General features: G+C 67.1%; 52 protein-coding genes, 2 tRNA genes and 1 pseudogene (1 of these 55 cut by a window edge). 23 read left to right on the forward strand and 32 right to left on the reverse strand.

All coding sequences use genetic code 11. From position 1 onward, the window contains the following. Positions 1-1,246, reverse strand: a 1,246-nt coding sequence (locus ABD719_RS15775) for a penicillin acylase family protein (protein ID WP_344694331.1), incomplete at its 3' end; no start/stop codon positions are given. A 28-nt stretch (positions 1,247-1,274) separates the two neighbouring features. Between ABD719_RS15775 and ABD719_RS15780 the strand changes: the two genes are divergently transcribed. After that, on the forward strand, positions 1,275-2,552 hold the full coding sequence (locus tag ABD719_RS15780) for a metal-dependent hydrolase family protein (protein ID WP_425567189.1): 1,278 nt from the start codon (positions 1,275-1,277) through the stop codon (positions 2,550-2,552). A gap of 178 nt (positions 2,553-2,730) precedes the next feature. Here ABD719_RS15780 and ABD719_RS15785 read toward each other — a convergent pair whose 3' ends face one another. From ABD719_RS15785 to ABD719_RS15815, 6 genes and pseudogenes are all read right to left on the reverse strand, one after another. Further along, positions 2,731-3,591 carry an NAD(P)-dependent oxidoreductase gene (locus ABD719_RS15785; RefSeq protein WP_344694332.1) on the reverse strand — a complete coding sequence of 287 codons (861 nt, stop codon included), beginning with the start codon at positions 3,589-3,591 and terminating at the stop codon, positions 2,731-2,733. Continuing rightward, a pseudogene (locus ABD719_RS18730) lies at positions 3,588-4,411 on the reverse strand (SDR family NAD(P)-dependent oxidoreductase). Before ABD719_RS18730 ends, ABD719_RS15785 begins: the two are co-directional and overlap by 4 nt. Beyond that, positions 4,408-5,388: an aldo/keto reductase gene (locus tag ABD719_RS15800; RefSeq protein WP_344694334.1), complete on the reverse strand. Its 981-nt coding sequence runs from the start codon at positions 5,386-5,388 to the stop codon at positions 4,408-4,410. Before ABD719_RS15800 ends, ABD719_RS18730 begins: the two are co-directional and overlap by 4 nt. A gap of 279 nt (positions 5,389-5,667) precedes the next feature. Next, a complete protein-coding gene (locus ABD719_RS15805; protein WP_055930929.1) occupies positions 5,668-6,063 on the reverse strand; it encodes a VOC family protein in 396 nt (131 codons plus the stop codon). 46 nt (positions 6,064-6,109) lie between these two features. Continuing rightward, the gene (locus tag ABD719_RS15810; RefSeq protein WP_344694335.1) at positions 6,110-7,222 is read right to left on the reverse strand and encodes an alkene reductase; all 1,113 of its coding nucleotides are present in this window, start codon (positions 7,220-7,222) and stop codon (positions 6,110-6,112) included. A 108-nt stretch (positions 7,223-7,330) separates the two neighbouring features. Further along, entirely contained in the window at positions 7,331-8,050 is a 720-nt protein-coding gene (locus tag ABD719_RS15815) for a glutathione S-transferase family protein (RefSeq protein WP_344694336.1), read from the reverse strand. Between the two features lie 103 nt (positions 8,051-8,153). On the opposite strand from ABD719_RS15815, the gene ABD719_RS15820 reads away from it, so the two are divergent. Continuing rightward, complete coding sequence (locus tag ABD719_RS15820; protein WP_344694337.1) at positions 8,154-8,720, forward strand: TetR/AcrR family transcriptional regulator; 567 nt, start codon at positions 8,154-8,156, stop codon at positions 8,718-8,720. A gap of 64 nt (positions 8,721-8,784) precedes the next feature. On the opposite strand, the gene ABD719_RS15825 is transcribed toward ABD719_RS15820, so the two are convergent. The 6 genes from ABD719_RS15825 to ABD719_RS15850 form a co-directional block, all read right to left on the reverse strand. Continuing rightward, positions 8,785-10,788, reverse strand: coding sequence for a site-specific integrase (locus ABD719_RS15825; RefSeq protein WP_344694338.1), 2,004 nt, complete (start codon positions 10,786-10,788; stop codon positions 8,785-8,787). 104 nt (positions 10,789-10,892) lie between these two features. Continuing rightward, a tRNA-Pro gene (locus ABD719_RS15830) sits at positions 10,893-10,969 on the reverse strand. A 73-nt stretch (positions 10,970-11,042) separates the two neighbouring features. Continuing rightward, complete coding sequence (locus ABD719_RS15835) at positions 11,043-11,678, reverse strand: PEPxxWA-CTERM sorting domain-containing protein (RefSeq protein WP_344694339.1); 636 nt, start codon at positions 11,676-11,678, stop codon at positions 11,043-11,045. Positions 11,679-11,764: 86 nt separating this feature from the next. Continuing rightward, positions 11,765-11,840: transfer RNA gene (locus ABD719_RS15840), tRNA-Ile, on the reverse strand. A 109-nt stretch (positions 11,841-11,949) separates the two neighbouring features. Next, a complete protein-coding gene (locus ABD719_RS15845; RefSeq protein WP_192127689.1) occupies positions 11,950-12,216 on the reverse strand; it encodes a hypothetical protein in 267 nt (88 codons plus the stop codon). Between the two features lie 160 nt (positions 12,217-12,376). Beyond that, positions 12,377-13,804 (reverse strand): M28 family peptidase, encoded by a 1,428-nt coding sequence (locus ABD719_RS15850; RefSeq protein ID WP_344694340.1) that lies wholly within the window; start codon positions 13,802-13,804, stop codon positions 12,377-12,379. Between the two features lie 166 nt (positions 13,805-13,970). Between ABD719_RS15850 and ettA the strand changes: the two genes are divergently transcribed. Continuing rightward, positions 13,971-15,650, forward strand: a complete 1,680-nt coding sequence (ettA, locus tag ABD719_RS15855) for an energy-dependent translational throttle protein EttA (RefSeq protein ID WP_192127693.1) — start codon at positions 13,971-13,973, stop codon at positions 15,648-15,650. A 142-nt stretch (positions 15,651-15,792) separates the two neighbouring features. Next, complete coding sequence (locus ABD719_RS15860) at positions 15,793-16,974, forward strand: sensor histidine kinase (RefSeq protein WP_344694341.1); 1,182 nt, start codon at positions 15,793-15,795, stop codon at positions 16,972-16,974. A 22-nt stretch (positions 16,975-16,996) separates the two neighbouring features. Here ABD719_RS15860 and ABD719_RS15865 read toward each other — a convergent pair whose 3' ends face one another. The 3 genes from ABD719_RS15865 to ABD719_RS15875 are packed head-to-tail and all read right to left on the reverse strand — an operon-like array spanning position 16,997 to position 20,374. Next, positions 16,997-17,827, reverse strand: a complete 831-nt coding sequence (locus ABD719_RS15865) for an NYN domain-containing protein (protein WP_344694342.1) — start codon at positions 17,825-17,827, stop codon at positions 16,997-16,999. Between the two features lie 41 nt (positions 17,828-17,868). Continuing rightward, positions 17,869-18,351, reverse strand: a complete 483-nt coding sequence (gene greB, locus ABD719_RS15870; RefSeq protein WP_344694343.1) for a transcription elongation factor GreB — start codon at positions 18,349-18,351, stop codon at positions 17,869-17,871. A 13-nt stretch (positions 18,352-18,364) separates the two neighbouring features. Continuing rightward, entirely contained in the window at positions 18,365-20,374 is a 2,010-nt protein-coding gene (locus tag ABD719_RS15875) for a lytic transglycosylase domain-containing protein (RefSeq protein ID WP_344694344.1), read from the reverse strand. A gap of 87 nt (positions 20,375-20,461) precedes the next feature. On the opposite strand from ABD719_RS15875, the gene dapA reads away from it, so the two are divergent. The 8 genes from dapA (at position 20,462) to ABD719_RS15915 (ending at position 29,896) form a co-directional block, all read left to right on the forward strand. After that, positions 20,462-21,346, forward strand: coding sequence for a 4-hydroxy-tetrahydrodipicolinate synthase (gene dapA, locus ABD719_RS15880; protein WP_344694345.1), 885 nt, complete (start codon positions 20,462-20,464; stop codon positions 21,344-21,346). 236 nt (positions 21,347-21,582) lie between these two features. Then, complete coding sequence (gene smpB, locus ABD719_RS15885) at positions 21,583-22,065, forward strand: SsrA-binding protein SmpB (RefSeq protein WP_192127713.1); 483 nt, start codon at positions 21,583-21,585, stop codon at positions 22,063-22,065. Beyond that, a complete protein-coding gene (locus ABD719_RS15890) occupies positions 22,065-22,628 on the forward strand; it encodes a DUF2062 domain-containing protein (RefSeq protein WP_344694346.1) in 564 nt (187 codons plus the stop codon). Before smpB ends, ABD719_RS15890 begins: the two co-directional genes overlap by 1 nt. Before the next feature lie 109 nt (positions 22,629-22,737). Next, complete coding sequence (locus ABD719_RS15895) at positions 22,738-25,155, forward strand: hybrid sensor histidine kinase/response regulator (protein ID WP_425567191.1); 2,418 nt, start codon at positions 22,738-22,740, stop codon at positions 25,153-25,155. Between the two features lie 40 nt (positions 25,156-25,195). Next, positions 25,196-25,546 (forward strand): response regulator, encoded by a 351-nt coding sequence (locus ABD719_RS15900; RefSeq protein ID WP_192127719.1) that lies wholly within the window; start codon positions 25,196-25,198, stop codon positions 25,544-25,546. A gap of 78 nt (positions 25,547-25,624) precedes the next feature. Beyond that, on the forward strand, positions 25,625-27,343 hold the full coding sequence (gene ilvD, locus ABD719_RS15905) for a dihydroxy-acid dehydratase (protein ID WP_344694347.1): 1,719 nt from the start codon (positions 25,625-25,627) through the stop codon (positions 27,341-27,343). 40 nt (positions 27,344-27,383) lie between these two features. After that, positions 27,384-28,733: an NAD(P)H-hydrate epimerase gene (locus ABD719_RS15910; protein WP_344694348.1), complete on the forward strand. Its 1,350-nt coding sequence runs from the start codon at positions 27,384-27,386 to the stop codon at positions 28,731-28,733. Then, positions 28,730-29,896, forward strand: coding sequence for a class I SAM-dependent RNA methyltransferase (locus ABD719_RS15915; RefSeq protein WP_344694349.1), 1,167 nt, complete (start codon positions 28,730-28,732; stop codon positions 29,894-29,896). The genes ABD719_RS15910 and ABD719_RS15915 overlap by 4 nt, the downstream gene beginning before the upstream one ends. 4 nt (positions 29,897-29,900) lie before the next feature. Here ABD719_RS15915 and truA read toward each other — a convergent pair whose 3' ends face one another. Both truA and fmt read right to left on the reverse strand, forming a co-directional pair. Then, positions 29,901-30,644: a tRNA pseudouridine(38-40) synthase TruA gene (truA, locus tag ABD719_RS15920; protein ID WP_344694429.1), complete on the reverse strand. Its 744-nt coding sequence runs from the start codon at positions 30,642-30,644 to the stop codon at positions 29,901-29,903. Beyond that, positions 30,641-31,549: a methionyl-tRNA formyltransferase gene (fmt, locus tag ABD719_RS15925; protein WP_344694350.1), complete on the reverse strand. Its 909-nt coding sequence runs from the start codon at positions 31,547-31,549 to the stop codon at positions 30,641-30,643. The genes truA and fmt overlap by 4 nt, the downstream gene beginning before the upstream one ends. 56 nt (positions 31,550-31,605) lie before the next feature. Between fmt and recR the strand changes: the two genes are divergently transcribed. The 3 genes from recR (at position 31,606) to ABD719_RS15940 (ending at position 34,328) form a co-directional block, all read left to right on the forward strand. After that, positions 31,606-32,202: a recombination mediator RecR gene (recR, locus tag ABD719_RS15930; protein WP_344694430.1), complete on the forward strand. Its 597-nt coding sequence runs from the start codon at positions 31,606-31,608 to the stop codon at positions 32,200-32,202. Between the two features lie 38 nt (positions 32,203-32,240). Then, on the forward strand, positions 32,241-32,762 hold the full coding sequence (def, locus tag ABD719_RS15935) for a peptide deformylase (protein ID WP_344694351.1): 522 nt from the start codon (positions 32,241-32,243) through the stop codon (positions 32,760-32,762). A 108-nt stretch (positions 32,763-32,870) separates the two neighbouring features. Beyond that, positions 32,871-34,328, forward strand: a complete 1,458-nt coding sequence (locus ABD719_RS15940) for a DNA recombination protein RmuC (protein ID WP_344694352.1) — start codon at positions 32,871-32,873, stop codon at positions 34,326-34,328. Between the two features lie 30 nt (positions 34,329-34,358). On the opposite strand, the gene ABD719_RS15945 is transcribed toward ABD719_RS15940, so the two are convergent. From ABD719_RS15945 to ABD719_RS15975, 7 genes are read right to left on the reverse strand one after another with little or no spacing between them, the layout of a single operon-like run. Further along, positions 34,359-35,159, reverse strand: coding sequence for a TrmH family RNA methyltransferase (locus ABD719_RS15945; RefSeq protein ID WP_344694353.1), 801 nt, complete (start codon positions 35,157-35,159; stop codon positions 34,359-34,361). A gap of 20 nt (positions 35,160-35,179) precedes the next feature. Continuing rightward, positions 35,180-35,452: an HPr family phosphocarrier protein gene (locus ABD719_RS15950; RefSeq protein WP_344694354.1), complete on the reverse strand. Its 273-nt coding sequence runs from the start codon at positions 35,450-35,452 to the stop codon at positions 35,180-35,182. Further along, on the reverse strand, positions 35,449-35,856 hold the full coding sequence (locus tag ABD719_RS15955; RefSeq protein WP_192127738.1) for a PTS sugar transporter subunit IIA: 408 nt from the start codon (positions 35,854-35,856) through the stop codon (positions 35,449-35,451). Before ABD719_RS15955 ends, ABD719_RS15950 begins: the two co-directional genes overlap by 4 nt. A 15-nt stretch (positions 35,857-35,871) precedes the next feature. Then, positions 35,872-36,789 carry an RNase adapter RapZ gene (gene rapZ / locus ABD719_RS15960; RefSeq protein WP_344694355.1) on the reverse strand — a complete coding sequence of 306 codons (918 nt, stop codon included), beginning with the start codon at positions 36,787-36,789 and terminating at the stop codon, positions 35,872-35,874. After that, positions 36,786-37,205: an HPr kinase/phosphorylase gene (locus tag ABD719_RS15965; protein ID WP_344694356.1), complete on the reverse strand. Its 420-nt coding sequence runs from the start codon at positions 37,203-37,205 to the stop codon at positions 36,786-36,788. Before ABD719_RS15965 ends, rapZ begins: the two co-directional genes overlap by 4 nt. Then, positions 37,202-38,776, reverse strand: a complete 1,575-nt coding sequence (locus ABD719_RS15970; RefSeq protein WP_344694357.1) for a sensor histidine kinase — start codon at positions 38,774-38,776, stop codon at positions 37,202-37,204. Before ABD719_RS15970 ends, ABD719_RS15965 begins: the two co-directional genes overlap by 4 nt. Further along, positions 38,745-39,449, reverse strand: a complete 705-nt coding sequence (locus ABD719_RS15975) for a response regulator transcription factor (protein WP_192127746.1) — start codon at positions 39,447-39,449, stop codon at positions 38,745-38,747. The genes ABD719_RS15970 and ABD719_RS15975 overlap by 32 nt, the downstream gene beginning before the upstream one ends. 84 nt (positions 39,450-39,533) lie before the next feature. Here ABD719_RS15975 and ABD719_RS15980 point away from each other — a divergent pair, with 84 nt between their 5' ends. Then, positions 39,534-40,295 carry an alpha/beta fold hydrolase gene (locus tag ABD719_RS15980; RefSeq protein WP_344694358.1) on the forward strand — a complete coding sequence of 254 codons (762 nt, stop codon included), beginning with the start codon at positions 39,534-39,536 and terminating at the stop codon, positions 40,293-40,295. Between the two features lie 52 nt (positions 40,296-40,347). Beyond that, complete coding sequence (locus ABD719_RS15985) at positions 40,348-42,165, forward strand: M2 family metallopeptidase (RefSeq protein WP_344694359.1); 1,818 nt, start codon at positions 40,348-40,350, stop codon at positions 42,163-42,165. 117 nt (positions 42,166-42,282) lie between these two features. Here the strand turns inward: ABD719_RS15985 and ABD719_RS15990 are convergent, their stop codons facing one another. Next, the gene (locus ABD719_RS15990) at positions 42,283-44,643 is read right to left on the reverse strand and encodes a coiled-coil domain-containing protein (protein ID WP_344694360.1); all 2,361 of its coding nucleotides are present in this window, start codon (positions 44,641-44,643) and stop codon (positions 42,283-42,285) included. A 133-nt stretch (positions 44,644-44,776) separates the two neighbouring features. Between ABD719_RS15990 and ABD719_RS15995 the strand changes: the two genes are divergently transcribed. From ABD719_RS15995 to ABD719_RS16010, 4 genes are all read left to right on the forward strand, one after another. Beyond that, positions 44,777-45,073 (forward strand): Hpt domain-containing protein, encoded by a 297-nt coding sequence (locus tag ABD719_RS15995; protein WP_344694361.1) that lies wholly within the window; start codon positions 44,777-44,779, stop codon positions 45,071-45,073. A gap of 95 nt (positions 45,074-45,168) precedes the next feature. Then, complete coding sequence (locus ABD719_RS16000; protein WP_344694362.1) at positions 45,169-46,353, forward strand: hypothetical protein; 1,185 nt, start codon at positions 45,169-45,171, stop codon at positions 46,351-46,353. A gap of 157 nt (positions 46,354-46,510) precedes the next feature. Further along, complete coding sequence (locus tag ABD719_RS16005) at positions 46,511-47,485, forward strand: hypothetical protein (protein WP_344694363.1); 975 nt, start codon at positions 46,511-46,513, stop codon at positions 47,483-47,485. After that, on the forward strand, positions 47,485-48,840 hold the full coding sequence (locus tag ABD719_RS16010; RefSeq protein ID WP_344694364.1) for a sensor histidine kinase: 1,356 nt from the start codon (positions 47,485-47,487) through the stop codon (positions 48,838-48,840). The genes ABD719_RS16005 and ABD719_RS16010 overlap by 1 nt, the downstream gene beginning before the upstream one ends. Here the strand turns inward: ABD719_RS16010 and ABD719_RS16015 are convergent. Genes ABD719_RS16015 through gltX form a run of 3 tightly spaced genes read right to left on the reverse strand, consistent with a single transcriptional unit; the run spans position 48,805 to position 51,762 of the window. Then, positions 48,805-49,011 (reverse strand): hypothetical protein, encoded by a 207-nt coding sequence (locus tag ABD719_RS16015; protein WP_344694365.1) that lies wholly within the window; start codon positions 49,009-49,011, stop codon positions 48,805-48,807. The two genes, ABD719_RS16010 and ABD719_RS16015, sit on opposite strands and share 36 nt — an antisense overlap. A 6-nt stretch (positions 49,012-49,017) precedes the next feature. Beyond that, the gene (locus ABD719_RS16020; protein WP_344694366.1) at positions 49,018-50,301 is read right to left on the reverse strand and encodes a citrate synthase; all 1,284 of its coding nucleotides are present in this window, start codon (positions 50,299-50,301) and stop codon (positions 49,018-49,020) included. Positions 50,302-50,334: 33 nt separating this feature from the next. Beyond that, the gene (gene gltX, locus ABD719_RS16025; RefSeq protein WP_344694367.1) at positions 50,335-51,762 is read right to left on the reverse strand and encodes a glutamate--tRNA ligase; all 1,428 of its coding nucleotides are present in this window, start codon (positions 51,760-51,762) and stop codon (positions 50,335-50,337) included. 58 nt (positions 51,763-51,820) lie between these two features. Here gltX and ABD719_RS16030 point away from each other — a divergent pair, with 58 nt between their 5' ends. Then, entirely contained in the window at positions 51,821-53,956 is a 2,136-nt protein-coding gene (locus ABD719_RS16030; protein WP_344694368.1) for a ComEC/Rec2 family competence protein, read from the forward strand. A 5-nt stretch (positions 53,957-53,961) separates the two neighbouring features. Here ABD719_RS16030 and lexA read toward each other — a convergent pair whose 3' ends face one another. From lexA to moaC, 3 genes are read right to left on the reverse strand one after another with little or no spacing between them, the layout of a single operon-like run. After that, positions 53,962-54,633 (reverse strand): transcriptional repressor LexA, encoded by a 672-nt coding sequence (gene lexA / locus ABD719_RS16035; RefSeq protein ID WP_344694369.1) that lies wholly within the window; start codon positions 54,631-54,633, stop codon positions 53,962-53,964. A gap of 55 nt (positions 54,634-54,688) precedes the next feature. Then, complete coding sequence (locus tag ABD719_RS16040; RefSeq protein WP_344694370.1) at positions 54,689-55,882, reverse strand: molybdopterin molybdotransferase MoeA; 1,194 nt, start codon at positions 55,880-55,882, stop codon at positions 54,689-54,691. Continuing rightward, positions 55,872-56,351 (reverse strand): cyclic pyranopterin monophosphate synthase MoaC, encoded by a 480-nt coding sequence (gene moaC, locus ABD719_RS16045; protein ID WP_344694371.1) that lies wholly within the window; start codon positions 56,349-56,351, stop codon positions 55,872-55,874. The genes ABD719_RS16040 and moaC overlap by 11 nt, the downstream gene beginning before the upstream one ends. A gap of 93 nt (positions 56,352-56,444) precedes the next feature. Between moaC and ppk2 the strand changes: the two genes are divergently transcribed. Next, positions 56,445-56,794 carry the beginning of a polyphosphate kinase 2 gene (gene ppk2, locus ABD719_RS16050; RefSeq protein WP_344694372.1) on the forward strand. It continues 403 nt past the right edge of the window, so 350 of the gene's 753 nt are visible here — the first part of the coding sequence; the start codon lies at positions 56,445-56,447; its stop codon lies beyond the right edge, outside the window.

Genomic DNA, 56,794 nt, shown 5'->3' on the forward strand with positions numbered 1-56,794 from the left:
CTGTCGCGGGATCGCTGCCATCGACGGGGCGGGTATAATCGAACCGGTCGTCGCGGACCGGCATGAACTGCGGCATCAGGAACGCGATTTCGCCCTTGTCGTCGGCGAACAGCGTGTCGTTCGAGGAGTTCGCCTTGCGCTCGGCGACCGCGAGGTACGAGGCGAGGTCGGTGGCCTTGGTGCGCAGCCAGCTCTGCTCCAGCGCCGGGACGGGCCGCCACATCAGCGCGGTCGCGACCCAGCGGCCGTTCTTCGCCGCGACGACCGGACCGTGATGGGTGGCCCAAGTGGTGAATCGCCGTTCGCCCATGCCGCCATCGGGCCGGCGGAAGCGGAGCGTCACCGTGCGCATCGCGACCGGGCGTGTCTCACCACCGTAGCGGTAGCCCCAGCCGTCACCGCGCCGCATGATCGCCTCGGCGAACTGGTCGACATTGTCGACGGTGGAGGAGGTATGCATCCAGCCAGCGTGTGCGTTGAACCCCTGATAGACGAAGAACTGCCCCCAGGTGCTGGCGCCATAGGCGTTCAACCCCTCGTCGCTGGTCATCTGCGCTTCCGAGCGGAAGTAGAAGCTGGTGTGCGGGTTGATGAGGAGCAGCGCCCGGCCGTTCGCGGTCAGCTTCGGCGCGATGGCGATGCCGTTCGATCCCGACGGCTCGCGCGGGACCGCCCCCAGCTCTTCCGGCGTCGGTGGGGTCGGCCGGCCATAGAAGGTCTTGAGGTCGGCGAGCGAGATGCGCTCGATATCGCCGCCAATGCTGCCTTCGGTGAAGCTCAGTGCCATCCACGGCTCGAACCGGGTCAGCACCTTGGGACTCACCTGCGGGTGCGTCGCGAGATAGAAGTTCAGCCCGTCCGCCCAGGCATCCATCAGCGTGCGCAGCCATGGGGGACAAGCGGCATATTGCGCCTGGAGTTCGACCGGATCGACGAACAGCCGCTGGCGCAGGTCGGCCCAGATCGCCTCCTCACCATCCGCCTCGGCGGTGCGGCCGAGCGCGGTCAGGTAGTTGGCCTCGATGCGGGCGAAATCGTCCTCTGCCTGCGCGTAGGTCATACCGAACACCGCGTCGGCGTCGCTGCGGCCGCGGACATGCGGGATACCCCAATCGTCGCGCGTGATCGTCACCCGCGCCGCCTCGGCCTTCCACCGTGCCATGTCGGGATCGGGTGCGGCGGCGGTCGTCGCCAGGAGGGCTGCGACGATCAACGGATTGCGCGTGCGCTGGAGGAGCGTAACCATAGCGTAAGCCTAGAACGGGGAGTGAGGCATGGCCAAGTGCTGGTTGGCGATCGTGATGGCAATGATGCTCGCCGGCGCAAGCGCCCCCTCGGTCGAGCCCACGACAGGCACCGCGACGCTGCTACGACCCACGGCGGTGTTCGACGGCATCGACGGGAAGATGCACGTCGGTTGGCAGGTGCTGGTGCGCGGCGACCGGATCGTCGCGGTCGGCCCGAACCTAACCGTTCCTGCGGGGGCGCACATCATCGACCTCGCCGGTGACACGCTGATGCCGGGCATGATCGAGGGACACGGCCATCTCTTCCTCCATCCCTATGACGAGGCGAGCTGGGACGATCAGGTGCTGCATGAACCGCTGGCCCTGCGCACTGCGCGCGCGGTGGCGAACGCGCGGGCGACTCTGCGGGCAGGCTTCACCAGTGAGCGCGACCTGGGCACCGAAGGGGCGGGCTATGCCGATGTCGGTCTGAAGGCGGCGATCGACCAGGGGATCGTCGAAGGCCCGCGGCTGAGCGTCGCGACCCGCGCGATCGTCGCGCTCGGTGCCTACGGCCCCAAGGGGTTCGAGCCGGGTGTCGCCATCCCGCAAGGTGCGGAGGAGGTCTCGGGTGCGGAGCAGACGGTTGCGGCGGTCCGTCGGCAGATCGCGGCCGGCGCGGACTGGGTGAAGCTCTACGCCGATTATCGTTGGCGCGCTGGCGAGGATAGCCGCGCGACGCTGAGCCTCGACGAGATCAGGGCGGCGGTGGGGGCGGCGCACGACGCCGGACGTCCCGTCGCGGTCCACGCCTCAACCGTGGAGGGTATGCGCCGCGCGATCGAGGCGGGCGTCGATACGATCGAGCATGGCTATGGCGGGACGCCCGCGATCTTCGCGAGCATGGCGGCGAAGAAGATCGCCTTGTGCCCGACGCTCGCCGCTTCGGACGCGAGCGCACGCTATCGCGGCTGGACCGGCGCGGAGCCGACTCCCGCCGCGGTGAAGGCAAGCCGTGACAGCCTCCGCCTTGCGCTCGCCGCCGGCGTGCCGATCTGCATGGGTGGCGACGCAGGCGTATTCGCGCACGGCACGAACGCGCGCGAGATGCAACTGATGGCGGCAGCGGGAATGACGCCGGCGCAGGTGCTGCTCGCCGCCACCTCGGGCAACGCGCGCTGGATGCGGGTGGGCGACCGTCTTGGCGCGGTGAAGCCGGGCCTGCTCGCGGATCTGGTCGCGGTTGCGGGTGATCCCACGGTGAACATCTCCGCCGTGCGTGCCGTGCGGCTGGTGATGAAGGGCGGTGCCGTTGTCGGCATGTAGCAATGGGCCAATGGAAGTTACCTCAAGGCGCTGCCGCAGCGGAAGGGACGGACGCCTGTCTGGCCGACGTTAGGAAGCCGGGGAGGGGGCCTGAACGACCACAACCGGGCCTTTCCGTTACTCAGCTTTCCTTGAGATGCCGCCCGCGAGGTAGTCCCCGTATTGCGTCCGCGGGTGTCTAAAGCTTCGCACTCTTCCTAACGGCAAGCGCAATACCAGCCCAATCAATGTCCGGGCCTTCCGTCGCGATGACACTGCGAAGGTGGTCGCGAACGATCCCCAGCAGCGGCATCGGTGCCCCAAGCGAAGTGGCAGCGGTATCGGCCAGCGTCATGTCCTTCAGGCCCAATGGCGCCGCAAACCCGGCGGGCCGGAAGCGGTCCTCCAGCAGAATCTCGCCATAGATGTGGTAGACCGGCGCGCCGAACAGGGTTCCCGTCAGCACCTCCAGCAGGGTCTGACGATCGACGCCGCCCTTTTCGGCCAGCGTCATCGCCTCGGCCATCGCCTCCACGGCGGCCATGATCATGAAGTTGCCGCTGAGCTTCACCAAGTTGGCCGCGGACGGCTTGTCGCCGATCCGGAAAGTCCGCTGACCGATATCGGCGAACACCGGTTCGCAGCGATCCAATGCAGCTTCCACGCCTGCCGCGACCACGAACAGCTTGCCCGCCGCCGCCGCCGGTGGACGGCCGAAGACGGGTGCAGAAACGTAACCGCCGGTGCCGCTATCCGCCGCGAGCCGGTCGGCAAGCGCGATGCTGATCGTGCTGTGCCCGACGTGCAGTGCAGGAGCGCCGACGATGCCGCCCTCGCCGAATACCACGCCTTCCACCGCCCGGTCGTCGGCAAGCATGGTCATGACGAGATCACCCTTGGCCGCATCAAGTGGCCGTGCCGCGCGAGCTGCGCCCGCTGCGACAAGTGCGTCGGTCTTGTCTGCCGAACGGTTCCAGACCGTCACCTCATGACCTGCCTTCAACAGATTGGCCGCGATGGCGCTGCCCATCTGTCCCAGCCCGATGAACCCGATCCTCATGCGTCATCCTCCATGAAGCGGGCGAATTCGGCCGCGTGATCGGGGTGCCAGCGGGAAAGGGCGGGGCGGTTCTCGATGATGTCGCCTGCCGCCCAGGCAATGCGTTTCGCGTCCTGTGCCGGCGTGGTCTCGTTGTCGGGGCAGAGAATGTAGAAGTCGCCGTGCGCCAGACGATCGAACATGAGATCGACCACCTGTTCCGGCGTCCAAGCGCCAGCCGGCTTTTCCGGCCGCGGAGAGGTCATGCCCGTGTAGGTGAAGCCAGGGATCAGCAAGTGCGCGCTGACTCGGTCCCCTGTCTGCTCGCGCAGCGTATGTGCCAAGCCTTCGGTCAGGGCTTTAACCCCTGCCTTGCTGACGTTGTAGGCGGTGTTGCCCGGCGGCTGGGTGATGCCTGCTTGGAGCCGGTGTTGATGACGAGGCCCGGCCCGTGTCCCTCCACCATCAGCGGCGCGAAGCTCTGGATGCCGTTCAGCACACCCATCAGGTTGACGCCGAGCAGCCTTGTCCACGCCTCCTGGCTGGCGAAAACATCACCGCCCTGGCCGATGCCGGCGTTGTTCATCAGGACGGATGCCGGCCCAAGCGTGGTGGCGAGGGTGCGCATTGCCACCGGGTCAGCGACGTCGACGGCGTGCGCGCCCGCCCCGTCGATCGACCCGGCCGCCGCATCGAGTGCTTCGCCCGGCCGGTCGAGGATGGCGACCCGCATGCCACGTGCGGCGAATGCGCGCGCGGCGGCCAGCCCGATGCCGCTGGCTCCACCCGTCACGACGGCGAGTTTGCCCGGCGCGATCGCCGCGAACGAGACTGCACTCATCGGTCGATGCTCGCCATGTCGGCATAGCGCTGTCCCTCGGCTGCACCGGGCGGCATGATCGCGTCGATGCGGGCGATGTCGTCCGCGTCCAGCGTCACGTCGATCGCGCCGAGGTTGTCTTCCAGATAGGTACGCCGCTTGGTGCCGGGGATCGGCACGACGTCGTGGCCCTGCGCGAGCACCCAGGCAAGCGCCAGTTGCGCCGGCGTGCAGCCCTTGTCGGAGGCCATAGCGCCGACCGCCTTGACGAGGTCGAGGTTGCTCTGGAACGCTTCCCCCTGAAAGCGTGGATGATGGCGCCGGAAATCATCTGCGGCGAGGTCGTCGGGCGCGGTGATCTGACCGGTGAGAAAACCCCGGCCGAGCGGGCTGTAGGGCACGAAGCCGATGCCGAGTTCGCGCACCGTCGGCAGGATTTCTGCTTCGGGATCCCGGCTCCACAACGAATATTCGGTCTGCAGGGCCGTAATGGGGTGGGCCGCATGGGCGCGGCGAATGGTCGCCGGCGACGCCTCGGACAAGCCGAGATACTTAACCTTGCCGGCCGTCACCAGCTCCGCCATCGCGCCCACCGTCTCCTCGATCGGCACGTCGGGGTCGACGCGGTGCTGGTAGTAGAGGTCGATGACGTCAAGCCCGGTGCGCTTCAGGCTGGCATCGCATGCATGGCGGACATAGTCGGGGCGGCCATTGATGCTGCGGCCCTTGCCATCGGCACCCCGATCGATGCCGAACTTCGTCGCGACGACCACCCATTCGCGGCGTTCGCGCACGACACGGCCGACCAGTTCCTCGTTGGCGCCGACCCCATACATATCGGCGGTGTCCAGGAAGGTAACGCCGCGGTCGAGCGCAAGATTGATGGTCGCGACCGACTCCGCTTCGTCGCGACCGCCATAAAAGTCGCTCATCCCCATGCAGCCGAGGCCGAGCGCAGAGACCTCAAGGCCTTGCGAACCGAGCTTGCGTGTCTTCACCGTGTTTCTCCGATGCGATGTCTGTTGTCGGGGGAATGATCGCGGACGCCGCAGGTTGCCTCTTCACGACACAAAGGCGATCGTTGCCTCGTGATAGCGGAGGAAGAAGGGGGCGATGATCGGCAGCCGGAACGGATTGCCGGCCCAATCGAGGAATAGCCGGTTCCGACGAACGCGAAATCGGGTCCGTCGTGACATGGCATATCTAGCGGACCGATACCTACCGGTCCGCTAGCGATGTGAAAGGGGCCACCTGAGCCGATCGGCTGGGCTCGGCTATTATGACGGGATGTGGATTCCGCACAGCTTGTTGCCGTCCGGGTCGCGGACATAGGCCAGATGGATGGTCCCCATCGCTGACTCACGCGGACCGGGTCCGTCCTCGATCGAGGTGCCGCCGTTGGCGACAGCGATATCATGGAACAGTTCGACCTGTTCGGGCGAGTTGCACGAAAAAGCCACGGTGCCGCCATTGGCCACGGTGGCCGGTTCGTCGTTGATCGGCTGGGTAACGATGAAGTTCGTCCCGCCCTCATTGCGGTAGAACAGGCGGGTGTGACCGCTGCCGGCCATGTTCAGCGTCGCCTCTTCGGCTCCTAGGGCACCTAGCACTGCATTGTAGAAGCGCTTAGATCGCTCGATGTCGTTCGATCCTACCATCGTATGAAACAGCAAATTATCTCTCCTCGATTATACATGCAGGCGAACGCACGCCCTTGAATTACGGAAGCTCGATCTGCCCGTTCATTCCGGGCCAGTCCGAGTAGCCGACCGAGCCACCGCCATACCAATATTGCTTCGGAGCCTCGGCAAGTGGGGCGCCAGTCCGCAGCCGCTCCACGAGATCGGGGTTGGCGAGGAAGGGCCGGCCGAAGCTGAACAGATCGGCATTGCCGTCCGCCAGAGTCTTCTCGGCGAGATCGAGCGTATACTGGTTATTGGCGATATAGGCGCCCGAGAAGCGCTTGCGCAGCTCCTGAAAGTCCACACCGTCCGGCACGTCGCGCGTCTGCTGGGTCACGCCTTCGATATCGTGGATGTATAGCAGGCCGATCACGGACAAGGCGTCGACGAACGTGTCGAACGTGCGCCGGACCTGGCTGTCGAGCGGGGTCTTTCCGGGCTCGGTCGTTGCCGGGGAAATGCGAATGCCGACGCGATTTGCTCCCCAGACCTCGACCACGGCACGCACCACGTCGAGCGGAAAGCGGAGACGGTTCTCGATCGAGCCGCCATAGGCATCGGTGCGCTGGTTGGTGCTGTCGCGGATGAACTGCTCAAGCAGGTAATTGTTCGCAGCATGCACCTCGACGCCATCGAACCCGGCTGCCTTGGCCTGTTCGGCGGCATGGCGGTAATCCTCGACGATGGCGGGGATTTCGTCCGTTTCCAGCGCGCGCGGAACGACGAAATCCTTCATCCCGTCATTGGTGAAGGCCTGCCCCTCCGCCGCGATCGCGGACGGCGCCACGGGAAGGGCACCGCCATGCAGATCGGGATGCGATATCCGGCCCGTGTGCCAGAGCTGAAGGAAGATCCTGCCGCCACGGCGATGAACGGCTTCGACGATGGGCTTCCATGCCGCCACCTGCGCGTCCGACCAGATGCCGGGCGTCATCGCGTAACCGCGCGCCTGAGATGAAATGTTCGTCGCTTCGGTGATGATAAGGCCGGCATCGGCGCGCTGTGCGTAATAGTCCGCGGCGAACGCCGGGGGGATGCCTTCCTCGTTCGAGCGGCTGCGCGTGAGCGGTGCCATGACGATACGGTTCCGCAGTTGCAGATCACCGATCGTAACGGGTTGCAGGACGGGGCTGACAGGCAGATCGGCCATGATATGATCTTCCGTAGGAGTAATAAGGAGCGAGGGCAGGCGGCTGTAACGCTCGGGCTGCCGTTTCACCCCGACCGGCTTGAAACGGTCCGGGTAGCAAGCTGGGTGCTACGGACGGTTGTCCAGTTCCGGCACGCCGCTGCTCCGGTCCCCATAGGCGGCGAGGAATGTCGGGCGGCGCTGCCACCGCTGCCAGAACGCATCGATATGTTCGTAGCGCTCGTCGAGCGGCATGGCGTTTACCTCGAACTTCGAGAACGCAATCGCCGTCGCCAGCGTGATGTCGGAAAAGGTCGGCTCGTCACCGCCGAGCAGCCAGTCGCGGCCATCGGCCAGATGCCGGTCCACCAGCGCGGTATGTGCCAGCGCTTCCTTGCGGCAATGCTCGCCCCAAGCGGCGTTCGCAGTCAGTTCGAGCTTGGGGCCGAGCCCCTGATGCAGGACATGGAACGCGGTGGTGATGCGGTAAAGGATGTGCACCCAGACCCGGTTGTCCCACATCGCGTCTAGGCCTTGTTCCTCCGGGGTTTCGCCCATGATCCGGCGACCTGGAAACGCCTGGTCAAGATAACGGACGACGGCCGCGGTTTCCGAGATGAAGCTACCGTCGGCAAGCTGGAGCGTCGGGGTCTCGCCCCAAGGATTCATCTTGAGGTGCTTCCACTGCCGCTGCTCGCCGACCGGGGACATGTCGTAGACCTGCTCGTCAAAGCGATCAGCGATGCCCTTTTCGTGCAGAAAGATGCGCAGGCGCTGTGGGTTGGGGAAGGCAGAGGCGGAGGTGAACAGGCGAAGCTTCGGGCGTTCAAGCGGAGTCTGATCGGTCATGAGGCGTCCCTACCAAGTGATTGGTAGTCACTCAGGTGGGCGGTTGCCTCCTGATGGTCAACCCCTATCTACCAATTGGTCGGTTGGCGGAGTAAGCGGGGCGATGGCAGTGTCGAATTCGAGAGAGGCAGTGCTCGCCGCGGCAAGGCGAAGCGCCATGGCGCGCGGCTATAACGGCCTGAACTTTCGCGACATCGCCGCCGAGGTCGGGATCAAGGCACCGAGCATCCATCATCATTTCGCGACGAAGGCCGATCTCGGTGTGGCGGTAGCGCGCCGCTATTGGGAGGATACGGTCGAGCAGTTGGCCGCGATTTCGGACGAGACGCCAGAGCCTCTTGGTGCGCTTCGCCGCTATCCGGAAATTTTCCGCACGTCGTTGTCGAACGACAACCGCATCTGCCTGTCGACCTTTATGGCGGCGGAATATGATGACCTTCCGGACGCGGTAAAAGTCGAGGTCCAGAGCTTCGCTGACGTCAATGTTGACTGGCTGAGCAAGCTTCTCGTCGAGGCCAACATTGTCGAACCGGGCGAAAGCAGGGCCAGGGCAAAGGCGATCTATGCGGCCGTCTCCGGCGCGCAGCTATTCGCAAGGGGTCGTGCGGATATCGCGCTTTTCGACACGATGATCGACAGTTACCGCGCGGCCGGGCTTCTGCCGGCCTGACGGTCCTGCTGCCGTGTTTCGCCAAGTCCGACGAGCCGCGCCACCGCCAGATAACGGCGGATCTTTAAGTAGTCGGGGTGAGACGTGAAGTTGATGCACGCCTCCCATGCCTCAGTCGATGAACCGGTCTGATGTTGATTGGATGGCTCGGTTGGATATGCGCGGTAATGGGCGTCAATAGCTGTAGTGCCTCGAGCTTGATAGAAAGCTCTGCCTCCTCGTCATAGGTGCGCGCGGTTTCCGTTTCGCCTTCATGGCCAAACAGATCGCAGCGGACTTCACTGGCGACGCGACCTTTCATCATTGTCGTTGCCAAGCCGCGGTAACTATGCACGTCTTTGTCCTTCCAGGCACCGCCAGCGCGGTGGCGCCATGGCGTGCCTTTGGGGAATGCCCAATCGCGCAGTGGTTCGAAGATGGACTTGTAGAACGTCCCGGCAAAAGTGGTCGATTTCGGTGACTTCATTTCCGGGAACAGCAGCGTGCAACCCGCTGCTCGCAATTCCGTCACGTAATCGATGAACCCGAGGCGGATCAGTTCGGGATGGATCGGCAACCTCCGGATCGACTGAATGTTCTTGAGCGCGCGATCTTCGGTATAGTCGATCCGGAAGTAGGGGATTGGCTCCAGTTCGTGCACCTCCGCCAGTCCCAGTCCGGCGAGTTCCGAACTGCGGCCGCCATACAAGGGCAGAATGAGCGGCATCCAATACCAGGCGTCGTGAATGATCTCGGTGCCCGGTTTCAGGCGGCGGTCGATCCCTGCCGCGCCTGTCCAAACCGGTGCGGACAAAAGCTTGGCGATCTCCTGTATCGTCCAATTGGCCCGCTTGTCGCGATCCCGCTTTCGCGCCTTGCGCGATGTCTTGCCTATGCCGGCTCGTGCCTTCGTGAAAGAAAGCGGCTTCGCCGGCCGACGCGCTTGCGGATCGTCATCCTCGCCCGCTGCATGGGCGAGAACGGCGGCGATCCATGTCAGGTGCTTGTTGATGGTCGTCTGGCTGATGCCGATGTCGGCCGGTGGCATGGTTGCCGCTCGGGCCAAGCTGGCAGCGATGCCGCCGGCTTGTTCCTCGCGGGTGCGCCCCCAACGATTCGGCAACGACCGACATAGGGTCGTAAAATCGCGGACGTGCGATTGCTCTAAGTCCTCGATGCAGATGTCGCTGCCACAGGCGTAATCGAAGAGCCGCAATGCCGTCCGCACCTGCTTCATTGAATCCGTGTCCCAAGCGCCAGCAGTCTGATAAACCGTGATGCACTCCTCGGCCGCTTCAAGCAGGCGCTTCTTCTGGCGCTTGGGAAGTGCGGATGCGGACGGTTCATCGATGGCGACGGGCTCCGGTGCCATCGGCTCGTATGTCTCCACCGCCGACTGCGCCAGGGGAGTGGGCGAGCGCTCGACTTGTTCGAAGGCGAATGGCGCATCATCGACCAATGCCTCGTCGATCCATTGCGCCATGTCGTCGTCGCCAACGCGGAGGCGGGCAGTTGCCTCGCGGCATGCCGACGCACGAGCCGAGCAGATCGTCCGCGCCATCCGCGCGACGTTGTCCCGCGTGGAGGCGATACCGAAGGTCTCGCTATAACTGTCGAGCTGAGCCTTCGAAACCGGATCGCCGTTCTGGAGATCGAACACGAGATCCGCAACTGCCTTCGCGCGCTCCTCGCTCCAGCCGGCATCGATCAATCGGTCATGCTCGTCTGGTGTCCAGCGTGCTTCGACGCCCTTGTGCCCAAGGAAGGCCCAGGCTTCGGCATAGATGGAATTGATCGTGGCGTGATCTTCCGACCGGGCGGGGCTGCCAATCTGATCCTGCTCGATACGCTGCAATTGCCAGCGCAGGGCATCGCTGAACACCCGCTTCAGCTGATCGGGGGTCAGCCCCGTCGATTGACCATAGGCCACACGCAAACTCTCGACTGTCGCACCAAGTCTGTCTGCCATACACCGGGCGCGTTGATAATTCCCTGTGCCGAGCGACAGGGATAGCGGCACCGCCGCGCCGGCCACGGTGATCTTCCTGCGCCAGTGATAGCTGCCACCGCGCAGCTTGAGGTTCGGCAATCCCAATCCATCGCCCCCAATGGGTACAACGATGGGTACAGTCGTGGGTACAACCATTCCCGATCGCCCTGTTGGCGACGAGAAATCAATCACTTAACGGATGATGGTCGGGGAGACAGGATTCGAACCTGCGACCCCCTGGTCCCAAACCAGGTGCGCTACCAGCCTGCGCCACTCCCCGACGATGATGCGACTAGAGGGGGTTTGCCCAATGTGCAAGCGCCGCGGCACGGGCCGCGGCGCTTGTCGCTGCGTTATCCGGCGAAGGCGATGCGCGGACGACGGCGGCGCAGTGCGTAGCCGGTCAGGCCAAAGCCGGTCAGCATCAGTGCCCAGGATGCAGGTTCGGGGATCGCGAAGGTCAGGTTCGGCAGGGTGTCCGCCTCGATCTCGCGGAAGGCAATGCCCTGTATCGCGCCCTTGAACGAATAGCCGTCCACCGCGAAACCATCACCATAATTCACGGTGATCGCGCTGCACGCAGGATCGGTGCCGAACGATCCGGTGGGGATCGCAGCCGGCGTCGCGTTGGCGAAACAGGCGGAGCCCGTAATGTCGTAGTTCACGAAATGCGACGAATAGCGTGCCTTGACGTCGAACCCGTTGGCCGTCGAATGGCCGGTTTCCTGGCGATCGAATATCTGCCCGGCGAACCAGATGCCCTGATCCGACACCGACGGGGGGGCAAAGCCGCCCAGATTATAGGCGAACGAGGCATAGAAGGTCGTGAAATTGTAGAACAGCGTGGGCTGACTGCCGGTACGGCTGCCGTTCGCCCCGTTGCCCGTGCCGATCGCCGAAATGTCGACGATCAGATATCGGCCGGCCTGTGCCGGCGATGACGCGATCGTCGCGGTGGCGGCCAAAGCGGCCAGCCCGAATTTCTTCATCTCGTTTCCCCCCGTTTTATCGTCTTCTGTGCAGGGAGGCGATCCCGATCGGCCGAACCGCCCGCGTCGATCGCTCCACCCGTATATGGTGGGCCCGGAGGGACTCGAACCCCCAACCTAGCCGTTATGAGCGGCCAGCTCTAACCATTGAGCTACAGGCCCCGCAGCGGCGCCTAGCGCAACCGCCGGCAAAGAAAAAGGGCGTCCGCGAATTTCGCGAACGCCCTTTCCCGCAATAATGCAACAGTCGGGCGCAATTGCCCGACCGGCATTACTTCATGTTGTCGATCTTCTCGTCGGCGACGTCACGCACGTTCGATGCGGCGTCTTCGAGGTTGTCCGACGCGTTCTCCAGCACTTCCGTCGCGGCAGCGTTGGAGGTGTTGTCGGCCAGGTCTTCCAGGTTATCAGCCTGCGCTTCGAGGTTATCCGCCAGCATGTCGGCGTTGTTCTCGACGGCAGCCGCTTCCGGCGACTTCGAGCAGGCTGCGACGGACATCAGGCCGGCGGCAGCAGCGATCAGAACGATCTTCTTCATTCGAATGCTCCCAAGCATAGTAAATCATCGCGGCCGACCCGATTGCCGTCGCGAAGCGGCGTGCATAGCGGACCCGGATCGCCGGTCAACGGCGAAAATTCATCAAACAGCAATGTTCGCGACGGGCGGAGCAAGGGGGGGGACGGTTTCGTAACGATCGTCACGGTCGCACGGGTACCGGGCCGATCTCCTCGGGTGCGTTGGCGACGATTGCGAGCATCGTCGTCCAAGCTGCGACGTTCTGGCGCAATTGTGCCGGATCGACCCGGTCCAGCGTGTCCTCCGGCGTATGATGCACGTCGAAATAGCGCAGGCCCGACTGGTTCAGATCCACCCCTGCCACGCCGGTGCGGATCACCGGGCCGATATCGGTGCCGTCGCCGCCGGTGCCGGTGCCACGCACGATGCCGAGGGGAGCCAGCGCAGCGGCGAGTCGGTCCGCGACCGGCCGGGCTGCGTCCGGCAGTGACGTTTCCACCCGCCACACCCGGTCGGCGCCGAAATCGCTTTCGCTGGCGGTGGCGTGGCGTTCCCCGACATGGGCCCTGGCATATTCCTGTCCGCCGAAGCCGCCGATCTCCTCGTCGCCGAACCACACCACGCGGATCGTGCGGCGCGGCCGGCCGGCCTCCATCACCAGCCTGGCGGCGGCGGTAGTGATGCCCAGGCCGCTGGCATCGTCGATGGCGCCGGTGCCCAGCTCCCAGCTGTCGAGATGCCCGCCGACCAGGACGATCCCGGCATCCCGGTCCGTCCCCGGCACCTCCGCCACGACGTTGCCCGACTGGCGCGGCCCGACGAAACGCGGGGTCAGTACCAGTTTCAGCGTCACCGGCCGGCCCAGCTTCACCATTCGTTCCAGGTTCTCGGCATCCGCCACCGACAGCGCGGCGGCGGGGATCGGCGTCACGCCGGGGGCGAAATTGGTCGAACCCGCATGGGGTCCGCGCCCGTGATCGGTGCCGATCGACCGGATCACGATCGCCGCCGCGCCCTTTTGCGCGGCGATGTTGGGGCCGACGAAGCGCGCCGCGCCGGCGCTGCCATAGCTCGATCCATCCTGCGTCGGCTCCATCGTGTTGGAGACGAAGGCGATCCTGCCCGTCAGGCTGCCGGCGGGCACGGCGAGCAGATCGTTCAGCGTGGCGAAGAATGCGACGGGTGCGGTCAGGCCGGCGGCGGGGGTCGCGCCCGAATTACCCAGCGCGGTCAGCCGCAGCGCTTGCGGATAGGGGGCGGCGACCTCGGCGGTCTCCACGCCGCGTTCCCAGACATTGGGCAGAGTATAGGGTTCGATGCGGACGTTGCGGAACCCCAGCGCCTTCAGCTTTGCCACGCCCCATTCACGCGCCCGCGCCTGTGCCGCCGATCCGCCGGTGCCGCGTTGGCCGATCTCCGTCGTCAGCCCTTCGGTAATCGCATAGGCGACGTCGTCGCCCAGCGCCTTGTCGCGCAACGCCGCGACGCGCGGGTCCACGGTGACGGCGGGTGGTGCCGCGCGGGTGCGGGCGGCCGGGGCGGCGGGCTGCTGCGCCGATGCGGGCGTGGCGGCGGCGAGCAGGGCAAGCGGGATGGCGTGGCGGATCATGTCGTTCCCTTTGTAGGCAGGGCAGGGGTATGACGCATCGCCCCTCTGGCACAAGCCCGGCCGGTGTGCCGCGCCCCGGGGGCCGGGCAATTGCGTTCCGCGGCCCGGATCGCTATCTCGCGAACCACGATTTCCCGCCTTTCGAACGATGGAGCCCGGCACCGCGATGGCCGTTCAGTATACCTACGTCATGAAGGGTCTGACCAAGACCTTCCCCGGCGCCAACAAGCCCGTCCTCAACAACATCCACCTGCAGTTCATTCCGTCCGCGAAGATCGCGATCATCGGGCCGAACGGCGCCGGCAAGTCGACGCTGATGAAGATCATGGCGGGCATGGACCCCGACTTCACCGGCGAGGCATGGGCGGCGGAGGGCATCCGCGTCGGCTATCTCGCGCAGGAGCCGCAGCTCGATCCGTCGAAGGACGTGATGGGCAACGTGAAGGACGGCGTCCGCCCCGTCGCCGATCTGGTCGATCGCTTCAACGCGATCTCGGCGGAAATGGGCGATCCGCAGGACGATACCGACTTCGATGCGCTGATGGAGGAAATGGGCGACCTGCAGGCCAAGATTGACGCGGTCGACGGCTGGTCGCTCGACAGCCAGCTGGAACAGGCGATGGAGGCGTTGCGCTGTCCGCCGGGCGATTCGGCGGTCACCAACCTGTCGGGCGGCGAGAAGCGCCGCGTCGCACTGTGCAAGCTGTTGCTGGAAAAGCCGGACATCCTGCTGCTCGACGAACCGACCAACCATCTCGATGCCGAATCGGTATCGTGGCTGGAAAATTACCTCAAGGAATATACCGGCAACGTCATCCTCGTGACGCACGACCGCTACTTCCTCGACAATGTCGTCAACTGGGTGCTCGAACTCGATCGCGGCCGTTACTACACCTACGAATCCAACTATTCCGGCTATCTGGAAAAGAAGTCGAAGCGGCTGGAGCAGGAAGAGCGCGAAGAGGCCGGCAAGCAGAAGGCGATCGCCGACGAACTCGCCTGGATGCGCCAGACCCCCAAGGCCCGCCAGACCAAGTCCAAGGCGCGTATCCGCGCGTTCGACGAACTGATGGCCAAGCAGGAGAACCGTGCCGCCGGCAAGGCCGCGATCCTGATCCAGCTGCCCGAGCGTCTCGGCGGCAAGGTGATCGAGGCGAAGGGCCTGACCAAGGCCTATGGCGACAAGCTGCTGTTCGACGGGCTCGACTTCACGTTGCCGCCGGGCGGCATCGTCGGCGTGATTGGTCCGAACGGCGCCGGCAAGTCGACGTTGTTCAAGCTCATCACCGGGCAGGAACAGCCCGACAGCGGCACGATCGAGGTCGGCTCGACCGTGAAGCTCGGTTATGTCGACCAGAGCCGCGATCACCTCGATCCCAACAAGAACGTCTGGCAGGAAATCTCCGACGAACTGGAGGTCTTCCGCTTCGGCAAACAGGAGCTCGGCACGCGGGCCTATGTCGGCGCGTTCAACTTCCGCGGGCCGGACCAGCAGAAGAAGGTCGGCCAGCTGTCGGGTGGTGAGCGCAACCGCGTCCACATGGCCAAGATGCTGAAGGAGGGCGGCAACGTCCTGCTGCTCGACGAACCGACCAACGATCTCGACGTCGAGACGCTGCGCGCGCTCGAAGAGGCACTGGAAACGTTCGCGGGTTGCGCCGTGGTCATCAGCCACGATCGCTTCTTCCTCGATCGCCTCTGCACCCACATCCTCGCGTTCGAGGGCGACAGCCATGTCGAATGGTTCGAGGGCAATTACGAAAGCTACGAAGAAGACAAGCGCCGCCGCCTGGGCGATGCCGCCGATCGCCCGACGCGCCTCGCCTACAAGAAGCTGACGCGCTGATGTTCGGCGTCGCTGACGTGGTATCCCGCGTCAGCGACCCGATCGGCCGTTCGCTTCCGACCGGTCGCGGCCTGCCGGTTTAAACCGGGGCGACGCGCGCCTATCTTGCCGGCAACAAGGGCAAAGGGGGCCGATCGACGACATGGCAGTGGTGGAAGACGCGCCCGGCAACGGTGGTGTGGCGGGGCATGGCGAACTTCACTATCGCCTGCGTCAGCAATCGGTCCTCGCGGATTTCGGGATCGAGGCGCTGCGCGCGCGCGATCTCGATCCGATGCTCCAGCGTGCGGTCGAACTCTGTGCGGACGGGATGCGGTCGCACTATTGCAAATTCCTGGAATATAAGGGTAGCTCAGGGCGATTGCTGGTCCGCACCGGCGTCGGCTGGCGTGACGGGGTGGTGGGCCAGATCGAGATGGGTGCCGACACCGGATCGCCCGCCGGCTTCGCCTATCAGACCGGCCAGGCGGTGATTTCCAATCATCTCGGCGACGAGACCCGGTTCCGCACTCCCGGTTTCATGGCCGACCACGGTATCCGCCGCGCCATCAACGTGCTCGTCCATGCCGGCGGCCATCATTACGGCGTGCTGGAGGTCGACAGCCCCGATGAGGGCCGGTTCGAGGCCGCCGATCTCGCCTTCATGCAGGGGTTCGCCAACCTGATCGGCGTCGCGATCGAACGGCAGGCGGCCGAGCATCGGCTGAACGACGCGCTCCAGCATCAGGAACTGCTAACGCGCGAGGCGAGCCATCGGGTGAAGAACAGCCTCGCCCTCGTCTCCGCCATGCTCAACCTCCAGATGCAGGAGGACGAGGACCCCCGCATCACCCGGATGCTGGGCGATGCGCAGGCCCGCATCGCCGCGATCGCGCAGGCGCACGACCAGCTGTGGCGGGGCGAAAAGGTCGGGGTCGTCTGTCTGGACGATCTGGTCGGCGGTATCGTCACCCAGCTGGGCGAGCAATCGCCGACCCACGATCTGACGTGCGCGATCGTCCCGCTGGAACTCAGCGCCGATACCGCGATCCCGATCGGCCTGCTGGTCACCGAACTCGTCACCAACGCGATCAAATATGCTTACGGCGAGGCCGGCGGTCCGATCGCGGTCACGATCGACCGGCAGGACGATGCCCTGATCGTCACGGTTACCGATCGCGGCCATGGCCTGCCCGCCGACTTCGGCATCGCCACCGCCTCGCGCCGCAGCCTGGGGATGCGGATGATCGCCAGTCTGGTCCGGCAGTTGCGCGGCGAGATCCGGTTCGAGGATGCCGGGCCGGGCGTGCGCGTCGTCGTTCGCACCGATCCGCGCGGCATGTGACCGCGCGGCGACGCGTTACGCGTTACCGCAGCCGCCGGACATAGGACTGGCCGCCCTCGCGCCGCTCCAGCTTGAAGTTGCTGACCGATTCGATCAGGTCCGACAGCCTTTTGTAGCCATAGTTGCGCACGTCGAAGCTGGAGCGGTTGGCGGCCAGCTGTCCCATCGCGGTCAGGCTGACATACCCCTTCTCGTCGCGTTTCGAGGCATCATAGGCGTCGATCAGCAACTGCAGCAGTTCGTCGTCGACCGGCAATTTGGGCCGTGCCGCAGCGATCGGCGGTGGCAGGCTTTCGGCGATCGGAACCGCGACGTTGTTGACCGGCGCGGCCGTGCGCGTTCCCGCCACGGGCGGGGTGGGGGTCGGTGTGGCGACGGGGGGCGGGGGTGTGACGCCCGGCTCCTCGACGGGCGCGGAAATGGCGTTCACGTCGATGAAGCGGGTGCAGGCGCGGCGGAATGCCTCCGGCGCGCGACTGGTACCGAATCCATAGACGGGGATGCCCTCCTGCCGGATGCGCATCGCCAGCGGCATGAAATCGGAATCGGACGACATGATGCCGAATCCCTCGATCTTGCCACGGAACAACAGGTCCATGGCGTCGATCGTCATCTTCATGTCGGTGGCGTTCTTGCCCTTGGTCAGGTCAAACTGCTGCTGCGGCTCGATACCGTGCTTCACCGTCATGTCGCGCCAGCTCTTCAGTTCCGGCTTGGACCAGTTGCCATAGACGCGGCGGATGTTGACGGTGCCCAGCTCGGCCAGCACCGTCAGCACGGGGTCCAGCGTGGCGGCGGACGCATTGTCGGCATCGATCAGCAACGCGACGTTGCGGGTGGGGGTGGAATCCATGGCCGCCTTGTCGCCGACCGCGACGCAGGCGGCAAGATGGATCAGGCCGGATAATCGACCGTCATCACCTCATAGTCCCGTTCCCCCGCCGGCAGCACGACCCGGCGCACGTCGCCCACCGCCGCCCCGCGCAGCGCCCGGGCAAGGGGGGCGTTCCACCCGATCCGGCCCGACGCGGCATCGGTCTCGTCGTCGCCGACCAGCGTCAGCGTGCGCCGCGCATCGTCCTCGTCCGCGATCGTCACCGTCGCGCCGAACCACACGCGGCTGCGATCCTCCTGCCGCGCGGGATCGACCACCTTGGCCGCCTTCATCCGTTTCGACAGGAAGCCCAGCCGCCGGTCGATCTCGCGCAACCGCTTGCGGCCATAGATGTAATCGCCATTCTCCGACCGGTCGCCATTGCCCGCCGCCCAGCTGATCGTCTCGACCAGCGCGGGGCGTTCGGTCGCGAACAGCCGCTCATATTCCTGGCGCAGCACGGCATAGCCGGCGGGTGTGATGTAATTCGGGCGCGGCTCCATCAGCTTCGGCTCATCAGCCCGGCTGCCCCTTGCCGAGATACCATGACAGCCGCGCCGCCCCCCGGCTGCGCGATCGCGCGGGGTTCATCAGGTCATAGACGACGGCATTTTCCAGCACGCGCTGGACGTAGTTGCGCGTCTCGCCGAACGGGATCGCCTCGATCCAGTCGACCATGTCGATCGTGCCGGTGCGCGGATCGCCGAACTGCCGCAGCCACTTGTTCACATTGCCGCCGCCCGCGTTGTACGCCGCCACCGTCAGCGGATAGCTGCCGTAATTGTCGAACACCCGCTGGAAATAACTCGACCCCAGCTTGATCGAGATCGCCGGATCGCTCGACAATTGCTCGGGCGTGAAGGCGAGGCCGATCTTGCCGCCCTGTTCGCGCGCGGTGGCGGGCATCAACTGCATCAGCCCCCGTGCGCCCGCGCCGCTGACGGCGGCACGGTCGAACTGGCTTTCCTGCCGCGCGATAGCGTGGATCAGCGTCCAGTTGCCTTCATAGCCGGCCGGGACCGGCACGGTCGGGAAACCCGCGGCGGAATATTCGGTCAGCCCGTTCTGCATCGCGCTGCGCCCCACCATCACCGCCAGATCGGGGCGGCCGATCTGGCGCGACAGATCGGCCGCGAGCAGATGGTCGGTGTCCGACGTTGCGTCTGCGGCGATCTGGCGGACGAACGCGGTCTGATCGGTCCACTGGCCGATCTGGCCGAGAAAGCGGGCTGCCTGCACCGTTTCCCGCGCGTCGAATGCGGCTTTCAGGGCGGGGGCGATCGCGGGCGCGGCGATCGCCGGCGGCGCGGCGAGCGGCCGGCCGGTCCGCTCTAGCGCGAGCTGGCCGTAATATTGGTCGCGGTAACCGGCGGCGCGGGCGTAGAAGGCGGTGGATTGCGCCGTCATCCCCGCAGCCTCGGCCGCGCGGCCCGCCCAGTAGAAGCCCTTGGCGCGGGTCTGCGGCGACTGGCTGCCACGGCCATAACGGTCGAACATCGTCATCGCGTCGGCGGGCCGGTTCAGCTGCTTCAGCGCGGCCTGTCCCGCCAGCCACGCCAGCGAGGTGTAATCGTCACGCTCGACGTAAGGCTTGGTCGATACGTCGGTGCCCGCCGGATAGGCATCGTCGACCTGCCGGGCGATGTCATAGGCGACCTGCCACTGCCCGTCCGCCGCCGCGCCGCGCGCATTGACCAGCAGCACCTCGTACCATTTCTCGACATGGCCCGGCCGGCTGGCCAGGGTGCGCGGCTGGGTCAGCCACGTTCGCGCGCTCGGGCTGAGCGTATTGCGCAGCCACGTCGCCCGGTCGGCGATGTAACCGGGATCGTTGGCATAGATCGCCTGCGTCGCGGCGGAGAGTTCGGCGGCGTTGGACGCCTTGGTGCGAAACGCCAGCCGCGCCTCGAACAAGGGGCGCTTCGCCGGGCTGACCAGCGCGATCTGGCGCTGCGCCGCGCCCGTCTGCCCCTGCCACAGCATCGCATCCATTCGCGCGTCGTTGGCCTCTGGCGTCAGTGCGGCGGGAAAGCCGGTCAGGATCGCGCTTTCGTCGACAGAGGACAGCGCGCCCGTCTGCCACGCGGCCCGCGCGGCGGCATCCGCACCCGCGCGGTCGCCCGTCGCCAGCAGCGCGCGCGCCTGCGCCACCATGCCGGTCGCGGTCAGTGGCGGGAAACGGCGAAAAAAGGCCGCTACCCCGGCCGGATTGCCGGTGCCGAGCGCCGCCTGCCGTTCCGCCGCGCGCCGGTTCGCCGCCTCGCCCGGCCAGCCCGGATGGGTGGTCACGAAGCCCGCATAGCTGTCGAACGGCAGCGCATCGGTCTGTTGCAGCGCACGCCACTGCGCCACCGCCGCGGCGATCGGTGCGCTGGGCAGCGGCGCGGGCTGGCCCGCCATGCCAGGGGTGACGCTGCGATTGGCGGCCTGCGTCGCGGCGCGCTCCGCCTCCTCCTGCGATTGGGCCAGAACGGTGCTGCCGGCCAGCATCGCCAGCAGCATCGCGGATTTCATCGGTGCGATCATGTGGACAGGATACGCATCGCGCCCGTATCTGTCCTGAACGAAATGCATCCCGCTCGCTCAAAGTTCGCCTGAAGGACACGTAAGATCATGTTTTCCGGTTCGATTCCCGCGCTCGTCACGCCGTTCGACGCAGCGGGCGAATTCGACGAGGCGGCGTTCCGCCATTTCGTCGAGTGGCAGATCGCCGAAGGATCGGCCGCGCTGGTCGCCTGCGGCACCACGGGAGAGGCGGCGACGCTGACCTATGACGAACATTTCCGGGTGGTGCGCATCTGCGTCGATCAGGCGCGTGGGCGGGTGCCGGTGATCGCCGGGGCGGGTTCCAACGACACCCGCGTCGCCACCGCCAACCTGCGCGCCGCGCGGGATGCGGGCGCGGACGCCGCGCTGATGGTGCCGCCCTATTACAACCGGCCCTCGCAGGAAGGCATCTTCCGCCATTTCGAGGCGCTGGCGGCGGACGCGCCGTTGCCGATCGTCCTCTACAACGTGCCCGCCCGCACCGTGACGGATATCCAGCCCGCCACCGTCATCCGCATCGTGCAGGCGTTTCCGCAGGTGTTCGTCGGGATCAAGGATGCCTCCGGCGCGCTGGCCCGCGTGTCGCAGCATCGCGGCGCGCTGGGCGAGGGGTTCGTGCAGCTGTCGGGCAACGACGATCTGGCGCTGGCCTATAACGCGATGGGCGGCACCGGCTGCATCTCGGTCAGCGCCAACGTCGCGCCGCGCTTGTGCGCGGATTTCCAGGCGGCCTGCGCGGCGGGCGACATGGCGACCGCGCTGACGCTGCACGACCGCCTGTTCCCGCTCCATGATGCGCTGTTCACCGACGCGTCGCCCGGCCCCGTCAAGCACGCGCTGACCCGCATCCGCGCCGATTTCCCCCCGCATCTGCGTCTGCCGATGACCCCGGCGAACGAGGCGTCGCGGGCGGCGGTCGATGCGGCGCTGGCCCATGCCGGGCTTCTGTAACCGGCGCGCTTCCCCCTCGATGTCCTACACGCCGCTGGCCTGCTATGACCCCGGCAACCGCTCCTTCTCATCGCCGTCACCCCGATAAGGGCAGCCGCCGTCGCACCGTATCGCCCCCTGTAGGATGTGACGTTCGTGACTTTCGGCGTGACTTTCCACGCCCGCCGTCGCCGCTTTGCGCCCGTTCGGCGTCCCCCGCTTCCCAACGGCCTGTGGGCCGCCTACATCGCACCCGCATGTCCCGTCCCAAACCCGCCACCTTCGACAAGAAGAAGATCGTCGCCGAGAATCGCCGGGCGCGGTTCGAATACTCGATCGAGACCGTTTACGAGGCGGGGATCGCGCTGACCGGCACCGAGGTGAAGTCGCTGCGCTTCGGGCAGGGCACGATCGCCGAAAGCTATGCGGAGGTGCGGGGCGAGGAGGTGTGGCTGGTCAACGCCAACGTCCCCGAATTCAGCCACGGCAATCGCTTCAACCACGAAGCGAAGCGCCCGCGTAAACTGCTTCTTCACGAGCGGGAGATCAACAAGCTGCACGGCGCGGTTGCGCGCGAGGGGATGACCCTGGTGCCGCTGTCGGTCTATTTCAATTCACGGGGAAGGGCCAAGGTGGAACTGGCACTGGCCAAGGGCCGCAAGGATCACGACAAGCGCGCCGCGATCAAGGAACGCGAGTGGAAGCGTGAGGCCGGTCGCTTGATGCGCGAACGCGGCTGATGGCGTCCGCGGCGCCCGGCCTGTGGCAGCGCGGGGCCGCCTGGTGTCGCCGTAATCTGCCGACACGGGAATCGATGGAGCGCAGCCGCCTGCTCCGTCCGGTCGCGCACCGGGTGCTGGCGCCCGAACTGTGGCGGTTCACCCGCCGATCGGTGCCACGCGGGGTTGCACTGGGGATGGTCGCGGGGTTCCTGTTCCCCGTCGCGCAGATCGCGATCGCCGCCTTGTTCGCACTGCCGTTCCGCGCCAATGTCTCGGTCGCGGCGCTGACCACCTTCATCACCAACCCCTTCACCACGCCGCTGCTGTGGCTGCTGGCCTACAAGATCGGATCGTGGCTGTTGCGCACCGATGCACCGATAGTGGCGCAGCCGATCGCCGATGCGGCGACCGGCTGGCTGCAATGGGCGACGGGATGCCTGCACTGGCTGTGGGACAAGGGGCCGGCATTCGGGGTCGGGCTGCTGGTGCTGACCGTGGCAGCGGCGATACTCGGCTTCGTGTTGTCTGCGTTCGGGTGGCGGTTGTGGATCGCCCGGAAATGGCGGACCCGCCATCTCTGATCGGCAAATAACGGCTTGCAACCCTTTGTGATGGCTAACGGATTTCGGTGCGTGTGCCGTGTCGGTCCCGGATCGGGCATGATCGGGGCCGATGCTACGGGTTGACGCCATGCCGTTGCCGACTGAAAGCGATGCCATGGCCGTCTTCTCCCCTCGTTCGTCACCCAGTCTGGCGGCTGCCATCGTTGCAATCCTTGCGGGTATGGCCGCCGCGGCGGTCGTGATGGTGTTCGCGGGCAGCTGGATCATGGCCGCCGGCTTCCTGGCGGCGGCGATCGTTGGGGTGGCGATCACGGTGGCGTGGCGGTTGCTGGCGCCGGTGGCGGGCACCGGGCCTCGCGCGGTCGACTGGAACCTCACCCGCGCGGTGGCGGGGGCGAGCGGTGATGCGGTGGCGATCACCGATCGCGCCGGCCGGCTGGTCTGCGCCAACGACAGTTACGAACTGATCTTCGATGGTTTTCCGACCCCGCCTTCGCTGCCGCTGGATGACGAGGCCAATGCCGCGCTGGCCGAGGCGGCACGCGAAGCATGGCGGGAGGGGATCGCCCGCGTCGACGGGGTCGAGGCGATGGACGCGACGCTCGGCGTCAGCATCATCCGCGCCGGGGACGAGGCGGACATGCTTGTCTGGCGATTCGAGCCCAAGCGTGAACGCGATCGCGCCGATGCCGCCCGCTCGCTGATCGCGGGGCCGACCGGCGATCGACTGGGCGAGGCGGGGATCATGGCGGCCCTTGTGTCGCCCGATGGCCATGTGCTGGCCGCCAATCCGGTGCTCGCCCGGCGTGCGCTGGGCCGGCCGGGCACGATCAACGGCCGCGACATCGTCGACATGCTGATGACCGACAGTCGCGGCCTGGTCCGGTTCGAACGCGAGGGGCTGGAAGGAACGCCGCTGCGCCTGTTGCAGGTGCCGTTTCTCGATGACGAGCAGGCGCCGCTGCTGGTGATGATTCTCGACGACCGGGATGATGCGGCGGGTATCCGCGAAGGCGCTTCCGCCACCGAGCATGTCCGCTCGCTCGTCAGCCTGATGCCGTTCGGCATGGCGCTGGTCGATCGCGACGGGCGGTTCATGCAGATGAACGAATCATTCCTGCGGGCGGCGGGTGTCGATGCCGAATCGATCCCGCTCTATCCCGGCGACCTCGTGGTGCGCGAGGACAAGGCTGCGGTCGCCGACGCGATCCGCCGCTTCGCAAGCGGCGCCACCCATTCCACCGACATGGCGGTCCGGCTGAAGGACCACCCGGATGAACCCGTCGCGCTGACCATCGCCGGCGCGCGCGGGCTGGGCGATGCCGCGGTGCTGCTCAGCCTGAAGAACAACAGCGAGGAAACCCGGCTGAAACGCGAGGTCGCACAGGCGACCAAGATGCAGGCGGTGGGCCAGCTCGCCGGTGGCGTCGCGCATGATTTCAATAATATCCTGACCGCGATCCTGGGGCATTGCGACCTGATGCTGATGCGCCATTCGCCCGGCGACAGCGATTACGATGACATCCAGCAGATCCGCACCAACTCCAACCGCGCCGCCAGCCTGACCCGGCAGCTGCTCGCCTTCTCCCGCCAGCAGACGCTGCGGCCGCAGGTGCTGCAGCTGCCCGACGTGGTGTCGGAGGTATCGACGTTGCTGAAACGGCTGATGGGCGAAACGGTGCGGCTGGATGTCAGCCACGGGCGCGGGCTGGGCGCGGTGCGGGCCGATCCGGGGCAGCTGGAGCAGGTGGTCGTCAACCTCGCGGTCAATGCGCGCGATGCGATCATGTCCGCCAATCCCGGCGGCGGCGGCACGTTGACCATCCATACCCGCGCCGTATCCGCCGCCGAGGTACGCGAGATGGCGATCGATATCCTGCCGCCGGCCGATTATACCGCGCTGTCCGTCACCGATACGGGTGCGGGCATCCCCCCTGAAATCCTGCCCAAGATATTCGAGCCGTTCTTCACCACCAAGGAGACGGGCAAGGGTACCGGGCTCGGTCTGTCGACCGTCTATGGCATCGTCAAGCAGTCGGGCGGCTGGATATTCGCCGATTCGCGGCCGGGGCAGGGTGCCACCTTCACCATGTATCTGCCGGTCCATGCCGATACGGGCGCGCCGGCGCTGCGCATCGCCCCCCCGCCCAAGCCGGCCGTCCGCGTCCGCGAGATGTGGGGGCAGGGGACCATCCTGCTGGTCGAGGACGAGGACATGGTTCGCGCCGTCGCCGAGCGCGCGCTGACGCGGCAGGGCTATACCGTGCTGACCGCGGAGAATGGCGAGGTCGCGCTGGAGCTGCTGCGCGAGGCAGCCCGCCCCGACCTGTTGATCTCGGACGTCGTCATGCCGACGATGGATGGACCGACGATGGTCCGCCACGTCCGCGAGCGCTATCCGGATCTCCCGGTGCTGTTCATGTCGGGCTATGCCGAGGAGCAGCTGCGGAACTCGATCGACATCGACAACGTGGCGTTTCTGCCCAAGCCGTTCTCGGTCCAGCAACTGGCCGATGCGACGCGCGACGTATTGGCCGGGGCATGACGTTGCTTTTACGCGGCGAGTACCGCTAAGGGCGGGAAGCATGACCGAAGCCAAGCAGATTCTCATCGTCGAGGATGAACCCCTCATCGCCATGATGCTGGAGGATTTCCTCGACATCCTCGACCAGCAGGTCGCGGGCAGCGCCGACAGTGTCGCGACTGCGCTGGAACGCGTCGGTCAGGGCGGGATCGATGCCGCGATCCTCGACGTCAATCTGCGTGGTGGCGAAAAGAGCACGCCGGTGGCCGAGGCATTGGCCGCCGCCGGGGTGCCGTTCGTCTTCGCGACCGGGGGCGGGGACGACAGCGTCGACGTGCGTTTCCGGGACCGGCCAGTGCTGCAGAAGCCGTTCACGATGGATGGCGTGGCCAAGGCGCTCGCCGCGCTCTGACTGAGACGAGCGGTCGCCTATCGCGATGGGCGTAATAAGCTTGCGTGAATCACCGGTTTCGCGACATAGGCGCGTTCCATGACCAGCATCGACAAGTCCCGCCTGCCGAGCCGCCATGTCTCGGTGGGCCCTGAACGCGCGCCGCATCGCAGCTATTATTATGCGATGGGGATCACCGAGGAGGATATCGCCAAGCCGTTCGTGGCGCTCGCCTCCGCGGGCAATAATTCTGCGCCGTGCAACACCACGCTGGATGCGCAGGCGGACGCCGCACAGGGCGGCGTGATCCAGGCCGGCGGGATGCCGCGTCGGTTCAACACCATCACCGTCACCGACGGGATCGCGATGGGCCATCAGGGGATGAAATCCTCGCTGGTCAGCCGTGAAGTGATCGCCGATTCGGTCGAACTGTCGGTTCGCGGCCACTGCTACGACGCGCTGGTCGGCTTTGCCGGCTGCGACAAGTCGTTGCCCGGCATGATGATGGCGATGCTGCGGCTCGATGTGCCGTCGATCTTCGTCTATGGCGGATCGATCCTGCCCGGCCGCTATCACGACCGCGACGTGACCGTGGTGGATGTGTTCGAGGTGGTCGGCCGTTATGCCGCTGGTTCCTGCCCGCTGTCCGAATTGCAGGAACTGGAAAAGGTCGCCTGTCCTGGCCACGGCGCGTGCGGGGGGCAATTCACCGCCAACACGATGGCCTGCGTCGGCGAGGCGATCGGCCTGTCGCTGCCCAATAGCAACATGGTGCCGGCTCCCTATACCAGCCGCGAACAGATCGCGATCGCCGCCGGCGCGCAGGTGATGGAGCTGGTCGCCAACCAGCTGCGCCCCCGCGCGCTCTGCACGCGCGAGGCGTTCGAGAATGCCGCGCGCGTCGTCGCCGCCACCGGCGGTTCCACCAACGCCGCGCTCCATCTGCCGGCAATGGCGAACGAGGCGGGGATCGATTTCGACCTGTTCGACGTGGCCGAGGTGTTCCGGACCACGCCGTATATCGCCGACCTGAAGCCCGGCGGGCAATATGTCGCGAAGGACATGTACGAGGCCGGCGGCGTCTACATGCTGATGAAGACGCTGATGGCGGGCGGGTATCTGCACGGCGACTGCATGACGGTTACGGGCAAGACGCTGGCCGAGAATATCGACCGGGTGACATGGAACCCGGACCAGAAGGTGATCTACGACGTGAAGACGCCGATCACCCCGACCGGCGGGGTCGTCGGTCTGCGTGGCACGCTGGCCCCCGAGGGTGCGATCGTGAAGGTCGCGGGGATGCACCGCCTGCAGTTCGAGGGACCGGCGCGGGTGTTCGATTGCGAGGAGGATTGCTTCGCGGCGGTCGAGGCGCGGTTGATTACCGAGGGCGAGGTGCTGGTGATCCGCTACGAAGGGCCAAAGGGCGGGCCGGGCATGCGTGAGATGCTGTCCACCACCGCCGCGCTCTATGGGCTGGGTATGGGCGAAAAGGTCGCGCTCATCACCGATGGCCGCTTCTCCGGCGGGACGCGCGGTTTCTGCATCGGCCATGTCGGGCCGGAGGCGGCGGACGGTGGGCCGATCGCGCTGGTCGAGAATGGCGACACGATCCGTATCGATGCCGAAGCGGGAACGATCGACCTGATCGTCGACACCCCCACGCTCGATGCCCGCCGTGCCGCATGGCGGCCGCGGGTCAATGATTATCAGGCGGGCGCGCTGTGGCGGTATGCGCAGAATGTCGGCCCAGCGCATCTGGGCGCCGTGACGCATCCGGGCGCCAAGGCGGAACGGCACGTCTACGCGGATATCTGATGTCACGGAGCCAAGCCGTCGATCGGCCGTTCCCGCCGGCATGACACCGATCGACGGCTATCCGATACTGACCACCGCCGCGATGCGGGCGGCGGAAGAGGCGTGTGGTGATCCCGCCATGCTGATGGAACGGGCCGGCGCGGCCGTCGCTGCGGCGGTCGGGCGGTTGGCCGGAGGGTCGGCGATCCTGATCCTTTGCGGACCGGGCAACAACGGCGGTGACGGCTATGTCGCCGCGCGCCTGATGACGGCGGCGGGACATGCCGTCCGGGTCGCGGCCGATGACGAGCCGCGCAGCGCCCTCGCCATCGATGCGCGACGCCGCTGGACGGGACCCGTCGAGCCGCTGGGTACGGCATTGCCCGCGCCAATACTGGTCGATGCCCTGTTCGGCACCGGCCTGACCCGTCCGCTGGAGAACCGGACGGCCGCCGCACTCCACCGTCTGGCCGATGCAGCCAGCCTGCGGATCGCGATCGATCTGCCCAGCGGCGTCGCGACCGATGACGGGACGGTGCCGACCATGCCGCCCCGTTTCGACGTTACTCTCGCACTGGCCGCACCGAAGCCTGCGCACCTCCTCCAGCCGGCGGCGCGACAGGCCGGCAGGGTAAGGGTGCTCGATATCGGCGTTCCCGTCACCGGCGACGCCCATGTTCTTGCCCGCCCCGTCCTGCCCGACCCCGGTCCCGAGTCGCACAAGTACAGCCGCGGCATGGTCGCGGTGGTGGGTGGCGACATGGCCGGCGCGGCCGAACTGGCGAGCCTTGCCGCGATGCGGGCAGGGGCGGGATATGTCCTGTATCTCGGCGAAGGGCAGGGGCCGCCCCATGGGCTGGTACGGCGGCGCTGGTCGCCCGACGCGCTCGATGATCCGCGTATCGGTGCGGTCGTGATCGGACCAGGGCTGGGGAGGGGCGATGGGACCGGTGCCCGGCTCGCGACCGCGATCGGCAGCGGACATGAGCTGGTGATCGATGGCGACGCGTTGCGCCTGCTCGACGTCGATGCGCCGCGCACCGCCACGACGATCCTGACCCCCCATGCCGGAGAATTCGCCCATCTGTTCGGCAAGGCGTGGGGCAGCAAGATCGACGCCACCCGCATGGCGGCGCGGCGCGCGGACGCGGTGATCGTCCACAAGGGCGCCGACACGGTGATCGCCGCGCCCGATGGACGGGTGGCGGTATCCGCCGGTTCCAGCGACTGGCTGTCTGCCGCCGGAACCGGCGATGTGCTGGCCGGGGCGGCGGGCGCGATGCTCGCCGCCGGCCTGCCGCCGTTCGAGGCGGCGGGGGCCGCCGTCTGGCTGCACCGCGCGGCGGCGGCGGTTTGCGGCAGATCATTCATTGCCGACGACCTCGCCGCCGCGCTATCGCGCGTCCGATGAGCCTGATCCTCCGTGTCGCCGCGCGCGGCGATGGTGTCGCCGATGACGGCCGCCACGCCCCCCTGTCCGCCCCAGGCGATACTCTGACGGAGACGGGCGAGGTCGTGCCCGGCCCGCATCACCAGACGCCCCCCTGTCGACATTTCCCGACCTGTGGCGGGTGCCAGCTCCAGCAACTCGATGACGAAAGCTATGCCGCCTTCGTCGCGGATCGCATCGCTTCCGCGCTTGATGCGCAGGGGCTGACCGCGCCGCTGCGCCCCGTGCTGCTCTCGCCGCCCAATACCCGGCGGCGCGCCACACTCCATGCCGAACGTGGGCTGATCGGCTTCACGGCCGAGGCGAGCCACCAGATCGTCGACATGCGCGAATGCCATATCCTGGCGCCGCCGCTGTTCGCCCTGGTCGCGCCGCTCAGGGCGCTGTTCCAGCGGCTGGGGCTGAAGCGCCGGGCCGACGTGCATCTGGCGCTGGCCGATCAGGGGCCGGACATCCTCGTCACCGGTTTCGCACCGCAAGGGCTGGAGGCGGCGGAAGCGCTGACCGGGTTCTGCGAGCGCCACGGCGTCGCACGCTTTTCGGTCGATGACGGCCTTGGCGCGGAAACCCGCTGGGAACCGCAACCGGTGACGATCACACTGGGCGGCGTGCCGGTCGGCTTTCCCCCCGGCGGCTTCCTCCAGGCGACCCGCGAGGGCGAAGACGCCTTGGTCGCAGCGGTAGTCGAGGCCGTCGCGGGGGCGAAAACGGTGGCGGACCTGTTCGCGGGACTGGGCACCTTCACCTTCGCACTGCCCGGCAAGGTCTATGCCGCCGAGGGTGCGCGCGATGCCTTGTTCGCACTGAAGGCCGCCGCCCATCTCCGCGGTCGCGCCGTATTTCCGGAACATCGCGATCTGTATCGCCGGCCGCTGACCGCGGCCGAACTCGATCGGTTCGACGCAGTCGTGCTCGATCCCCCCCGTGCCGGCGCGCGCGAACAGGCCGCCGCGCTGGCCGCCTGCACGGTCGGGACGATCGCCTATGTCTCGTGCAACCCGTCCAGCTTCGCGCGCGATGCGAAGGCGATGGTCGCGGCGGGCTGGCGGATCGACTGGATCCAGCCGGTCGGCCAGTTCCGGTGGTCGACGCATGTCGAGCTGGCGGCGCGCTTCGTTCGCTGACCGGTCAGTCCAGATAGACCGCGTCGGTGAAGAACAGCCCATCGGGGGGCGCGTTCAGCCCCAGTCGCGCGCGATCCCGTGCCGCCAGCGCGGTGGCGACGTCATCGGGCGTCCATCGCCCCATGCCGACCAGCGCGAGGCAGCCGACCATCGAGCGGACCTGATGGTGCAGGAACGATCGCGCCGCCGCGATCACCGCGATCCGATCGCCGGCATGGATCACCTCCAGCCGGTCGAGAGTGCGGACCGGGCTGTCCGCCTGGCAATGCGCCGAGCGGAAGGTGGTGAAATCGTGCCGCCCGACCAGCATCGCCGCCGCCATCGCCATCGCCATCGCATCCAGCGGCTGCGGCACCTGCCAGGCCAGTCCGCGTTCCCAGGTCAACGGTGCCCGCCGGTTGACGATCCGGTATTCATAGGCGCGGCCAAGGCATGAAAAGCGCGCATGCCAGTCGTCGGCGACCATGTCGCACGCCAGCACCGCCACCGGCGCCGGCCGCAGCCGGGCGTTGAGCGCCTCCCGCAGGCGGAACGCGTCGATCGGCTTGGCGATATCGCAATGCGCCCGCATCGCCAGCGCATGAACGCCGGCATCGGTGCGTCCGGCGGCATGGACCGCGACCGTTTCACCGGTGATCGCCCGTACCGCCGCCTCCAGCGCGCCCTGTACGCTCGGCCCATGCGGCTGGCGCTGCCAGCCCATGAAGGGCCGACCATCATATTCTACCGTCAGCGCGAATCGCGTCAACACGCCGTCCCCGACGGGATCGGAAAGCCGCGCAGCATCTCCTCGGTCGTCGTCACGCCGCGTCCGGCCCGCTGCACCAGCGTTGGCCGAATCGCACCATCACCGCACGCGATCGTCAGTCCATCGTCCACCGTCTCGCCCGTGCCGTAGAAGGTGAAGGGCAGTACCTCGGCAGCCAGTATCTTCACCCGTTCCCCTTTCACCTCGATCCACGCGCCGGGGGCTGGGTTCATCGCCCGGATCAGCCGCTCGACCGCGACGGCGGACGCGGCGAAGTCGATCCGCGCCTCCGCCTTGTCGATCTTGGCGGCGTAGGTCAGGCCTTCCTCCACCTGCGGCACCGGTGGATGACCGGCGAGGTCGCCCAGCACGGTGACCATCAGCCGCGCGCCCATTGCCGCCAGTTCCGCCGTCAGGTCGCCCGCGGTCTTGCCCGCGACGGGGGTTCGCCCTTCCAGCCGGACCGGACCGGTATCCAGCCCCGCCTCCATCTGCATGATGCCGACCCCCGTCTCTGCATTGCCGGCCATGATCGCCCGCTGCACCGGCGCCGCGCCACGCCACCGTGGCAACAGCGAGCCATGGACGTTCAGGCAGCCATGCACCGGCGCCGCGAGCACCGCACGCGGCAGGATCAGGCCATAGGCGGCGACCACCGCGACATCGGCCGCTAGCGCGGCGAACGCCGCCTGCTCGTCCGCGCCCTTCAGCGATACCGGGGTATGGACGGGGATGCCCAACGCCTCGGCCCGCCGCTGCACGGGGGAGGGGACCAGTTCGCGGCCACGCCGCCCGCCGGGTCGGGGCGGCTGGCTATAGGCCGCGACGATCTCGTGCCTGGCCTCGACCAACGCATCCAATGTCGGCACCGCGAAGTCGGGCGTTCCCATGAAGACGATCCGCATGGGGGACAGCCTCTCCCCGCTGGCGCGGCCGCGTGCAACCCCCTATCTGTTCCTCGATGGCTTCCTCCGAGATCGATGCATTGACGCAGGCGCTGGCGCGGCTGCCGGGCCTTGGGCCGCGCTCCGCGCGCCGTGCGGTGCTGCACCTGCTGAAGAAGCGCGAGGCATCGCTGACGCCGCTGCTCCATGCGCTGGCGCTGGTCGACGAGCGGCTGGAGACGTGTTCGACCTGCGGCAATGTCGATACCGCCAATCCGTGCTCGATCTGTGCCGATCCCCGTCGCGACAGCCGGGCGCTGTGCGTGGTGGAGGAAGTCGCCGATCTGTGGGCCTTGGAACGCTCCCGCCTGTTTCCCGGCCGGTTCCATGTGCTGGGTGGCCGGCTGTCGGCGCTGGAGGGCATTCGGCCCGAGGATCTGACGATCGATGCGCTGGTCGGCCGGATCGGGCAGGGCGGGATCGACGAGGTGGTGCTGGCGATGAACGCGACGTTGGAGGGGCAGACGACCGCGCATTATCTGGCAGAGCGGATCGAGCGGTTTCCGGTGCGCGTCACGCAGCTGGCGCACGGCCTGCCCGTGGGCGGCGAACTCGATTACCTTGACGAGGGGACGCTGGCACAGGCGCTCAGGGCACGCCGGCCGGTGGCCTAAACTTGACGGCCACCGGTCCCGCGCATAGCGGACCCGGCATGGCCGTACTTCCCATCGTAGAAATCCCCGATCCCCGTCTCCGCCTCGTCTCGCGCGCCGTCGATGCCGTCGATGACGAGGTTCGCACGCTCGTCGCCGACATGACCGAGACGATGTATGCGGCGCGCGGCATCGGCCTCGCCGCCATCCAGGTCGGGGTCGACCGCCGCGTCGTCGTGATCGACCTGCAGGAACAGGAAAGCGAGGACAGCGAACCTGTTCGCGACCCCCGTGCCTATATCAACCCGGAAGTGCTGAGCGAGAGCGAGGAACTGTCGGCCTATAACGAGGGCTGCCTGTCGATTCCGGAGCAATATGCCGAGGTGAAACGCCCCGCCCGGTGCCGGGTGCGCTGGCTCGACGAACAGGGCGAGACACATGAGGAGGAACTCGACGGCCTGCTCGCGACCTGCATGCAGCACGAGATCGATCATCTGGATGGTATTCTGTTTATCGATCACGTGTCGAAGCTGAAGCGCGACATGCTGCTCAAGAAGCTGGCCAAGCAACGTCGCGGCTGAGAGGGGGCTTGTCCCCCCGATCGTGTTCCTGCTACGTTCCCTGGCATGGCGGTTAGTCCCGCCGGATGAGGGAAATACAGGTGGCGCGAAAAATGTCGGTGGTCGGCCATGGCGCCTGAACTGTTGATCGTCGCACTGCTGGCGCTTGCACTGGGGTTGCTGATCGGGTGGCTGGTCGCCGGACGCCGGGCCGGAATGCTGGCGAGCGATCTGGCGGTGGCGCGTGCCCGCGCCGACGATGCCGATCTTCTCCGCCAGACCCGCGATGCGGTGGAGCGCGAACGCAATACCGCCATGCAGGACCTCGCCTCGCTGCGCGCCCGCGCGGCGGAACGCGATGCCGCCTATGACGATGCGGTACGGCAGTTGTTCGAGGCGCGCGGCGCCATCCAGGATCTGGCGTCGTTGCGGGCGCAGAGCGAGGAACGGCAGGCCGCTCACGCCGAAACATTGCGACAACTGGCCGACGCACGCGAGGCGATGAACGCGCAATTCGCCGCCGCGGCGGCACGGGCACTGGAAGGCGCCCAGACGCAGTTCTTGGAGCGTGCGCACCAGAGGTTCACCGAGGCGGAAACCTCACAGGGACAGCGGCTGGCGGCGCTGCTCCAGCCGGTCAACGACCGCCTGCTGCGGTACGAGGAGGGTGTGGCCAAGGTGGAATCAGAACGCCGCGACGCGTTCGGCGACCTGAAGGGCCAGATCGAGCAGATGCGCCTCGGTCAGGAACGTGTGTCCGGGGAAGCGGCCAAGCTGGTCAACGCGTTGCGCAACGCACCCAAGGCACGGGGTCGCTGGGGCGAGCAACAGTTGCGCAACGTGCTGGAAACTTGCGGGCTTGCCGAACATACCGATTTCGCGATGGAGGTCAGCGTATCGGACGGCGAGGGCGGTCGCCTGCGCCCCGACGCGATCGTCAAGGTGCCCGGCGGCAAGTCGCTCATTATCGACGCCAAGGTATCGCTCAATGCCTATCAGGATGCGTTCGGCGCGGTGGATGAGGGCGAGCGGCAATTGGGGCTGGTCGCCCATGCCCAGTCGATGCGCAACCATGTCAACGGTCTGGGCAACAAGAGCTACTGGACGCAATTCGAGGATACGCCCGAATATGTCATCATGTTCGTGCCGGGTGAACATTTCCTGTCAGCCGCGCTGGAACATGATCCGACCCTGTGGGATTTCGCGTTCGACAAGCGCGTGTTGCTCGCAACCCCGACCAACCTGATCGCCATCGCGCGTACGGTGTCGGCGGTATGGCGGCAGGAAAAGCTGGCGGCACAGGCGCGCGAGATTGGGATGCTGGGCAAGGAACTGTACGGCCGGCTCGCCAAGATGGGCGAGCATGTCGGCAAGCTCGGCCGCAATCTCGAAACCGCGACGACCGCCTATAATCAGTTCGTCGGCAGTCTGGAAAGCCAGGTGCTGACCACCGCCAAACGGTTCGAGGCGCTCAATATCGATACCGCCGGCAAGTCGATCGAACCGCTGCCCGCCGTCGAGCAGACGCCGCGCCCGCTGACAAAACTGGCGACATCGGGCGAACAGGGCAGCGTAACCGCCATCTGATCCCCTCCGCCATTACGGGCAAATCGCAGCTTATCCCCGCTGCTGTGCCAACACCTCATAGGCCATCACCGCAGTTGCGACCGCAGCATTGAGGCTGTCGGCCTTGCCGAGCATGGGAATCTTCACGAGCAGATCGCACCCGGCGGCATAGCCCTCGGGCATCCCCTGCGCTTCGTTGCCGGTGAGCAGAAAGGTCGGCGCCTGATAGCGTGCACCGCGATAATCGTGATCGGTGTCGAGGCTAAGACCGACGAGCTGGCCCGGCCCCGTGCGGAGCCAGGTGAGAAAGCTTGCCCATTCGGCATGGACGACGGGCACGGTGAACAGCGCCCCCATGCTGGCGCGAACCGCCTCGACCGAAAAGGGGTCGACGCAATCGCCGATCAGGATCAGTCCGCCGGCCCCCACCGCATCGCCGGTGCGCAGGATCGTGCCGAGATTGCCGGGATCGCGCAGCCGCTCCGCCACCAGCCAGATGCCGGACGCCTGACGATCGAGATCGGCCAGCGAGGTCGCGAACTCTTCGAACACGCCGACCACCGCCTGCGGATTGTCCTTGCCCGACAGTTTCGACAGGATGTCGGGCGTGGTCTGTACGGCATCGCCGCCGGCCCGCTCGACCGCCGCGACCAACGTACGGACCAGCGGATGCGTCGCGCTGGCGGCGGCGAAGAACAGCAGGACGGGCAGGCGCCCCGCCTCGCGCGCCTCGGTCAGAATGCGCAGCCCCTCGGCCAGGAAACGGCGCTGTTCGCGACGATGGCGCTTGTCCCGCAGGTCGCGGACGCTCTTGATGAGCGGGTTCGAAAAGGCGGTGATCTCGCGCGGCATGACGGTGATATCGGCGGAGGTCAGTCCTCGCCGAATTTGCCCTCGACCAGATTGACCAGTGCCGCCACCGCCGCTTCGGCATCGTCCCCTTTGGCGGATATGGTGATGCTGTCGCCCATCGCGGCGCCCAGCATCATCAACCCCATGATCGACGTGCCCGTCACCGCGCCGCCCTCATGCTTTTCGACCTGCACCTCGCACGGGAGGCTGGACGCCATGGTGACGAACTTGGCACTGGCACGTGCGTGCAGGCCACGGCGATTGCAGATGGTGACGGTACGGCGCACGGTCATGCCGCCGCCTCGCCCAGCACTTCGGACGCGACGGAGATGTACTTGCGCCCCGCTTCACGCGCGGCGGCGACCGCCTCCACCACCTTCATCGATTTGCGCGCGGAACCCAGCCGGATCAACATCGGCAGATTCATGCCCGCGATCACCTCTACCCGGCCGCGCTCCATCAGCGAGATCGCGAGGTTGGAGGGCGTGCCCCCGAACAGGTCGGTCAGCACGATCACGCCGCGCCCCGTATCGACCTCGGCAATGGCGGTGGCGATGTCCAGCCGGCGCGACTCCATGTCGTCGTCGGGGCCGATCGCAATCGCCGCCACCCGCTCCTGCGGGCCGACGACGTGGACCATCGCAGTCACGAATTCGTCCGCGAGCCGCCCATGCGTCACCAGAACCAGACCGATCATAATCGGATGCGCTACCTACCTGCTGGGCGACCGGCGGCACTCCAGCGAGTCCTGCGGCGCTGCCCCCAAATCACGATGCCCGACTGTGGGCGAAAATCCCGCATCGCACAAGGAGCGGGCGATCCGTTCTGCGACGTGCACCGAACGATGTCTCCCTCCGGTACATCCGATGGCGATCGAAACATAGGCCTTTCCCTCGGCGGCGTAGCGCGGAAGCAACAGCGCCAGCAAATCTTCGATCCGCGAGACGGCGGGCTCGTAGGCGGGGTCCTCGGCGATGTAGGCGGCGACATCTGCGTCCAGTCCGGTGCCGGGCTTAAGTGCCGGCACCCAGTGGGGATTACGCAGGAAACGCATGTCGAACACCAGATCGGCACCGCGCGGCAACCCGCGGGCGAAGCCGAACGATGTCACCGACACCACCGTCTCTGCCGCACTGTCGCCCGAAAAAGTGATGCGGATTTCCTGTGCCAGATCATGGGCGGACAGGGTGCTGGTGTCTATCCGTCGCGGTGCCGCCTCGCGCAGCGGTGCCAGCAGATCGCGTTCGCGGGCGATGCCGTCACGCGCCGGCCGGTCGGGCGCCATGGGGTGCCGCCGCCGCGTCTCGGCATAGCGGCGTTCCAGTTCGGCATCGGTGCAATCCAGGAACAACAGCCCGATCGGATCGCGATCGTCGCCCTGACCCTGAGCGACACGTTCGACGACGCGCTGAGGATCGAAATCGCGCGTGCCTGCGCCCAGCCCCAGCGCCAGGCGCGGCCGCCGGCCATCCGCGCCGATCGGCAGCGGCGCGTCGAGCAGCCGGTCGAGCAGCGTGAGCGGGAGGTTATCGACCGTCTCCCAACCCAGATCCTCCAGAGTCTTCAGCACGGTGGACTTGCCGGCGCCCGACAGGCCGGTGACGATCAGGACATCCTGTGGTGCGGTCATGCCGGTAATCCCTTTTGCAAGGCGAGTTCGATCCTGATCGGGGTGGAGGCCGCAAAGGGTTCCAGCACGATCTCCGCGATCGCGACGCCTTCGATCATGCGGGTGCGCGGATCGGGTAAACGCGGCACGTCGGCACCGAGACGCACGATTAGGGCGACCGGGGTCGGCGGAGCGGCAGGCAGATCGACGATGCCAACCCCGCGTACCTCGATCATTCCGGCGATCGTCGCGGGCGCCGAACTCCATAGCCGTCCGTCTCGCGCGGTGACGATTGTATAGTCGTCGCTGACCAGCATCGCGCCGCGGTCGATCAGGCGCAGCGCGAGGTCGGATTTTCCGGCGCCTGACGGCCCCGCGATCATCACCGCGCGCCCTTCGATCGCGACGGTGGAGGCGTGGATCGTGACGGCCGTCATCGTTCTGTCCCGGCGGGCAGGCAAACAATGAAGCGCGCCCCGGTGCGACCATCCTTGCGTGATTCCGCTGTGATGACGCCGCCATGCCCCTCGACAATCGTGCGCGCGATCGCCAGCCCGAGTCCGGAATGGCGACCGAACTCTTCGCTGTGCGGGCGGATCGACTGGAACCGGCGGAAGATCGACTCGCGTGCTTCCTCCGGTACACCGGGGCCCTCGTCCTCGACCATGATGACCAGATCGCCATTCCGCACCGTGGCCGTGATCGTCACGAGACCATCGTCGGGGGAAAAGGAATGGGCGTTGTCGAGCAGGTTCTCGAACACCCGTTCCAGTCGGGCGCCTTCGCCCATCGTCACCAGCGGGACATCGGCCGGGCGGTCGAAATCGAAGCGGACGTCGCGACCGATGCCACGCTGCGCGCGCTGATCAAGCAATCCCGCGACCATCGCGCCGATGTCGACCGGTTCGAATTTCGCGCGGCTGAGCTGCGCGTCGAGCCGTGACGCCTCCGAGATGTCGGTGATGAGCCGGTCGAGCCGATGCACGTCGTCTTGCACGATCGCCAGCAATTGTGCCTGCAGGGCGGGATCGCTGACCCGGCCAAGTCCGTCGACCGCCGACCGCAACGAGGCGAGGGGGTTCTTCATTTCATGGGTCACATCGGCAGCGAACGCCTCCGTCGCGTCGATCCGGGCGCGCAGGGCGAGGCTCATGTCCGAGAGCGCCCGCGCCAGCATGCCCAGTTCATCACGGCGGGACGGCAGGCGCGGTACCACCACCTCGCGCGCTCGGCCCAGCCGGACGCGCACGGCCGCGCGGGCAAGGCGGCGGAGCGGCCGGACGATGGTGCGCGCTAGGAACAACGAGAGCAGGACCGAGACGATCGTTACCATCAGCAGCACCAGGCTGAGGCGCAGCCGCTCGGTCCGTACGGTGCGGGTGATGTCGCGTGCGTTGGTCGCGGTCAGCGCAATCATGCCATCCGGCAGCCGCGCGGCGGCGGTGATGACCGGGGTCCGGTCCGGCGCGCGCCAGACCGTGGCGGCGGCGATGCCGCGCCGGGCGGCGCGCACGTCGGGCCACTGCGCGGGATCGGAACGATCTCGATAGAGCGGGGGCCGGGCGGCGGCGACGACGGTATCGATCATCCCGTCCAGGAAGCGCGCGATCCGCTGGTCCAGTCCCTCGCGGTCGGGATCCTGCAACACGAAGTTGCGCTGGCCCAGCGCCCGGCTGTCCATCGTGACCCCGGCCGGGCCGAGCAGGCGGATGCGGGCGCCGGTATCGCGCGCCAGCCGCAACAGCAGGGCCTCGCGTCCGGTATCGGCCGCTGCCAGCGCTTCCGCGATCAACCGGGCCTCGCGCGATGCCTGCGCGACACGGTTGTCGACGATGCGCGACCGATAGCTGTCCAGATAGAAGAATCCGCCCGCCAGCAGCAGCAGCGCGATGATGTTGACTGCCAGGATACGCCGCGTGAGCGAGACGCGTCCCGACCAGCGCAACGCCAGATCGGCCCCCTCGTCGGACGGGGACTCATTCCTCGGAAAAGCGATAACCGGCACCATAGAGGGTTTCGATCGCGTCGAATTCGGGGTCGACCCCGCGGAACTTGCGACGGACGCGCTTGATGTGGCTGTCGATCGTGCGATCGTCGACATAGATGTCGTCCTGATAGGCGGCATCCATCAACTGGTTGCGCGTCTTCACTACGCCCGGTCGCTGCGCCAGCGTTTCCAGGATCAGGAATTCGGTGACGGTCAGCGTCACCGGCTCGTTATCCCACAGCACGCGGTGGCGGGCCGGGTCCATCGCCAGCCGGCCGCGTACCAGCGTCTCCGCCGTCGGCTCGCCCCCCGCGCCGGCGGGTTGCAACGGTTCTGCCCGGCGCAGGATGGCGCGGATGCGTGCGATCAGCAGCCGCTGGGAAAAAGGCTTGGCGATGTAATCGTCCGCGCCCATCGCCAGACCCAGCGCCTCGTCCAGTTCGTCGTCCTTGGAAGTCAGGAAGATCACGGGAGTCGATTGGCGTTCGCGCAGACGACGCAGCAATTCCAGTCCATCCATCCGCGGCATCTTGATATCGAAGATCGCCAGATCGGGCGGATTGTCGGCCAGCGCCTTCAGCGCCGCCTCGCCATCCGAATAGACGCGCGTCAGGAACCCCTCCGCCTGAAGGGCGATCGACACCGAGGTCAGGATGTTGCGATCGTCGTCGACGAGCGCGATCGTTGCCGTCATCCCCTGCGCCTAGTCCAAAGCGCGCACGCGCTCAACCATGCCGATCCACTGGCCCTGCAGCGCCGGGCGGTTTAAGGAAGTGCGATGACCAGCACGCCCCCTCCGCCGCAGTTCTTTCACGGTTCCGACGGCGTTCGGCTGGCATGGCGGGAAGTAGGTGAGGGGCGGCCCATTGTGCTGATCCACGGGTATTTCAGCGACGCATGGACCAACTGGCTGCGGTACGGCCATGCCGCCGCGATCGCCACCACCGGGCGCCGGGTCATCATGCCGGACCTGCGCGCCCATGGTGACAGCGATCGGCCGCATAACCCCGCAGCCTATGTGCCCGACATCCTGACGCGCGATGGCCATGCGCTGATCGCCCATCTGGGGCTGACCGATTACGATCTCGGCGGCTATTCGCTGGGCGCGCGCACGGCATCGCGGATGCTGGCGACGGGGGCGACGCCGGGGCGGGTGATCTTCGCCGGCATGGGGCTGGAGGGGCTGACCGAAACCGACCGCCGGGTCGATCATTTCCGTAACATCCTGACCCGCCTGGGCGAACACAAGCGCGGTAGCCCGGAATGGCTGGCGGAGGCGTTTCTGAAGACCACCGGTGGCGATCCGGTCGCGCTGCTCGGTATTCTCGATACCTTCGCCGATACCCCGCTGGCAATGATCCGGGGGTTCGCGATGCCGGCACTGGTCGTGGCGGGCGTGGAGGATTTCGACAACGGGTCGGCGGCGGCGCTGGCCGATGCGTTGCCGGACGGCCGTTTCGTCGAGGTGCCGGGCGGGCATATGAGCTCGGTCGCCAAGCCCGAACTGGGGCAGGCGATCGCCGCGTTCCTGGCGACTTGACGGCGACGGGCGGCGGGTGGATCACCGCGCCGTCCGTCCGAAGAGGAACATCATGATCCGTACCACCGCCTCGCTCGCCGTGCTGGCGAGCGTGCTTGCCGCCACCCCGCTACCGGCACAGACGGCCACGCCCGTCACCGTCGCGCAGGCCGACGCCTTTGTCGCCGACGCCGAGAAGCAGATCGCCGACCGGTCGATCCCGCTAAACCGGATCAGCTGGGTCAATGCGACCTACATCACCGACGATACCGACGCCCTGGCCGCGCAGGCGAACGGCGCGATGACCGAATTGCAGGTGACGCTCGCCACGCAGGCCGCGCGCTATGCCACGCTGCCCGGCCTGTCGTTCGACACCCGGCGCAAGCTCGACCTGCTGCGCGGTGGCATCACCCTGCCGGCTGCGGCGACGCCCGGCGCGGCGGAAGCTCTGGCGACGCTGACCACGCGGATGTCGTCCGCTTATGGCAAGGGCCGGGGCACGCTCGACGGCAAGCCGGTCAACGGTTCGGACATCGAGGCGGCGATGGGGGAAAGCCGCGATCCCGCCAAGCTGAAGGAGATGTGGATCAGTTGGCACGACAATGTCGGCGCACCGATGCGGGCCGATTACATGAAGATGACCGATCTTGCCAATGCGGGGGCCAAAGGGCTCGGCTATGCCGACACCGGCGCGCTGTGGCGGTCCGGTTACGACATGACGCCGGATGCCTTCGCGGCAACCACCGATCGCATCTGGAAGGAGGTCGAGCCGCTCTATCTGGCGCTCCACACCTATGTCCGCTGGAAGCTGAACGAGAAATACGGCGATGCGGTGCAGGCGAAGACCGGGCCAATCCGCGCCGACCTGCTCGGCAATATGTGGGCGCAGGAATGGGGCAACATCTATGACCTCGTCGCGCCTGCCGGCGCCGGCGATCTGGGCTACGACACCGGCGACCTGCTGAAGGCCAAGGGCTATGACGCGACGCGGATGGTCCGTCAGGGCGAAGCCTTCTATTCCTCGCTCGGTTTCGCGCCGCTGCCCGAAACCTTCTGGCAGCGGTCGCAGATCGTGAAGCCTGCCGACCGCGAGGTGATCTGTCATGCCTCGGCATGGGATCTCGACAATGCCGATGATATTCGCATCAAGATGTGCACGAAGGTGAACGGCGACGACTTCGTTACCATCCATCACGAACTCGGTCACAATTACTATCAGCGGGCGTACAAGGCGCAGCCGTTCCTGTACAAGAACGGAGCGAATGACGGGTTCCACGAGGCGATCGGCGATACCGTCGCGCTATCGATCACGCCCGACTATCTGGTCGGCATCGGCCTGCTCGACAAGGCGAAGGTGCCAAGCGCAGACAAGGACATTGGCCTGTTGCTGCGTCAGGCGATGGACAAGGTCGCCTTCCTGCCCTTCGGCCTGCTGATCGACAAATGGCGCTGGGGCGTGTTCTCGGGCGAGATCAAGCCGACCGGCTATCAGGCGGGATGGGACAAGCTTCGCCTGCAATATCAGGGCGTGGCGCCGCCGGTGACGCGGGACGAGACGAAGTTTGATCCGGGGGCGAAATATCACATCCCGGCGGGCGTACCGTATACGCGCTATTTCCTCGCCCGCGTGCTCCAGTTCCAGTTCTATCAGGCCGCGTGCAAGCAGGCCGGATGGAAGGGGCCGCTCCATCGCTGTTCATTCTATGGCGACAAGACGGTCGGCACGCGGCTGAACGCGATGCTGGCGATGGGCCAGTCAAAGCCTTGGCCGGACGCGCTGCAACAGTTCACCGGCACCCGCGACATGAGCGGCAAGGCGATGATCGCCTATTTCGCGCCGTTGAAGGCGTGGCTGGATCAGCAGAACAAGGGCAAGCCACAGGGCTGGTAATGCAAGAAAAGCCCCTCTCCGTCGGGAGAGGGGCTTTTCGAATATCGGGCAGGATTGCCAGCCCGTCATTGCACTCGCACCCACAGCCCTGTGGGATTTACGCCGTCATGATCCGAATTATCGCAACCGCTCGATCGCATGGGCAAGGGCGACGTAGAGCTTGCCCATGTCGGACGACAGCAAGGTTACCCCCAGCGCCGATCCGTCGCGCTGGGTCAGGATGGCCCGCAGCATCGCCTCGAAATCGTGGATGTAGCGGTTGACGTGTTCGTTGAACGTGCGGTCGCCATCGTACAGGTTCGCTATCCGCTGTGCATCGCCGCTGTCGATCAGGCGTACCGCACGGCGGGTGAAGACGCCGCGATCCCCCTTCAGATAGGCGGCCCAGGCACTGTCGGCAACATCGGGGGCGAAGGCCTTGGCGATGTCGATCGATGCCGAATTGAGCGTCTCGATCAACTGGGTGACGCGCCCCGCCATCGAATCGCTGTCGCGCATCGCGGCTAGCCGGGCATCGAGCGCCGCGCTCTGCTGCGTGATCGTATCGATCTGGCCGGTCAGCTGTTCGGTCGCGCGGGCGGTGGCGGCGACCACCTCCTGCGTGGCGTCGCCGATCGCCGCCACCTGGCGCTCGATCGTGTCGCCGGCGGCGCGGCGCATCGCCTCCGCGCTCGCCTGTTCCAGCTTGGCGGCGGCGGCGGGGATGACTGCGGTGATCGCCTCCCGCGCGCGATCCGCCGCGACCTGCGCGGTGTCCCGGACCCGCAGCAGCGCCTCGACCAGCCGCGGCGTCGCCTCTTCCGACAGGCGGTGGCTGCGGTCGATCGCCTGATCCACCGCCTCGGCAAGCGCACCGGCACTGTCGCGGCCGTTGCTGAGCGTATCCAGCAGATTGCCCGAAAGATCGTCCAGCGACCGGCGCTGATCGGCGATGGTGCCCGCAATCGCCTCGACCGCGTCGTGCGTCGTCTCGGCGGCGCTGACCAGCGTCAGCAGGTCGGGCCGGGCCTGGGCAATCAGGTGTCGGCTGCTGTCGACCCGGCCATCGAGCCGGCCAAGTGCATCGGGCAATGTCTCGTCGATCTCGCGCGCGGCGGCATCCAGGGCGACCAGCAGCGCCTCGGTGGTCGCGATCGTCCGCGACGCCATCGCCTCGCCGGTCCGCAACGCCTCGGTCATCGCATCGGCGGAACCACCCAGCGCGCTGATCGAGGCGGCAAGCAACTGCGTCCGCTCGCTGCCATTCGCGTGAAGCGAATCGAGCTGGCGTTCGACCAGCGCCACGCCATCGGCCAGATCACCGACGAGTTCCTGCCCGATGCTCCGTTGCCTGCCGAGGCGGGCGGCGAGGCGATCGATCGTCGCATCGACTTCTTCCAGCCGAATCGCCAGGCCATCGACGCCGTCGCGCGCGGTTTTTTCCAGTGCGGTCTGATGCGCGGCAACCGCCACCAGCATCTCGTCACCGCGATCGGCCAGTCGGGCACGGGCGCCTTCCGCTGCAGCCTCCGTCCGGTCGACCAGCGCAACGATCGTCGCTGCCAGTTGCCCGCCGGCGTCGGTCATCCGCCCCGTTGCGACGGTGCCGGCAGTGCCGAGATGCTCGATCTGCCGGTCCAGCCGACGTGCTGCCGATTCGACCAGTTGGTCCAGCGCGTGTGAGGCGGCGGCGGTTGCCTCTTCAAGACGGGTGCCGGCGCGGTGGCTGGTCGCGTCCATGCGCTCGATATGCATCGCGAGCCGTTCAGCGGCGGCGGCGGCGGCCTCATTCGATTCGCGCGCCCGGCGGCCGAGCGCATCGAGTTGCGCCTCCAGCGCGGCGGCCTGCGCCGCGGCGGTCAGCCCGGCCTGATCCAGCCGTCGACCGACTTCTTCGCTGTCGTTGCGGGCCTGCGGCATCGCCGCGATCAATTCGCCGACGGTAGCGCGCGCCCGTTCGGCGGTGGCGGCGAGATGGTCCGCCTGCGCCTCTGCCTGCACGACTTCGCGGTGAAGGGCATGGCCGATCGCCTCGAACCGGGTCGCGGCGGCCGTGCCTGCGTCCAGCTGTGCCCCGATCGCTTCGCGCTGCGCGGTCAGCGTGCGTGATAGCGAGGCGATCCGGCGTTCGAGCGCCGCCGCCTCCGCTCGCATCGCCTGCGCCGACGCACCGAAGCGCTGCGCTTCCGCCCGGCTGGTGCGTCGCGCCAGCAGCCAGACGATGCCGACCAGCGCGGGGGCGATGCACAGGGCGGTGAGGAACTGGACGAGATCGATCGGCGTGATCGATCCCAGCGCGTCGCGGACCAGCCAGGTCAGCCCGCCGACCCAGATCATCACGATCGTGCCTGCCAGCGCAGGGGCGATCCAGCCGCCCGTCGCGTCATCGGCCGCGACGGGATCGATCCCGTCCACCGTCCGGTCGGCGCCGTCCTGTCCGGCCCAGCCACCCATCGCGGTCGGCCAGAGATCTTCATGCGTGTCGATGCGCGCGCCCATTACCGGCCCCCCGTTCATCGGTGCGGTTGTAGCATTTTTCTCCCGCAGGCAAAGTCCGTGTGTCACAATCCGTCCGATCGCCCCGCCGTTGCGATCAACGCAACCTTAATCCCGGTCGGACTAGAGGGCTGGGATGGCTTATGATCCTGGTGCAATCGATGCGACGCTGGCGGCGACCGTGGGGGACGAACCCGCGCTGATCGTCGAGTTGCGGCTGGCCTTCATCACTGGTGCGGAGCGGACGCTGGGGCTGATGGAACTGGCAGGCGGCAATGTCGACGAATGGCGCGGTGCGGCGCTCCGCCTGCATGGATTGGCCGCCAGCTTCGGCGCGGTCCGGCTGATGACGCTGGCACGCAGCGCGATCGATGGTCGCCCCGGCGACCTGTCCACCGTCGCCAAGCTGCGCCGGGCGATCGCCCGCCTCTGACGGGGCGTTTGACGGGCACGGATCGTCACGGATCGCCCGGATAACGGCCGCAACGGGCTTGCATCGTGGCGGCGCTTGCCTAACAGCCTGTCCGGATGCTCGCAGGGCTTCTTTTCGCAAATGACGAGGCGCTCGATCGTCCCGGCCAACTGACGGCGACGTTGCCGTTCGGCGGCGTGTGCCTGATCGAATATCAGGCGCGGCTGCTGGTCGCGGCGGGGGCCGCGCATGTGATCGTGTCGGTCGGCCGCCTGACCCCCGAACTGCTCGGCGCGCTGGGGCGGATCGGGAAGCGGGGGGTGACGATCGATGCGGTCCGCACCGCCGCGGAGGCGTCGGAAAAATTGCATCCGCTGTCGCATGTCGTCATGCTGGCCGATGGCCTCATCACCACGCAGGAGGTGGTGGACCGGTTCGCGGTTGAACCCCGCGACGCGTTGCTCGTCCTGCCGGAAGAGGATGCGGCCCCCGAATACGAACGGATCGGCGGCCGCATGGCGTGGGCGGGCGTGGCGCGGATCGATGCCGCGCTGATCGCGGAGGTGGCGGCGCTGCCACGCGACTACGACCTGCAATCCACCACGTTGCGGCTGGCCGCACAGGCCCTTGCGTCGCAGGTGCCGATCGCGCCCGCGATGCTGCATGACGGGCATGGTATCGAACATGCCAGCGCGGCGCTGGCGAAGCGGGGCCGGGCGATCCTGGCGTCGATCGCGGCCGACCGGCGCAACTGGTTCAACGGCTGGATCATTGCCCCCGTCGCGCGACTGGCGGCGCCGTGGCTGATGGACCGCGCGGTGCCGAGTGCGGTGCCGGCGGGCATCGGTGCCACCATCGGACTGGCGGGTGCGATCGCCGTGGTACTTGGCACCCCGGCATCCGGACTGATCGCGGTGCTGGCAGGATGCGTGGGGCTGGGCCTTGGTCGCGTTCTGGCGGCGTTGCGCGACGAACAGCGGCTCGCGGGGGCGCAGGCCCGCGCAATGACGATCCTGCCGGCGCTGGCGGTGGTGATGCTGGGCTTGGCGCTCGGTGGCGCGGAGGCGGGTGGTACGACCGGACCCTTGCTGGCGCTGGCGTTGTTGTTCACCGGAGGGCTGGCGGAGCGGGCGATCCTGCCGCCGCTGCGTCGCCGTTGGTGGTCATCACCACCCGCCTGCCTGACTGTGTTGACGGCGGTGACCCTGCTGGGATCGCCGGTCGCGGGACTGGCGATGGCGACGCTCTATGCCGCCGCAACGCTCGTCGCGGTGGTGGAGACGTTGCGACCTGACGCGTGACGGGACGTTAACCGACGTCTGTTAACCCCCTTGCATGGTGGCCGGTCGGAACGATGACACAGGGCGGGGATGGGCCCCATATGGTCTGGCAACGCGGGTTGCCGCAGCCGAGGCGCGGGCGCAGGCCGAACTGGATACCGCGATTGCGGACCTGGGCGTGATCGAGGCGCTGCGGCTTGATGACCGGACGCGGCTTGATATCGAAACGATGGCCGGTGGATTGGTCGCGACGATCGGCTCGATATTGCGTCGTCATGCCGCCTGCCTGCTGTCCGATCGGGATATCGATGGCACGGCGGTATTGCGGCCGGTTGCCGAACTGATGCCGAGGCTGGTGGCGGCGGGTCTGCTGCGCGATCGCACGCTCATGGCCGCACTGGTTCGCCGCGCCCGTCATGACCAGATTGCTGCCGCGCTGCCTTTGTTGCCGACAGCGGACGGGACATCCGGCCTGCTGCTCCGCCTCGCTGGAGACACCGATGCGGATGTCGCCGAGGCGGCGCTGGCGCTGCTGGGACTGGACGCCCATCGCCGAGAGGCGTGGGAACGTGGCGAGGCCGGCCCCGTTGATCTCCCGATGGAACTTCATGCCTGGCTCGCCTGGCGCGTGGCGGCTGTATTGCGCGCGGACGATGGCAGTGCGGCGGTAACCCGTGCCGTTGATCGCGCACTGGCGGAGGCGACCGGCCGTCTGCTTGCCGGCCATGACGACGACAAGACCGTCGATGTCGTCGCCCTCGGGCTGGCGATGACCCTCGATTGCGGCGCGAACGACATCGTTGCCCTCCTCGTTGCGGCGATCGACGATCGGCGACTCGATCTTTTCACCGCGCTGATCGCGCACGCGCTGGATATCGGGATGCCTGATATGCGGGCGATCGTGATCGACCCGGTCGGCGACCGGCTGTGGCTGGCACTGCGGGCTCTGTCCGTCGATCGTGCCAGTCTGGCCCGGATCGCACTGGCGCTGGCGGATGCCGATCAGCGTCGTGACATCGATGGCTTCGCTGTGCAACTGGATGCGATCGCCGCTGTTCCAGCGGCTGAGGCGGCGGCCATCCTCTCACCGCTGGCGCTGCCGGCCGCCTTCCACGCCGCGATCCAGGCGACGGGGTCGCGACCGCGGTGGTGATGACACTAGACCTGCCGGTCGATGATCGGACCGCTTACGCGGTGATCGATCGTGACGGACGGCTTCTGTCCGCTGACGCCGCGATCGCCGGGCTGAACGGACGGGCGGGTGGCGTCCTCGGCCTGCCGCTGGCGGTACCCCAACTGGCGGCGGCAGTCTGGCTGACGCAGCGGCTGGGCATTCCGGTCAGCCGCCGCCTGATCGTGGCGGACGAGGAGGCGGATGTCGAACTGAACATCCAGGTCGAGCCCGAGGGCGATCACATCCAGATGGCCGTAAGCGGCTGGACTATATGTCCCGTCTGGCAACCGGGCCCCGGCATGATGCTAGCACACCGCGTCGACGATGGCCTGGCCTGGGAAACCGATGCCGCGTTACGCTTCGTTTTTCTCGCCAGCCAGGTGGGTCCGGATCGGGGGATCGATCCGGCAACGATGCTCGGCCGCCCGTTGACTGCACTGTTCCGGTTCGATGATGGCGCCGCGCCGATCCTCGACGCGCTGGCCGGGCGGCGACGGCGGATCGAGCAGGCGGCGGTGAACCGGATCACCGGGCGGGGGATGATTCTGTCCGCCACGCTGCGCACCGATCCGATGGGCGGTGTGGCCGGGTTGGTCGGCACCGCCCGCCTTGCTCCTACCGATCCGCCGGGCGAAGACGTACTCGCCACCGCCTTTACCGCCGGGCTCGATCGGGCGCTTCGCACATCCCTCAACCGTATCGTTGGCGAGGCGGATGCGATCGGCGTCCGGCAGGACGGCCCGATCGCTACCGATTACGCCGATTATGCGGGCGACATCGCCAGCGCAGGACGACATCTGATGGGGATGGTCGATGACCTGATCGACCTTCAGGCGATCGAACGACCGGACTTCGTCCCCGCTGCGGAGTCTGTAGACCTGGCTGATCTGGGACGCCGTGCGGCGGGGCTGCTTGCGGTACGTGCCGATCATGCCGGGGTGACGATCGATCGTCCGGACGCAGAGGCGCGGTCACCATGCATCGGCGATCCCCGTCGCATCCTGCAAATTCTCGTCAATCTGGTCGGCAACGCCTTGCGTTATAGCCCTACGGGCGGATCGGTCGCGATCGATACCGACTGGTCGGGCGGCGCCGCCAGGATCACCATAGCCGATCGGGGGAAGGGGATCGCCGCAGAGGATCAGGCGCGCATTTTCGGCAAGTTCGAACGGGTCGATCCGGGCGAGGCAGGCGGCAATGGCCTGGGCCTGTTCATCGCCCGCCGGCTGGCCACCGCGATGGGGGGCGACCTGACCGTGGAAAGCGCCCCCGGCGAAGGCGCACGCTTTACCCTGACTCTACCGGCGCGGCAGGCGTCGGGCGACCAGCAGTAACAGCAATCCGACGACCGCGACTGCGGCACCGTAATCCGCCCATTGCCGCTGATCGAGCATGAAACTCGACCGCGGCCAATGGATATAACCCAGCCCCTGACCGATCCACAGCGCCCCCGTCAGCGCACAGACGACGCCGAGGACGAGGAGGATGGGCCGGAGGCTGCGCATCGCCGCTTACCGGTCGGACATCGGCACGTAGGAACGCTGCGTCGGCCCGCTGTAGAGCTGACGCGGACGGCCGATCTTCTGATCGGGATCGGTGATCATCTCGTTCCACTGCGCGACCCAGCCGACGGTGCGGGCAAGCGCGAACAGCACGGTGAACATCGAGGTCGGGAAGCCGATCGCCGACAGGATGACGCCCGAATAGAAATCGACGTTCGGGAACAGTTTCTTCTCGACGAAATAATCGTCGCTGAGCGCGATTTCCTCCAGCCGCAGCGCCGTTTCGAACAGCGGGTCGCTCACGTTCAGCGCGTCGAACACCTCGCGTACCGTCTTCTGCATCACCGTCGCGCGAGGGTCGTAGTTCTTGTAGACGCGGTGACCGAAGCCCATCAGGCGGAACGGATCGTTCTTGTCCTTGGCGCGGGCGATATATTCCGGAATCTTGTCCGGCGTGCCGATCTCGCGCAGCATGTTGAGCGCCGCCTCGTTGGCGCCGCCATGTGCCGGACCCCACAGGCAGGCAATGCCCGCCGCGATGCACGCGAACGGATTGGCGCCCGATGATCCGGCGAGCCGCACGGTCGAGGTCGATGCGTTCTGCTCGTGATCCGCGTGGAGGATGAAGATACGGTCCATCGCCTTCTCGACCGCCGGGTTCACCTCGTACGGCTCGGCGGGGACGCCGAAGGTCATGCGCAGGAAATTGCCGGTATAGGACAGCGAGTTGTCTGGATACACGAAGGGCTGACCGACGCTGTACTTGTACGCCATCGCCGCGATCGTAGGGATTTTGGCGATCAGGCGGTGCGACGCGATCACGCGCTGCGCCGGGTCGTGGATGTCGGTCGAGTCGTGATAGAAGGCAGACAGCGCGCCGACGACGCCGCACATGATCGCCATCGGATGCGCGTCGCGGCGGAACCCGCGGAAGAATGCCGCCAGCTGCTCATGCACCATCGTATGGCGGGTGATCGTGCGATCGAAGGTGGCCAGTTGATCGCCGTTCGGCAGTTCGCCGTTCAGCAGCAGATAGGCCACTTCCATGAAGCTGGACTGTTCGGCCAGTTCGCCGATCGGATAGCCCCGGTGGAGCAACACGCCCTGATCGCCATCGATATAGGTCAGCTTCGACTGACACGACGCGGTCGACGTGAAGCCCGGGTCGTAGGTGAAGTTGTCCGTCTGGGCATAAAGCTTGCGGATATCGATCACATCCGGGCCGATCGTGCCCGACATGACCGGATATTCGAAATCCTTGCCGGTCAGGGAGAGCTTTGCAGCATCGGTCATTCCACGCATCCTTTGTGCTGGCTGGTCATGGTATCAGGCTGCCATGCGGTCGGCGATGCGACCCAGGCTTTCCTCGCGCCCTAGAAGGACGAGAACGTCGAAGATGCCGGGCGAGGTCTTGCGCCCGGTCAGCGCGGCGCGCAGCGGCTGCGCGGCCTGGCCGAGCTTGACGCCCCGGGCCTCGGCCACGCCGCGTACCGCGGCTTCGAGCGCCTCCGTATCCCAGTCGTCCACCGCGTCAAGCGCTGCATGGAGATCGGCCAGGATTGTCGGCGCTTCACCAGCCAGCAGCGGCGCCGCCGCCTCGTCGATGGTAAGGGGCCGGGCGGCGAACAGAAAGCCGGTGGCATCGGTCAATTCGATCAGGTTGGCGGCGCGGGGCTTCAGCGCGGGCATCGCCGCCGTCAGCAGCGCGGTATCCGCCTGGCCGCCAAGCCGCCCCGCCACCAATGCCGCCAGCCGGGCATCGTTCGCCTCGCGGATGTAATGGCCGTTCAGGTTCTCCAGCTTCTTCAGGTCGAACCGCGACGGGCTCTTGCCCACTGCGCCCAGATCGAACCACTTCACCGCCTCGTCGCGCGCGATGATTTCCGCATCGCCGTGGCCCCAGCCCAGCCGGAGCAGGTAATTGCCCAGGGCCTCGGGCAAAATGCCCAGTTCGTCGCGATACGCCTCGATCCCCACCGCGCCGTGGCGCTTGGACAGCTTGGCCCCATCCGATCCGTGGATCAGCGGGATATGGGCATGGACCGGTACGTCCCAGCCATTGGCGCTGTAGATCGGCAACTGACGGAACGCGTTGTTCAGATGGTCGTCACCACGGATGACGTGCGTCACCCCCATGTCGTGATCGTCGACGACGACCGCGAGCATATAGGTCGGCGTGCCGTCGGATCGCAGCAATACGAGATCGTCGAGTTCGGCATTCTGGACGGTGACCGGTCCCTGCACGCGATCCTCGATCGTCGTTGCCCCTTCCTGCGGGGCACGCAGGCGGACGACGAAGGGAAGATCGGCGGGGGCATCGGTGCGGTCGCGCCAGGGACTGCGGATACGCAGCGGCTGCTTCGCCGTCTGCGCCGCGGCGCGTTGCGCGGCGATCTCGTCGGCCGTCATGTAACAGCGATACGCATGGCCGGCGACGACCATCGCATGGGCGACCTCGGCATGACGATCGGCGCGGGCGAACTGGAACACGGCGTCGCCGTCCCAATCCAGCCCCAGCCAGCGCATGCCGGCCAGGATCGCGTCGATCGCGGGCTGGGTCGAGCGCGCGCGATCGGTATCCTCGATCCGCAGCAGGAACCGCCCGCCATGATGACGCGCGAACAGCCAGTTGAACAGCGCGGTGCGCGCTCCGCCGATATGCAGGAAACCGGTCGGCGACGGCGCGAAGCGCGTCACCACATCGGTGAAATTGGCGGGTGCCGCAGCGGCACCCCGTTCGGTTGTTGCGCCCAAGCGCACATGCTCCCAGACTGGATGATCGATGGCCGGTTCAGCCGTGGACGCCCCTAGCATGCACCTCCCCCGGCGACAAATGTCGCTGGCGCCGATGGCGGCTGCGATCGAACGGCGGCTGGAGGCGGAGCGGGATCGCCTGCCGTTATGGCTGCCGGTGATGCTGGGTGCCGGTGTGGCGGCGTGGTTCGCGCTGCCGCGCGCCGCATGGTGGAGCGCCACCGCGCTGGCGCTGCTCGCCTTCGCATTGGCAGCGGTGGCCATGGGGCGGGGCGGGCGTTGCGCCCGCATGCTGATGATCGGCGCCCTGGCGATGGCCGCGGGGCTGGGCCTTGTCTGGTGGCGTGCCGAACGGGTTGCCGCGCCGGTACTTGCCCGCCCCGCGGTGGTGGCGATGACGGCCTCCGTCGTACGGGTGGAGTCGCTGGCGGCACGCGATCTGGTGCGCCTGACGCTGCTTCCCGGTGTCGCCGATCTGCCGCCGCGCGTCCGTGTCAACCTCGCCACCGCAGACGTGCCGGTGGGTATCGGTCCGGGGGCGACGATCCGCCTGCGGGCGCGGCTGATGCCCCCGCCCGAAGCGGCCGTGCCCGGCGCCTATAACTATGCGCGCGTTGGGTGGTTCACGGGGATCGGCGCGACCGGTCGCGGCTTCGCCCCCGTCGTCATGTTGACGCCGTCGCGGGGGCAATCGGGCCTGCGAACACGATTGGGCGCGCACATCACCCAACGGATTGCCGGCAGCGCGGGTGGCATCGCATCCGCTCTGGCGACGGGCGATACCGGCGCCATCACGCAGACTGATGCGGATGCGATGCGCGCGGCGGGGCTGGCGCATCTGCTGTCGGTGAGCGGGTTGCACATCACCGCCGTCGTCACAGCCACGATGGTGATCGTGTTGCGGCTGCTCGCGCTCGTGCCGGCTCTCGCGCTCAGGGTCCGATTGCCGTTGGTGGCGGCAGGGGCGGGGGCGCTGGCCGCGATCGGCTATACCTTGCTGACGGGGGCGGAGGTGCCGACGATCCGGTCGTGCGTCGCGGCGCTGCTGGTGCTGGTCGGATTGGCGCTCGGACGGGAGGCGATGACGCTGCGGCTGGTCGCGGCGGGCGCGCTCGTCGTTGTGATCGTTTGGCCGGAGGCGGTGGCGGGGCCGAGTTTTCAACTCTCCTTTGCAGCGATCACCGCGATCGTGGCTCTGCACGAGCATCCCGTCATGCGTGCCTTCGCGATGCAGCGTGACGAAGCGTGGTGGCGACGGCTGGCCCGGGGCGGGGTGTTGTTGCTGGCGACCGGCGTAGTGGTGGAGGCGGCACTTATGCCTATCGCCGCCTATCATTTCCATAAGGCGGGATTGTACGGCGCCCTCGCCAACATCGTCGCGATCCCGTGGACGACCTTCGTGGTGATGCCGCTGGAAGTGCTGGCACTGTTGCTGGATGCGGTCGGACTGGGTGCGCCATTATGGTGGCTGGTGACGCACGCGATCGCGGCGCTGCTTGGGCTGGCGCGCGCAGTCGCCGCCGCGCCGGGTGCGGTATCGGCGGTGCCGGTGATGCCGGACGGGGCGTTCGCATTGATTGTTATCGGTGGGCTGTGGCTGGCACTGTGGCGGACCGGGTGGCGACGATGGGGTCTGGTGCCGCTTGCAAGCGGCACGATCTGGGCGCTGACGGTACCGTCTCCCGACTTGCTGGTAACGGGAGACGGTCGTCATGCCGCGATCCGTACCACGACGGGGATATCGCTGTTGCGCGACCGGACGGGCGACTACATGCGCGCGGTGCTGGGCGAGACGGGTGCCATCGACGGCGAACCCGGCCTGCTGTCAGAAACGACGACCGCCCGCTGCACGGCGGACCTGTGTCTGGCTATGGTCGGCCGCTGGCGTGTGTTGATGACCCGCAGCGTTTATCTGGTGCCGGTCAATGATCTGGCTGACGCCTGCCGCAATGCCGACGTCGTGGTCAGCGAACGACGGTTGCCACGAACCTGCCGTCCACGTTGGCTACGCCTCGATCGCCCGGTGCTCACGGGTACCGGCGGGATAACGGTGAACTTCACCAGCGAAACTATCAGGACGGTAAGGACGGCTGGCGACGAGCATCCTTGGCGCCAGCCGCCGACAGTGATGCCACCCCGTCCACCCCGACAGGAAAGCCGATCCGTCCGGCCGAAATGGCCGGGCGGATCGTGATACCATCAGTCGTACCGGCGCAAGATGCCAGACAATTTGCCCTGGATGCGTACCTGCTGCGGCGAATAACGCTGCGGATCGTAGGCGCGATTGGCCGGGTCGAGGCGTACCATCGCCCCTTCGCGACGAAAATACTTGAGCGTCGCCTCGGCCTCCTCGATCAGCGCGACGACGATCTCGCCGTCCCGTGCCACTTCGGTGCGTCGGACCAGCGCATAGTCACCGTCGAGGATACCCGCCTCGACCATCGAATCACCCGCCACTTCCAGCGCATAGTGATCGCCGGCCCCCAGCAGGGCGGCCGGTACGGCGAGCATCGTCGATCCCTCGAACGCCTCGATCGGCACACCGGCGGCAATACGACCGTGCAACGGAATCTCGACCACGTCGTTCGCGGCGGGGGGCACCGTTGGCGCGGGTGGAGGCACCGCCGCCTTGGGGCGGGCGGGCTTCTTCTCGGCGCGCTCTGGCATCCGCAACACTTCAAGCGCGCGGGCTCGGTTGGGCAGGCGGCGGATGAAGGCACGCTCCTCCAACGCGGAGATCAGACGATGCACGCCCGACTTCGACTTCAGGTCGAGCGCCTCCTTCATCTCCTCGAACGAGGGAGAGACACCCGTTTCATTCAGCCGGTCGTTGATGAAGCAGACCAGTTCGTGCTGCTTGCGCGTAAGCATACCCAGACTCCGTCGGGAACAGACTGTGAACTGATACGGAACGATAGGGCTTGCGTCAAGCGATCACGAGGATTTCCGCCGATTCGCCCGCCATTGCCGTTCCAGCATGCGCCGGGCGGATGACGAGGCAGGTCGACCGGGCCAGCGTCAACAGCATGGAACTGTCCTGGATGGTCGAGGCGAAAATCCGTCCGTCGCGCAGTTCGGCACGCAGATAGTCGGTTCGCCCCTGATTGGCCGGCAGATCCTCGCCCAGCACCGCGCTGGTCACGACCGGCAGCGGATCGCGCGCGCCACCCAGATGCGCCACCATCGGCAGGACGAACAACAGCGCCGTGACGAAAGCGGAAACGGGATTGCCGGGCAACCCCAGCACCACCGCATCGCTCAGCCGCCCCGCCATCATCGGCTTGCCCGGCCGCAATGCGATCCGCCAGAAATCGATGCTGCCACCCGCCGCCTCGATCGCGGGACGGACGAGATCGTGATCGCCGACCGACGCACCGCCGGTGGTCACGAGCAGATCGGCCCGAACGCCCGCAAACGCATCCCGCAGCACCTCCAGCCGATCGGGCAGGATACCGAGATCGATCAGGTCGACCGGCAAACCGGCCAGCATCGCCGCCAGCATCGCACCGTTCGATTCGGGCAGCGCCGCGCCATCAAGGTCGCTACCCGGCGGCACCAGTTCGTCGCCTGTCGCCGCGATCGCGACGCGCACGCGGCGCCGCACCGGCAGGTCGCCATGCCCTCCCGTGGCCGCCACCGCGATCCGCGCCGGGGTCAGCCGATCCCCCGTCGCGACCAGACGGTCACCCTCGGCGAAGTCCAGCCCCCGGCGGCGGACGTTACGTCCACAGTTCGGCGGGCCTTCCCCCGCCAGCATCAACCGCTCGTCATCCCGTGCCGCCTCTTCCTGCACCAATACCGTATCGGCGCCGGCCGGCATTGCCGCACCGGTGAATATCCGCGTCGCCTCACCCGGTCCGATCGATCCGGCGAAGGGTTTTCCCGCTGCGCTCTCGCCGATCACCCGCCATGGGCCGGGCAGATCGGCGAAGCGGATCGCATAGCCGTCCATCGCCGACAGATCGGCTGCCGGCTGGGTCCGACGCGCCGCGATGTCCGTCGCTGCCCAGCGCCCGGCTGCGAGCCGCAACGGTACCTGTTCCTCCGTGACCGGACGGGCCATCGCCAACAGCCGCGCCTGTGCCTCTGCGACGGGAAGGAGCAACGGATCACCCGACATCGGTCGCGGTCCAGTCGCCGGACTTGCCGCCGCTCTTGCTCAACAGACGCACTCCATCGATCACCATCGCCTTGTCGACCGCCTTCACCATATCGTGGATCGTCAGCAGCGTGACGGAGACGGCGGTCAGCGCCTCCATCTCGACACCCGTCCGCCCGGTGGTGGCGCAGGTGGCTGTCACCGCGACCCCGTCGTCCTGCACCACCAGCTCGATCGCCACGCGTGACAACGGAAGTGGGTGGCACAACGGGATCAGTTCCGCTGTCCGCTTCGCCGCCATGATCCCTGCGACACGTGCGACCGCCAGCACGTCGCCCTTGTTCGCGGCGGCATCGCGGACCAGTGCCAGCGCGGTCGGCGTCATGGAGATGCGGCCGATGGCGACCGCCTCGCGTGCGGTGATGGCTTTGGCGCCGACATCGACCATGCGCGCGGCGCCGGTATCGTCGAGATGGGTCAGGCTGGTCATGATCCACGCGGTAACGCACGAAGCCGGGCAGGTGAACCGGACCTCACACGAATTAGTCGCAACCCCCGTCGCGATCCAGCCGTTGGGCGGGTCATGAAGGATTATGACGAACAGCTCGCCGCGCTTCAGCTCGCGCTGCTGCGTACCCAGCAGGCGATGATCGAGGCCGGCACCCGTGCCGTCATCTTGTTGGAAGGACGCGACGCCGCCGGCAAGGACGGCACGATCAAGCGGCTGACCGAGCATCTCACACCGCGGGCCACCCGCGTTGTCGCGCTGCCCAAGCCAACCGACCACGAACGCGGTCAATGGTATTTCCAGCGATATGTCGCGCATCTGCCGGGTGCGGGCGAACTCGTGATCTTCAACCGCTCATGGTACAACCGTGCCGGGGTGGAGGTGGTGATGGGCTTTTCCACCCCGGCCGAACAGGCGCAGTTTCT

Origin of the sequence: Sphingomonas cynarae, from assembly GCF_039537815.1 — a bacterium.
Lineage (GTDB): Bacteria > Pseudomonadota > Alphaproteobacteria > Sphingomonadales > Sphingomonadaceae > Sphingomonas > Sphingomonas cynarae.

Coding starts and splice junctions, on each gene's coding strand:
- ABD719_RS16030 (WP_344694368.1), top strand. CDS start 51,821: ATGCACCTCCCCCGGCGACAAATGTCGCTGGCGCCGATGGCGGCTGCG.
- moaC (WP_344694371.1), bottom strand. CDS start 56,351: ATGACCAGCCTGACCCATCTCGACGATACCGGCGCCGCGCGCATGGTC.
- ABD719_RS16020 (WP_344694366.1), bottom strand. CDS start 50,301: ATGACCGATGCTGCAAAGCTCTCCCTGACCGGCAAGGATTTCGAATAT.
- ABD719_RS15890 (WP_344694346.1), top strand. CDS start 22,065: ATGGCGTCCGCGGCGCCCGGCCTGTGGCAGCGCGGGGCCGCCTGGTGT.
- ABD719_RS15850 (WP_344694340.1), bottom strand. CDS start 13,804: ATGATCCGCCACGCCATCCCGCTTGCCCTGCTCGCCGCCGCCACGCCC.
- ABD719_RS15995 (WP_344694361.1), top strand. CDS start 44,777: ATGGCTTATGATCCTGGTGCAATCGATGCGACGCTGGCGGCGACCGTG.
- ABD719_RS15945 (WP_344694353.1), bottom strand. CDS start 35,159: ATGCCGCGCGAGATCACCGCCTTTTCGAACCCGCTCATCAAGAGCGTC.
- ABD719_RS15990 (WP_344694360.1), bottom strand. CDS start 44,643: ATGGGCGCGCGCATCGACACGCATGAAGATCTCTGGCCGACCGCGATG.
- ABD719_RS15910 (WP_344694348.1), top strand. CDS start 27,384: ATGACACCGATCGACGGCTATCCGATACTGACCACCGCCGCGATGCGG.
- fmt (WP_344694350.1), bottom strand. CDS start 31,549: ATGCGGATCGTCTTCATGGGAACGCCCGACTTCGCGGTGCCGACATTG.
- ABD719_RS15950 (WP_344694354.1), bottom strand. CDS start 35,452: ATGACCGTGCGCCGTACCGTCACCATCTGCAATCGCCGTGGCCTGCAC.
- rapZ (WP_344694355.1), bottom strand. CDS start 36,789: ATGACCGCACCACAGGATGTCCTGATCGTCACCGGCCTGTCGGGCGCC.
- ABD719_RS15785 (WP_344694332.1), bottom strand. CDS start 3,591: ATGAGGATCGGGTTCATCGGGCTGGGACAGATGGGCAGCGCCATCGCG.
- ABD719_RS16040 (WP_344694370.1), bottom strand. CDS start 55,882: ATGTCGGGTGATCCGTTGCTCCTTCCCGTCGCAGAGGCACAGGCGCGG.
- dapA (WP_344694345.1), top strand. CDS start 20,462: ATGTTTTCCGGTTCGATTCCCGCGCTCGTCACGCCGTTCGACGCAGCG.
- ABD719_RS15815 (WP_344694336.1), bottom strand. CDS start 8,050: ATGACCGATCAGACTCCGCTTGAACGCCCGAAGCTTCGCCTGTTCACC.
- ABD719_RS15980 (WP_344694358.1), top strand. CDS start 39,534: ATGACCAGCACGCCCCCTCCGCCGCAGTTCTTTCACGGTTCCGACGGC.
- ABD719_RS15845 (WP_192127689.1), bottom strand. CDS start 12,216: ATGAAGAAGATCGTTCTGATCGCTGCTGCCGCCGGCCTGATGTCCGTC.
- ABD719_RS15895 (WP_425567191.1), top strand. CDS start 22,738: ATGCCGTTGCCGACTGAAAGCGATGCCATGGCCGTCTTCTCCCCTCGT.
- ABD719_RS15975 (WP_192127746.1), bottom strand. CDS start 39,449: ATGACGGCAACGATCGCGCTCGTCGACGACGATCGCAACATCCTGACC.
- ABD719_RS15860 (WP_344694341.1), top strand. CDS start 15,793: ATGGCAGTGGTGGAAGACGCGCCCGGCAACGGTGGTGTGGCGGGGCAT.
- ABD719_RS15810 (WP_344694335.1), bottom strand. CDS start 7,222: ATGGCCGATCTGCCTGTCAGCCCCGTCCTGCAACCCGTTACGATCGGT.
- smpB (WP_192127713.1), top strand. CDS start 21,583: ATGTCCCGTCCCAAACCCGCCACCTTCGACAAGAAGAAGATCGTCGCC.
- ABD719_RS15970 (WP_344694357.1), bottom strand. CDS start 38,776: ATGGTGCCGGTTATCGCTTTTCCGAGGAATGAGTCCCCGTCCGACGAG.
- recR (WP_344694430.1), top strand. CDS start 31,606: ATGGCTTCCTCCGAGATCGATGCATTGACGCAGGCGCTGGCGCGGCTG.
- ABD719_RS15915 (WP_344694349.1), top strand. CDS start 28,730: ATGAGCCTGATCCTCCGTGTCGCCGCGCGCGGCGATGGTGTCGCCGAT.
- ABD719_RS15955 (WP_192127738.1), bottom strand. CDS start 35,856: ATGATCGGTCTGGTTCTGGTGACGCATGGGCGGCTCGCGGACGAATTC.
- ABD719_RS15820 (WP_344694337.1), top strand. CDS start 8,154: ATGGCAGTGTCGAATTCGAGAGAGGCAGTGCTCGCCGCGGCAAGGCGA.
- ABD719_RS15940 (WP_344694352.1), top strand. CDS start 32,871: ATGGCGCCTGAACTGTTGATCGTCGCACTGCTGGCGCTTGCACTGGGG.
- ABD719_RS15875 (WP_344694344.1), bottom strand. CDS start 20,374: ATGATCGCACCGATGAAATCCGCGATGCTGCTGGCGATGCTGGCCGGC.
- ABD719_RS15835 (WP_344694339.1), bottom strand. CDS start 11,678: ATGAAGAAATTCGGGCTGGCCGCTTTGGCCGCCACCGCGACGATCGCG.
- ABD719_RS15780 (WP_425567189.1), top strand. CDS start 1,275: ATGGCCAAGTGCTGGTTGGCGATCGTGATGGCAATGATGCTCGCCGGC.
- ABD719_RS15985 (WP_344694359.1), top strand. CDS start 40,348: ATGATCCGTACCACCGCCTCGCTCGCCGTGCTGGCGAGCGTGCTTGCC.
- ABD719_RS15965 (WP_344694356.1), bottom strand. CDS start 37,205: ATGACGGCCGTCACGATCCACGCCTCCACCGTCGCGATCGAAGGGCGC.
- def (WP_344694351.1), top strand. CDS start 32,241: ATGGCCGTACTTCCCATCGTAGAAATCCCCGATCCCCGTCTCCGCCTC.
- ABD719_RS15865 (WP_344694342.1), bottom strand. CDS start 17,827: ATGGATTCCACCCCCACCCGCAACGTCGCGTTGCTGATCGATGCCGAC.
- greB (WP_344694343.1), bottom strand. CDS start 18,351: ATGGAGCCGCGCCCGAATTACATCACACCCGCCGGCTATGCCGTGCTG.
- lexA (WP_344694369.1), bottom strand. CDS start 54,633: ATGCTTACGCGCAAGCAGCACGAACTGGTCTGCTTCATCAACGACCGG.
- ABD719_RS15900 (WP_192127719.1), top strand. CDS start 25,196: ATGACCGAAGCCAAGCAGATTCTCATCGTCGAGGATGAACCCCTCATC.
- ABD719_RS16000 (WP_344694362.1), top strand. CDS start 45,169: ATGCTCGCAGGGCTTCTTTTCGCAAATGACGAGGCGCTCGATCGTCCC.
- ettA (WP_192127693.1), top strand. CDS start 13,971: ATGGCCGTTCAGTATACCTACGTCATGAAGGGTCTGACCAAGACCTTC.
- ilvD (WP_344694347.1), top strand. CDS start 25,625: ATGACCAGCATCGACAAGTCCCGCCTGCCGAGCCGCCATGTCTCGGTG.
- ABD719_RS16010 (WP_344694364.1), top strand. CDS start 47,485: ATGACACTAGACCTGCCGGTCGATGATCGGACCGCTTACGCGGTGATC.
- ABD719_RS16015 (WP_344694365.1), bottom strand. CDS start 49,011: ATGCGCAGCCTCCGGCCCATCCTCCTCGTCCTCGGCGTCGTCTGTGCG.